The organism is Mucilaginibacter rubeus (assembly GCF_003286415.2).
In the GTDB taxonomy this organism is placed as follows: Bacteria; Bacteroidota; Bacteroidia; order Sphingobacteriales; family Sphingobacteriaceae; genus Mucilaginibacter; species Mucilaginibacter rubeus_A.
This window is the reverse complement of sequence record NZ_CP043450.1, coordinates 3,921,659-3,979,329: the sequence shown is the minus strand read 5'-3', so window position 1 is coordinate 3,979,329 and position 57,671 is coordinate 3,921,659. Positions and strand designations below refer to the sequence as shown.

Below are 57,671 nucleotides of genomic sequence, written 5' to 3'. Positions count from 1 at the left end.
ATCGAAGATGATTCCCCTCAGCTTTATCATACAAAGTATAACAACCTGATGATTTTAAATGCTGACACACCATACATTGCTTTATATGACGCAGATATTATTTTGCCTGTTGCTCAAATAATAGAAGCAGTCCGAATTTTAAGGGAAAATGAATTTTCCGCAGTTTTTCCTTATGATGGCAACTTCGTTAATGTGGACAGCTTACTAAAAGCGATGTTCATCAAACTACTGGATACCAATTTATTTGAGGAGAACCAACAGAAATTAAATTTTATTGCCAGAAGGTCTTACGGGGGATGTATATTTCTTAACAAGTTGGATTATCAGGAAGCGGGAATTGATAATGAGCTTATCGACTCGTGGGGGCCGGAAGATATAGAGCGCGTAAAACGGTTGACGATATTAGGTTATCGGGTAAAACGTATCAGCGGTAATTTATATCATCTATCACACTCACGCGGAATTAACAGTAGATATCAATCTATGGAGGTAAGATGTACATTGATGGAAGAATATCTGAAGATATGTTCATTTACCAAAGAAGAGTTGCGAATCTATGTCGGGACATGGTCGTGGGGGAATCCCAAAGTTAAATTAAGCAAATGAATAATATCGACAATTTTAAAACTTACCTAAGCGGATTTGAACAAAATTGTGCTAATGATTACAGTTTATATAATGGAAAAACTGGTCTTGCCATGTTATATTATATGCTTCATGCCGCCTCTGGTGACCAAGTTTCCCTTACTAAGGGAAAACAGTTATTGGATGAACTGAGTGAGAATATTCAGAATATAAAAGAGTTTAACTTTCAAAACGGACTTTCAGGTATCGGATGGGCGATAGAATGGTTGGTTCAGAATAAATTCATCGATGCCAATACGGATGAAATTTTAGAAGATATGGATGACGAATTATATAGGTCGGTTGTCTACGCTAAATCTGGGGATGCTTCGCTTGCCCATGGTGTAATAGGTAAGGCGCTTTATTTTTACAGAAGGTTGTGTGCCAGAAATTCAAGTTCCTCTCGTTATCGGTACATCTGTATTCAGGAGTGTTTGGTATTATTGATTGATGAAATAGATGAACTGCTGTTCTCTGATAATGCCATTCTTTATAATGGTGATACTCTTCTGAATGACTTACAAAAAATGCATCAGGTTGGGCAAGCCTTGTTACTTGTTTCAAGTATTAACCGGTTGAAAATCAATGCTGAAGTTTGTAAAAAAATAATCTGTTGTTCGAGGGGAGTCCTTGATCTATATTTTAACTCAAATAATTCGCACCATAATGATAATGAACTTGATTGGTATTTGACATATTGTTATTATAAATCAGGGATATACCTTGGAGATAGCGAGTTTTTATCAAAAACGATGTATGGTGGTTGTACCTTCAACGAGAAATTTATGCGAAGTCTCGGCTATTTCAGTGTTAATAACGAAGCTAATAGCCAAATCCACGTGACCTTGATGGCAGAACATCCACTTGATAACTCAGAAACAGGTGTTTTCAATCTTTTTAAGGAAATATGTCACTTTCCACAAATCGCAAAATATAATTGGGAAGAAGGTTGGGGACTGTAGCGTTTAATAAAAAGATTAATGGATTAGATAAGATCACATTCCACGTCAGCATTTGAAGAAAACTTATTACCTAATATCCCATTTATTATAACAAAAAGCAGCCCTTACGGCTGCTTTTTGTTAACGGTCCACTCAGCCATTTGGAAATCGCGGCTGCCATTATTGGTTTTAATGGTTATCCTGTAAAATTTATAGGCTACGTTATTGTTAAAGTGATATATGATCCGCTGAAAGCGATTGGCAAAAACTTCGTTGTTTTTGCTGTGCAGATTTATCCAGCGTATACCATCCTCCGAGCCCTGAAGCACCCATCCTTTAGGGTCGCGATCAGGAGAGTCGTTTGCCGATGTCATGGTATAGGCTCCTGCAACAACGGCAGTTTTAAGTTCATATTTCATCACCAGATCGCCGGAGAAACCCGATTGGAAAAACTTGGTATTTGGGTCGCCGTCAACCACTTTTAACGAGCCCTCGTTTGAGTTTGGACCACCGCCGTTATCGCGCGATACAGTAAACGTGCCGCCTATGGTAGCAAAGTAGCTCTCACCAACCTTGGTGCGGTCAAAATTAGGATCGGCAACATTCAGTATTATTTCCCGTGCCGCCGAGTATCCCTGCGAATTTCTGGCTGTTAACGTTACGTGATATAAACCGTCAAAAGCATACCTGTGTTTAGGGGCTTTTTCTGCCGATGTGCTATCGTCGCCAAATTGCCACAGGATATCTTTGTAATTGACGGCCGTACTGGTGAATTGATAACTTAAAAAGTCAACACTATCTGTACGTACGGCTGTAAAACCCACAATAGGTTTTGGCTCATCCGGTTCGGGTTGTGGCGCGGGCTTATCTTTTTTACATCCGGCAAACAACAGGGCTACTGTTGAAAATACCGATATGATATGCAATATTTTTTTCATGTCCTTAATTTTCATTGATCAATTAGCATAGCTGCCTTAAGGGGCTGGGAATAATTGGCTTTGCGGTACTATCCTTCTGCCATTGATGCCGGCCGATGGTACTTCAAAAGTTAAACGGGCACGCTGGCCACCCACGTTTTCACGATGATCGGCTTCTATTTTATAACGTTTACCGCGTTCTAAGAATATTTTAGCTGTACGGCTGTCCTTATCCCATTCGGTAGTGAAATCATTAATAATGGCCTTACCGTCTATGTATAACCTCGATCCGTCGTCCCATTCATTTTGCCAGAACACGTATTCACCCCGAACGGGCGCAAGAAACTCGCCGGTCCACCTGGTTGAGAAATTATCATGACTTATACTTGGTATCGCAGCTTGCCAAACCCCGTCGTTAGGCCAATCAATAGTGGGCTCTATTTGTACAAGATCAGGCTTTCTGCCATCAAAATCAAGTTGTTGATTATTCGAAAAGTATTCCGCCTTTAAACCTGTACCGTTGCCGGTGATGTATGAATTATTGTCGAGATTAACCTCTGGCTGTACCAAGACAATCATTTTGCTGTTTGTTGGATGCAGGATGTGTTTTGACGGATTAACCAGACTCACCACAAAGCCAAAACGTTTATTGGCAGCTATGTTGGCATCAAAAACAGGCCATCCTATTGATAAGCGTATCACCGCCGTGCTGGCATTGGAATTTACCCGGATCAACGTATCAATGTTATACTGGTCGGGCTTGAGCGCGATAGTGTTATCAGGGAGTACTTTTTTACTTACCAGATCGGCAATGGTATCCATGTTCAGTTTCACATTCACATTAAATGCACCTGCCGGCACGCCTGCCAGGTTTATAGTTAACGGAATGGTGATACCTGCCGGCGATGTTGTGTAGTTTTTTTGATAATCAACATTCAAGATACCACCGCCATTTAAAAGCGAAACGTAATGAATATCGCTTTCTTTAATAAGTGTTTTGGTATCAAGTACTACCAGGATGTTTGATTGTGATCCTTTAATCTGGTTGCCCTTGCCAGGATCTGTCAATTTAAATGCAAAAGCTACATTTTTTCCATAATTAGCTTCAATGGCCGATAACCTGACACTGGCAACCGAGGATGCGGTATCTGCCCCGAATGCTACATTGATCACGCCGTCGTAATCAATTGCACCGGCAGGCAGCATTGCCGTATTTTTAAGCGTACCGTTGGCTATCAGTTTGGAAACAGTATCATTATTAAACGTTATACCTACCTGGAACGCTTTAGTTGCGGGGCCCGATAAGGATATTTTAAATGGCACTTTAACTATTTCATTGCCGGCAGCTACACCATTGGCATCGGCTCCAGCGCCGGAAACATTCCTGTCGGTGTTTTGAATTGCTTTAAGCTCATCAAGATTATTTTGCCTGCATGCTCCCGCTATCAGAACAATTAATCCGATAAACAAAACATATCTGTATTTTTTCATCATCAAATAATTTAGTTTGTAATGGTTAACTTTTACTGATCAAGCCAAACCCGGCCATCAAGCCCCCAGGCCTGCCTGTTAGGTATCCTGAACCAGTTGATTATTTGTGCAGGTATATCTGCTGTTTGCGGTACAAACTGTGCGAGCGCTCCTGCCGGCGGCGGGCATATCAGATCATTGAAATCCTCCCATTGGTAATTGCCCTTTAGTTGGAAGTCGCGGGCCTGCGGGCCTATATCCCTGATCTTGTCACCCTGGCCATCTGTGCCCGGCCAGTATGCCGCCAGAAAAGTATAGTAAGGGTGGCCCTCGCTGATGGATGTTTCGCAGGCATAATTTCCGATCACGGCATCGGGCACGTCAATCTTGAAAAACCTGATGTCAGTTACATACACGTCAGGAGTACCGTGTCCCTGGCCGTTTAAATACCCCAATTTTAGCGGGCTATGGTTGCTAAAACTTCCCGACTCGGTTACGTCCAGTTCATTATTGAAAACCCCATCGGTATAGGTCCTGATATATCGTCTGCCTGCACGTATTTCGCATTTAACAGATAAGTTTTGCCATCTGCCTTTTTGCAAATCGGCGCCACGACATTGATGATAATCACCATCCTTGGTACCACGGTATTCAAAATACCAGTAAGCATCTTCCAGATAAATTACCCAGCCAACGCCCGGGTGCCCTGATGACCATTCCGGCCTTTTACCCAAAATGCTTGGCCAAAAGAATTTATCCTCATTCTTTTTAACCTTCAGTTCAATGGTGAATTTGGTAGTGTCATCAAGATTAAAAATATCAGCCGTATCGATTTCGGCCCGGATCCCGGTGTCCCTTAAACGCACTGTTCGCCCCAGATACCTGTTGCCGGTAAAGGGTTTACCTATTATCCTTTGTTTATATTTAGGATTGTAATAAATGGTAAACGTGTTAACGGCCGTGTTGCTGAAAACGGTATTGTCATCCTGGTTAGCCGGAATAGCAAACTTTCCGCCACCGCTTGATGCTATTACTACCAGCCAATCTTCATTGGCGTAATTCTTCCTTTTTTTCAGGGCGTCAATCATCTCACCTACATAACCATCAAACTTTTCAATAGAGGCTTTATACTGCGATGCTGAGTTGTCAAATCCATATTTGGCGCCGGCTTCTTTGATATCATTGAAATGGCCAAGTATCAATTGCGCTGTATCGGTATTCAGGCTATTAACTACGGCAGTTTTGATTTGCTCGTCGGTGTCAAATTGCTGGCTTATGGCAGCGCCCTGGGTTAACTTGTTTTTAAAAATAGCCGAAGAAGAAAAGGATACAATTTTGGCATTCGGCTTTTCTTCCTTTATCCTTTCAAAAAACACAGGATAAGTTGCCAGGTTGTTTCCGGCAAAATCGTCTGATAGGATCTTGTGTTTTTCTTTTTTTACACCGGTTAGCATATTGGCCCAGTTGCTCACGTCCCGGGTCGAATCCGGATCGCTCAAGGCTACCCAGCTATAAATTGAATAGGGGAGTAGCGCTTTGATATTAGGAACATTGGCGCTGTTTACGGATGAGCCCCTGGCTCCGTCAACAATCAGGTACAACACCTTGCGTTCGCCAGATGTTGCTTTGGCTGTATCTGTATAGTTTTTATCGGGGAGGGTACGTACAAAATCCTTGTTGCATGATATGGTTGCAACAGCCAATGCACAAATAATTGAAAAAATGATTCCTTTATATTTTTTCCTGTTCTGCATTTCCTTATAGATTATAGGTTCTCATAAAATTTATTCGATGGTTACACGTATGATGTTGTTAACCGGGGTATTATCAAAGCGATATATGCTGCCGATCAGCAATAATGCCCGTTTACCATCAGTGGATTTTGTTTCAATGATATCAGACAAGCTACCTGAGAATGGGCCGGTAGTGTTATAATTTCCGGCAAGTTCACCTTTGGTATTCAACACCATAAAGCCATTGCGGGTAACATTGTTATATTTTTTAAAGCTGCCGCTAACCACTATCAATCCATCGTTGAGCTGGCGGGCAAAACCGGGGTAACCTCCTTCAAATGTTTTAGCCACAAAGCTTTGGTCAAGAGATCCGTCAAGATTAACCAGCGCCATGCTGATGGCCGGTTTTCCATCGTATGTTCTGAAGATCCCTGTTATCAGGTATTTTTTGGTTACAGTGTTGTAGGTTAGCGATGAGATACTATTATCTGTGCCGGCTCCGGTTTTAAATGAGTCGTCGATGTTTCCATTTGCATTTAAGCGAACCAAGCGGCCTGCCGGTGCTTGATCAAACGTGGTAAAGCTTCCAAATAACACCAATTTTTCCAGCTGATCGGCGTCGGTATGCATGTAGGAGTCAACAGGGCCATTTGCCGAAGGCAGACCTTTATTGCTTGCTATATTAAAACGATAGGTTTTGTCCAGCGAACCATCCAGGTTAAAGCGGGCAATCTGTCGTATCTCTGTACTATCAAGGATCACCGTATCGCGGGTGAAATCATGATTGTGCTCGGTATAAACCCGGTTTACATAGTATCTGAAACTACCGGTTGCCAGTATTTTGTTCTGATGCTTATATATTTTAGATATGTACTCATTGGTACCGCCGTTAAACTTTGGAAAGTATTTGGTTGTATCTGTTTGCGACGGACGCCTATAGGTTTTCACGCCGATAGTATCAATGCTACCATCAACATTTAAAGTGGTAATATTGCTGATGTTTTCTGTACGCTGGTTGTAGCCGCTAAAGCCCCCTGCGATAACATATTTTCCGCCAAGTTCTATCACCCTTGATAATGATCCGTTTGCTGCTTTACCTGTCCGGAAAGTACGGTCAAACTCACCATCAGCTGATGTTCTTACAATGCGGTTGAGAGGAGTGATAATCCCTTTATTATCGTAATTGGTAAACCAACCCAATACCAGGTTTCGTCCGTCGGCAAGTGGGTACACCTGGTTTACAGTATTATTTGCGCCGGCAGTTGCCCTGAAAGAAGGATCAATGTTAATTAACCCGGATACCTTAAATAGTGGCCCCAGTACTAACTGATCATCAATGGCAATTGACGTAATACCGGTACTGCCAAACGGGGGCACTTTTACCTTAATGGTTGATTCTGTTACTTCGGTAACCTGACCGGGTTCGCCGTTAAACATGAACTTTATTTTGTCTTTATAGGGGACAAGGCCTGTAGCTTTGAATGTTACCTCTGTACCCACCGTTCCAACTGCCGGCGCAGGTACAGCGTCGGGGCTGAGGGTAACGCCCAATGGTGGTTTTCCGTCCCCATAGGGGTCGGAATAAACTGTTTTATCCTTTTTGCAAGCCGCTATGGTGAGCGCCAGCAGGATAAACATCATGATATGGTTAAATCTTCTCATATTCAATTTATTATCATTGAAAGAATGTCGTTAATAATGTTTTACTCAGAATGATGAAGGCCCGCGAAGTATATTTCCTCATAAAAGTCATCCTGGTTAAATCCGAAGTAAGCCGCATTATACTGCAGGGTATGCACTATCCCATTTGTGGGTTTGATATCAGATGAGGAGACATTATTTCGAAAAACCGCGTTTTGAGCATTGTTGATGTCGTATATATAACTGATAACCAACGTGCGCGGGCCAATGTATTTGATGTTATTGGCGTCGCCGTATAGTACACCAATGTTCTCCACATCGCCACTGTAAGAATAATAAAGGGCTCCCGGATACTGATTTTGCAGGTTAAAATCTATTTGCGGATAATCTTTAAGGTGGTTAATACCTTTGAACATATACCGTTGCAGGTATTTTTTCCATATGGCTGAGTCGATATCCGATAGCTTTTTCACAGTATCGCGACCAGAATAAAACAAAAAATAGTTTAAAGAGCCGCCGGTTTTGTTATTGCCTATGGTTCTTTTGATCACGTCATCATCCGGCGCAAAAAAGGTAAAATCACTTTTGCGGAATGTTTCTTCCATTCCGGCCAGTTTTACGATCTGGGCGATGGTATCAAACGGTACCGCTTTATCTTGCAGATATTGAAGCATATCGGCAGGATAATTGGCCTGGGCTTTACCGCCATCTTTATAATACTCATCGCGTTTACAGCCGGTGAGTACCAGTAAAAAACCGGCAAAAACAATAATTATATTTTTCATATTTCTTATCATTACTTTTTAAGAATAGGTTAATTACCTCCGTTTACCCAATACATGTTTAATGACATAAATGGGTTATTTGCAAGCGCGTTACTGTTGATTGGCCAGGTCCAGGCGCCACGGTTAAACTTGTCCAGCGTCAATACGTTGTATGACCACTCACTGCTCATGATCCTGCGGGTACGTACCAGGTCAAAGTAATGGTGCCCTTCGCCCATCAGTTCGCGCGATCTTTCCAGGAAAATGAAGTCTTTAAGGTCCTGCCCGCCACTTCCGGCATAGCGCGATGCTTCGGCCCTGTCCCTTACTTTATTCAGCATAGCGATGGCCTGGTCATCCTGTCCCAGTTCGGCCAGTGCTTCTGCGCATAGCAGTATTTCACCGGCATACCTGAATATCATGAAAGTGTTATCGGGATTGGCGTCCTCTTCGCCAGTTGCAAAGGCATTCTGAGCAAATTTGAGCATCATAAATTTTCCGTTATCAGCATATATATCGGAGTTAAACCATATAGTAGCGCGCTTGTCAGAGGAACCTGGATATAGTTTTTGCATATATTCCCCCCTGAAATAAGCAAAGCTTATACGGTGTGTGTACTCAGGCCTTTTGTAAGGATAGTGCAGAAACATATCACCAATCGGCGCAACATTGGTATTTTGATCGCCATAGTTAATACTGCGGTAAAATTCAAAAAGGCTTTCGTCAGATCGTCCTTTGATAACAGTAGCCCACTCAGTTATCGGTAGTAGCCTGTAAGCGTTGCTCTTAACAAGCTCCTGCCCCAGGTCTGCGGTTTCCTGGTAGTATTTGTTTGCATTAGGTTTATCAAAGCCGGCATTCCACATGTTCATGTTCATGATGAGCGCGATGACGCTGCCCCTGCTGGCCCTTACACCTTTTAAGGCCGGATCGGCGTAGGTCCAGGGTAAGCCGTCCTTATAGGTTTTAAGATCGGCGATACATTTATTTAAAACAGATACCATGTTTTCACGAGGTAAGGCTGTAGAATGGAAAGCGTCTGTGTAATAAGGTACATCGCCATAAAGCCTCACCATATAGAAGTATGCAAGCCCGCGTATAAAAGCGGCTTCACCTTCAAACTGCTTTTTCTCGGTGGCACTTACGCCGGGTATGCCGGTTTCCAGTTTTGAAATAAGGATATTGGCGCTCTGTATCACCTGGTAATAGCCTGTCCAGTCGGTAATAAGGCCGAAGTTGTAGAAATTCCAGGGCGGGTTTCCGTTGATAAGGCCAAGCAGGTCGTTCCTGCCCAGCACCTCCACAAATGCACGTGCCGGCCCCAGGTCTGATTGGGGCTCATATAAAACCTCTCCTGAACGGTATTCGCCGGTTGCGCCAATAAAATGTGTTTCGTTGATCTTGCCAAAAAATGTTCTTGACATATCATAAATATTGGCCACAACGTCATCTTTCGATTGGTAAAAGTTATTCCCTGTTAGTTTATCAATGGGTTGTACATTCAGAAACTTTTTACAGGATGGTAAACACAAGCTTGCTGCCGCTGCTAAAATGTATATAACACTTTTTTTCATGATCTTGAGTTTTATTTACTTGTATTGAGTTCAATATTTAAACCTAAGTTGTAAGTACGTGGTACCGGGTATCCGCTTGATATATCGCGGCCCAGGGAGGTTACGTTTTCGGGGTTGGGACCATTATATCCTGAAAATGTGATCAGGTTATTGGTTGAGAAATAAACCCTTACGTTGTTAAACCCAAAGCGCCGTACAAATTTCCGGTCAAACATGTAGGATAGCGTAACCGTGTTGATCTTGAGGTATGACCCTTCTTCCTGCCATAAACTCTGATCGGAGCGAAGCGGCCTTATCTGGTTAAACCTTGAAAACGAATAGGGATTAGGATACTTGGCATGGTCACCCGGTTTTCGCCAAATGTCCATGTCATCCAATGGAACCGCGGCCAGTAGGGCATAAGGATCCTTCATGATTGACAACCTGTCTGACAGTGCATTATTCAATATTGTTCTCTTGGCTGTATAACTGGCATAAATATTTAATCCGAAATTCTTGTAGTTTATATTTGTAGATACACCACCCGTAATTAAAGGTTGTGAGTTGCCGGTTATTTCATAATCCCGGTCGTCAAGGATATAGTCGCCGTTCACGTCTTTAAAAATCGGGTCACCGCCTTTGAAGGCAAGCCCATTGGTTTGATATTTTTTACCTGTTACCGGATCTACAGGCACATTAGCATCTGTTGGATAAACACCCTGGTTAACCAGCAGATAGTTAGACAAGGTATTTTTACCCACCCTGAAAACAATGTGCTGGTAGTTGTTATAATCAAATTTGATGTATTGTCCGTTGTATTCGGCTGGTAACCTCAGCAGGTAATCGCGATTAATGGCGCCATTAAATGATACCGTCCAGTTAAAATCCTTAGCAGTTAGCGGCCTTACGGTTACCATCAGCTCATACCCGTAATCGGCAATGGATACATCATTACTTGATTTTTTCTGAAAGCCTGTACTATTAGGTAAAAACCTGTCAAACAATAAATTATCAACCTTTTTGTAATAAGTATCAAAACTCAGGTCAACCTTACCTTGCAAAATCGTCATGTCAAACCCAAGGTTATATTGCGTTGTTGTAGTTGGCTTTAGCGCAGGATTAGGTACAAACTCATAATTAATGCCGATAGTTGGATTGTTATTAAAATTGCCATTCAGGTTGTACAAACCATAGATACTTTGCAAACTGCCGGTTGGCACGATATTCTGGCCCCAGGTTAATCTTAACCCACCTGAAGTGAGCCAATCCCAGTTTTTAAACCAGTTTTCCTTGTAGTAATTCCACCTTAAACCGGCTGCAGGGTTTTTGGAATACGGATTCTCCAGGCCGTTTGAGGATGTACCATCCAAGCGGTAAGATAGCTCCAGTACGTACTTCTTTTTATAATCGTAGTTAAAGGAACCTGCAAACGACGCGATAGTAGCATTTTTAAAGTTTGATAATACGCCACCGCCTCTTGAATTATAGGAGTCGGACCCAACCGGCCCCTGTAACTGATCATTTGGGATACGGCTTTGGCGGATGATACCGCTCTGGCCGCCTTGCTTATATATCTCATTAAAGGTATTAATGAATATGGTATGATCGGCGCTGAATGTTTTAGCGTAAGTAAGCGCGTTACGGTTGTATAATGTAAAGTTGCGCCCCTCATAATCATACATCTGTGCAAACTGGGCATTTGCAGCTGCCGGTGTAAATGTTGATTCTGCATCCGATGTATAATCGTAACTGATGCTTGAGGATAGCGCCAACCCCCGAATAAACTCATAACGGCCATCAATATTGGTACGGATGTTCCTTGTGCTGTTGCTGTTTTGAGTTTGCAGGGCCGATGTTACACCATCGGGCGAAAGATAAAAGGACGGAGGCGGCAGCAGGGTAGAAGCCTGGCCATTTTGCGCCACGCCCTGTTGTAGCAAGCCCACACCGTTACCCTTGGCCTGACTTCCTAATGAGCCGAATAATGAGCCGAAGAACCTGAATTTGTCATTGGGTTTAAACTCCATGTTCATGTTCAGGTTATACCTGTCGAAACCGGTGTTTTTGATAACCCCTTTTTCCGAATAGTAGCCCATGTTCACTTTATAGTTAAAGCGATCGTTGCCACCATCCAGGGCTACGTTGTGGCTCTGGTTATGTGTTGTGCCATAAAAAATGGACTGCCAGTTTGTTGAGTTGTTCCAATAGGCGTTCAAACTATCGGCCAGGAAGCCGGTTTGTCCTAATTTTCTAAGCTCATCAATAACGGTAGCGTTTGATAATATTTGCTGGATTTTTGCCCTGCGTTCGGCATTACCTCCAATTGTTGCACGTAGTTGTGGGGTAGCGTTAACAAAGAAGTTACCGGTATAACGTACCCGTGGTACTTTGGAGTTTCCGCGTTTGGTGGTGATGATGATTACACCATAAGCACCTCTTGACCCGTACATAGAGGTGGCCTGGGCATCCTTCATGATCTGTATGCTCTGGATATCCTCTACCGGTATCAATGATAAAGGACTCACACCCGGCCCCTGCGTTTGAAAACCAAACTCAGCCGCCTTATCCGCATCCAGCGGTACCCCATCAATAATATACAGCGGAGATGTAGGTTGCAGGAATGATTCGCTGCCGCTGCCGGATACACTAAGGGTTGATAAACCACGTACCTGAACCGAGCCCCTGAAACCTGGTGCACCGGTATTATTTTGAATATTTAAGCCGGCTACTTTACCTTGCAGCAAGCTTTCAACGTTTGATGTTGGTACGTCCTGGATATCTTTGGCTGTTATAGTAACAGAGGCACCCGGGGTTGATTCTTTATTCCTGTTCTGGTAGGCTACAATGATTACCTCATTAAGCCCTTTCTTATCCTCGGTTAACGTTACAGTTATATTTTTTTGTCCGGGTTCAAGCTTTACTTTTTCCGTAACAAAACCAACAAAGGTGAAAGTAAGTGTGCTGTTAGCTGGTACGCTAATGGTAAACTTTCCTTTATAATCGGTTTGCGTTAAGCCTTTACTGCCCATATAAATATTTACGCCGGGCAAAATTTTATTGGTTGCCTTTTCAACCACCGTACCGGTAACCGTTATATTTTGTGCCTGTGCATCAACCTCTGTGCAGCAGAAGATTGTGCAAACAACAAGCACTATATAAAATAGTATGTGTTTTCTCATCGTGATAAGTTTTAAATCGGTTATTCGTCTTTAAACTTTGGATTGTCCTTCAAAAAATGGAACACTATCTCCCAGTCGCCTTTTTTATATATGGCGAAATCTATCCCGAAACTTGCCACTGTGCGGCCGCCGCCAAAACCAATTCGCGAATATTTGAATTCGGCATGGTCCCTGGTTCCGCCGGGGGCATAAGCAGTTGATACCTCCACTAAAGGGATGGGATAGGCAACATCATATTGTACATAGGTGGCAGTTTTTTGCATGTTAAAGCCATGTACTATTTTGTCCCAGGCTGTTTCGTTAAGCAAAGCCGGGTTCATCTCTACCGAATCCTTGTTCAAAAATTTAAACCTTAACGAGTTTCCGGTACCGCCGGTAAACGGACGGATATAAACCACCACATCTTTTTTATCGTCATTACTCTGCAGCGGAATGTCAGTTGCGTCACCAATTACTCCATTTAAAAATGGCCTGATATAGTTACGGCTGGCCGGGTTATATGGCGTTTTCGGGTGAGGCGCAGGTCCGCCCGAATAAATGTTAAAGTCGTCAGAAGGCTCATAAGGGCGTTCGCGGAATGGCCGTACCTGCAGGTCACGAATTATGGTGCTTCCGCCCGTATTGGTTATTTTTATGTCGAAATAACGCGTATCCTGCGGGAAATTGGTACTGTCAGACGGTCTCGGCTTGATCAGGTCATTGCTGGAAGAGGCCCACATGATGAACTCGCCAGATGAGCGCACTTCAAATAAGGGGTGATCTTCCAGTTTACGTTTTGCCTCTATTTCGGCCAGGCTCTTTTCAAGCCCGTTGTAGGGCGCTGTCCATACGTAGGTTGGCCTTTTTTGAAAAAGATCGGTTACCGGCCGGCCATCACCAAAACGCGCGTTGATGATCTCAAACTTTAGCGGCTGGGTTGAATTATCGCCATTAAACCCGCCCATTAAAGTGGTTCGGCCTAAAATCGGTTCAAAAACTTTATTGCTGTAATTTACATTCGAACTCAGATAATCTTTTTCATCCGGAATGCCGTACATCTTTTTGCAACTACTGAGCGCGATTGCAGCAAACAGCAGCGCTACAGATCCCATTTTTATGAATGTTTGCATCTCTTTTCGTTTTTTTAATGCATTGATATTTTGATCTTCCATACCTTACTTTACTTTATTGATGGTCCACTCGGCCAGTTGGAAAAGGCCGCCATCGCGCAGCTCAGAAATATCTACCCTGTAGAATTTATAAGCTGTGGTATTGGGGCATCTGAAAACTTTGGTCTGGTATCGTTCTTCAAAGAAGAAGTTGCTCCGTCTATCTAACTCTGTCCAGGTTTTGCCGTCATTTGAGCCTTCGTAGGTCCATGCCCTTGGGTCGCGCTCAGGCGCGTCATTGGCAGATGTGAGGGTGTAAACCCCTGATACGGCGGGTTCATTTAGCTCAAACTGCATCCACAGGCGTCCCTGGAGGTCGGCCAGGAACTTAGTATGGTCGTCGCCGTCTATTACTTTTTTAGAGCCTTCGCCATTATCCGGACCGCCGTTGTTATCCCTTAAAACGGTAAGCTTACCACCTATCAGGGTCATGAGATTGGGCGGTGGCGGAACAAAAGTTAAGCGCGATACAAATTCATCAAAACCAAAAATGTGATCGGGGCTTAGCACATGAACAATGCCGTTTTTGGTGCTGATATTATTAGAACCTGTTGTAGTGGTTGCCCAGTTTCTGATAAACTTGCTGCGTTTAGTATTGCTAAATTCAATAACATCGGGGCCACCGCCTGTAAGCCCGGAAGCCGAGATCTTGGAAACCTTGCCATGCATAGGGTATCCGAAACGTACGCTGGAAAGGTCAAGGCCGTCCTGCAGCAGTAGGGAATCAGTAGTACGGTTACCCCTGATAATGTAGTACGAAACCATGGTGTCCAGCTGCACGCCATCAACCTTTGCCAAAAACAAAGGGTCTTTGTCGCTTTGTCTCCTTAGTGTATTCAGGTTTCTGATTGCCAGTTGAAAGCTTGGGTTGGTAACCGCAAAAAGGGTAACGTTACTATCCATAAGCGTTTGTTGCAGACCCATCCGGTTTATTACCGCCAGTAATGAATCATATACACCGGGCTTGCTTTTCAAATACTCATAAGTATTCCCCGCAAATTTTGAGTTGGTGCCTGTAGCGTCATGATAACCGCCATCCTTTTTGCAAGAGGTTTGCAACAGGGCTGCAATCAACACCGGCGTTAAGGCACTCATATATTTTATCAACTTTTTCATATATGGTCAGTTTATTTCCAAAATGGGTTTTGAGTTAGCAGGTTATTTTGTGCGATGAGTTTGCGTGATACAGGCCAGTAAATTCCCCCTGAATTGATGAGTTTGAGGAATGCCGGGTTGTTTTGCTTGATCTTGTTGTATCGTACCAGATCATACCAGCGGTGTCCCTCGCCCATAAGCTCGCGGTGCCGCTCTTTGAATATCACATCGATAATATCCTGGTTGCTGTCTATCGTAAGATCTGTCATCCCCCGGCGGGTCATGATATTAAACACTTCATTTACTGCACCGTTCACATCTCCTAAAACAGCCAGCGCTTCGGCCCGGAGTAATACGACATCTTCTATCCTTGTAAAAATCAGGGCGCTGGTGAAGTACCGGAATGTGGGATCAGAAACGCCCCCCAGTATTACTTTCACTTTGCTGAAAATGGGGTACTTGCCGTTAATATTGGTGAAGTATCGCTCGGTACGGGGCTGGCCAAGCGTATCTATGCTAAAGCGTTCGTCTTTAGGCATATCAAATATTTTAAGGATGGTATCCTTGGGCATATAAATGTCAGGCACTTTTTTATTCACCACAGGTTCGGCCAGGGTTAACTCCTCGAGATGGCCCGTTACCGAACCATCAACATGCCCCCAATCAGAGTTAAAGCCAAACATCTGGCTGGTGTTCTTATTAAAAAAGAATCCGTTTGACTTGGTCAAATCTTCTGTGCTTTGAAAATTGATACCGCTTTTGCCATAATTATCTTCAACAAACTTGGCGTAGGTAGCAACATCGGTATAGTTGCCCTGCCATGCCGCTAAATGGGCCAGCACCGCGTATGCCGAGTTTTTTGTAGCTAAAGCTCCGCCCCAGCGGGTAGCATCTTCATTATAATAATTGCCGGGCTGCTGTACATCGTTATTGCTGTATACAAACGGCAGATCTGCAGCGGCCTTAAGCATTTCCTGCTGTGCCCATACTAATATTTTGCTGCCGCTTTCGCGGGCCTGATTTTCAAACTTACCATCGTGCGATGCAGTGATGAATGGCACATCTCCCCAGATCCTTACCATATAGAAATAGGTAAAGGCCCTTAAAAAACGAACCTGGGCAACATCAACTATCAAATAATTTTCTGTATAGCGCTTATCGGCTGCTTTTACATCACCAATGCGCTCAAGAAAAATGTTTGCAGCATTAATGATAGCGTAAAACCTTGTCCAGTCCGACAAAGCATCAACAGTTGGGTATGAGGCGTTGAGCTGATTGGTTGAAATTGCTTTCAGGTCCTGACGGTTGGGACTAATAAATTCGCCGGTACGTACATCGCCATAAAGCCAGTGACCATCGTTATCGGATAAGCCGGCACGTGTAAGTGCATAAACACCTAATAAGCCTGCACGGGCATCTTCAAGCTTATTCCACATATTTTTTTCGCCCACAACCCTCGTCGAATCAATATCCAGTGTTTTATTACAGCTTGTAATTGCTGCAGTAAACAGGATCAGGACGATACATAATGTCTTTTTCATTTTTACAACATGATTTTTGTGATCGTTTTTCATATCATAATTCCATTTTTACACCCAGCGTGTATGTTCTTGGTATGGGCAGGCCATAGCCGGTGTCGTAACCATCATAGTTCACCAATTCGGGATCCTGGCCTGTGTAAGGCGTTATGGTGAACACATTATTTGCAGTGGCGTACACGTAGAATCGGGTTAGCTTGATTTTCTTTAAGCGCATGGCTTTGGTGAGATCATACCCGATAGAAACTGTTCTTAATTTCAGGAATGAAGCATTTTCAAGAAACAGGTCCTGATCTACACGGTAAGGGATAACTGTACTCCAGGGGTTATAAAGGGGATATTTGCTATAGTCGCCGCGTTTTTCCCAAAAGGTGATCTCTTTAACAGAATTTACATCGCTGTTGCCTTCGCGGTTAATAAAATCAAACCGGTTGGCCATTTCCTGGTGTATAAGGTCGCGCCCGAGATTGAAATACAGGTTGATATTTAAATTCCAGTTGCCGTACCTGAAATTGTTATCGTATCCACCTGATATTTTAGGTAACGAATGGCCTTTTAATACCTTATCATTATTATCAATTACGTTGTCGCCATTGATATCCCGCCATTTTGGATCGCCGGCATGCATGGCAATGCCATTGTATTTGAGCGGCTGCCCGTTTACAACAGGTATCTCACTTTCTGATTTATAAATGCCATCGTTTATCAGCAACCAATACTGATCAACCGGGCTGCCAACCTTTAAAAGCTTGTTATCAATGGTGATCTGGTTTAAGCCTCTTGGCAAAGCTTTTAGCTTATTGATATTATGATTTAGGTTTAGGGATGAAGACCAGCCAAATTTTGTATTCTGGATGATATTGGCAGATACAGATACATCTACACCGGTATTATTTACAGCCATACCGCTCTCGATAGACTGTTTATAACCGTACTCGGCAAAGGCCGGGATACCTATCAGCAAATTCTTTTCCTGTTTCAGGTACCAGTCAACCGAAAGGTGCAGGCGGTTATTAAGGAAGCCGGCATCGGTTCCTATGTTAAGCTGATTGGAATATGACCATGGTATACCATAACCAATCCAGCCGGTAGAGTAGGGCCGGGTAAGCACGCCAAACGCGTTATATCCGGGTACAGTTAAGTTACCGGTATAACCTACAGAAGCTGTGTATTGAGGCCCCTGTGCGTAATTATCAAACGCGTTAAGGCGGCCTATTCTGCCCGCGCTTGCACGTAAAATAAGATCGTTGATGATAGTGTTGTTGGCTAATAACTCTTTCTTAATATTCCAGGCTGCAGATACCACAGGCGAATAGAACCATCGGCTGGTAGGCTGAGCGTTTGATGAGCCATCGGCACGCACGGTTGCAGAAAGGAAATATTTTTGTTTGAACGAATAGTCGGTTTTTGCATAAAACGAAACCAGGTTATGCTTGATCTTATCCAGAAAACGGAAGGTTAACTCGCGCGGAAATGCCGTAGGATTAAGATAGTTAGGATTGTCAGACCCGTCAGGATTTTTCGGGTTTGAATCCAGGAGGTCTATCTTAATGTAGTCGTTTACGCCTTTGTACGCATAGGCATTGCTGTACTTGTAAATATCCCATTGCGTTGATTGCCCCAGCTCAAAATGGAAATCGTTTACCTTGTTGATTGTCAGATCATAAGTTGCCCTGTTATCTGCCATTATTCTTTGGCTAAACCCAAAGTAATTGGAAGCATAACTGTTGCCCTGCAAAAGGGTACGCGCATAAAACACGTCACGGTAACCTTCATTATAATCTACATTAAAGGTGGTAGTGAATTTAAATTTTCCAAGATCGAGGCCTATTTTGGCATAACCATCAACAATATTTGTCTTGTTGTTATCAAAGCCCTTTTTGTATTGTGCCAGATAATCGGCATAATATTCTTTGTTGGGTGGCAGCGGAGCACTGAGATCGGGGAAGTAATTGATCTGGGAAAATCTGTCCCGGAGATATTTGTTTCGTTGCCTGTCCAGTCGGTTGGCATTTACCATAGTCGAGAAAAGCAACCATTTGAGCGGCTTCATATTGATATTGAACATGGCGCTATAACGGTTTAGCACAGTTCCATCAGCAATGCCATTGTTCTTCAGATCCCCCAACGAAAAACGGAAGTTAGCACGATCAGTGCCACCGGAGATGCCAAAGTTTATACCGTAAACTACCGCGTTACGATAGTAAAGATCGCTCCAATCAGATTTTCCGCTATAAACATTGTTCAATGAGTCGCTCAGGTAGATAGGGTAGTTCTCATCATCTGAGTACCTGCCATTGGTGGTATACAGGTCATAAAAGCGCTGTCTGAAAGCGTTTTCATACTTGCCGTTTATGGTAGTTACATGAGGGCGCTGCGCTAAGCCTATATACGAATCAAAGGTGATGCTTTTAGCAGCCACCGGGGTTTTAGAGGTTAACACGATAACGCCATTAACCGCACGGGGCCCATAAATTGCTGTAGCCGACAGATCTTTTAATACCTCGACCGAGGCGATATTATTCATATCGATAGCAGCAAACGGGTTGGTGGCAGTACCCATCCTGTTGTAGTCATACAGTTGTATGTCAAATGCAAAAGGGTGTTCTGTTACCAGTGGAATACCATCCAGCACAACCAGTGGCTGCGATTGGTAAACATCCCTCGGCGAAAGAAGCGGCATAGGCACACCCCTTATAAACATATTTTGAACGCTGCCGGGTTCGCCCGAAGGTTCCTGCACATAAAGCCCCGCAAATTGCCCTTTTAACAGTTGTTGAAGGGAAACAGCCGGGAATTTGGATAGGTCATAGGGCTTTTTGGTAACACTATCTGCAAGCTTATTATATAAGGTATGCCTGATAATAATATTTATACTATCTTTTAATAATGAGTCTTTTGCCGTTGTATCCCGACGGACATAAGTCTTACCATAAAAAGGACGTTTTACTTTGCTTTTTTTACCCTCATTCCCCTTAGCTAAGCCCGTAAGTGCATTCGTGGTAATTGCTGCGAAAACCACAAAGCACAGCCATAAGTATCGCATAATGAATGGATCTTTTAGTTTGTGAAATAAAATTTTGATTTAACGGCCATGTGTTGCTATGCCTGCAAAAGAGTTATGCAGATAACATGCGCCCTTACATTAAGTAGCGTGTAATTCTTTTTCCATAGTGTTGATTTTCAAGTGAAAAGAACAAGAAGTCAGGAGTAGTCTGCAGGAATACTCTCGACAGCGGCGCATAGTTATGCCCCCTCAGGTTTGCCATCAAAAAGGCAATGCCTAAGCGTTCTTTTCACTTTTGGTGATTAGGTTAATTAATAAAAGTCTTTGATGCCTAAAATCTCGGCAAGAGATTTTTGCCTTGTCAGATGATTGGTTTCTGAAGGACGAGGTACAGGTAAATCAGGTTTTTCATGTCAGTGATATTGGTTAATATATTTGTTACGTAAATCTCGAAAAAAGCAGGTCAGGTGGCTTAAACGATTAAGTGGTAAACGTATTTTTATAACTGGTTTTAACAAATATAATTAACAAAAACGTTTTACCAAGAGATATTGATGAAATATTAAATTTTTGCTATTTCAGGCAATAACAATCGATCACAATTGAAAAAATGTTAACAAAATTGGCAGAATGTTTGTCTTTTTTGATATTTTATCATTGAAACGGGCCTGCTAAATTTCAATAAAGCGCTAAAAAATCTTCTTAGCGCATTAAAAATCTGTCATAAAATGTAAGAATTACATTTTTAGTTAAAACATTGTAATTCGCGCTTTAAATTTCCGTTGGTAATGAAGCTGGTTTAAAATGCCATGTCATTGCGAGGAGGCACGACGAAGCAATCTCGTAGCTAATGTTTGTTCGCCCCGTATAGCTACGAGATTGTCGCGCTACGCTCGCAATGACATCCTTTTTTTAAGATGTAATTTTATCCTCTGAACACTTGTGGTCTATTCACCAATCTGGTGGGAAGTTTTTAGGCCCAGAAAAAATGGGACAATAAAAGGAGGGGAGTATCAGAAAGATTTCAATACAAGAAGGTAATGGTTAGAAATTCCGGGAATCTTGAACAGGCTATTCCACGGAATTTGACGTATTTGCTTGTGTTTGAATAAAGAGCATAAGTCTGCTTAAAATCTTTTCTTTCCTTGCTGAAAATTTTGGCAGGCTCGTTACGGGCACTACTTCTTATTTTCCATCTTTTCAAGAAGTTCCAATATGCGGTCCAGCTTATCAACTTCAATGGAGTTTAGTTTTTTTGTTAATGCCTCAATTTCTTCTTTAGCATCGCAGTTTGTCTTATAGTCAGCGTCGGCCTGTGCCCTGTCGCGTTCGTTCTGACGGTTTTGTGCCATCATGATGATGGGTGCAGCATAGGCCGCCTGTGTTGAAAAAAGAAGGTTTAGTAATATATAAGGATATGGGTCCCAATGATAGATATATGCAACGGCATTCAAGATCATCCAAAGGGCTACAATAATAGTCTGGATAATGATAAAGCGCCATGAACCCATGCCTGTCGCAACTGAGTCGGCTAATCGCTGACCAAAATCTAATGATTCCTTGTGTAATTGATGCCAGGTTTTTTCTGCCTTTAAATGATTTAGCTTTAGTTTCATTTGTAATATTTAAATTATAGAGTTGTGAGGCGATTGATTCAGAATCTGATTCTACGTTTATGTTGCGGTTAAAGTTGACATGGGAAACGCGAATTAAAGACTGAACTAATTTAACACGTTATGACCCGACTTCAAAACTTTAGTTGAATGGGAAAGGACGATGTGCTCAATATTTTATAGGCTCTTTTTAGGAAAGCGATACTGAACGATGTCAAAAGCAGTATAGTCTTATAGTTGAGATTAATTCCAGGGAGGGTTCTTTTTGAAACCGTACATCATACCGTCCGCTTTCGGTACGCTTTTACTGAGGCTTTTTTAATGTAATTTATTGTTAGTGAGTTGTTTGTAACTTTGGAATGATGGTTGTCTCGGTCTTATTCACTTGGAATTTATAACCTTTCATATTGGCTTTTACGAACTGGCATCTCTCGGAACCTTGTTTTCAGGAATACCGCTTGTGGTTCTTTTACTGCTTTCAAAACGGGGAGACCAATGGGCAAACCTGTTTTTGAGTTTGGCTATAGTTGCCATTATATTAAAGGTTGGAGGCCTTATAGCGTTCTGCTTACCACTGGTGGGGCCTTTATGGTATTTTTTTGTTCGCCGGCAAACAGGTCCCGACAGGCAATTTCGCTGGCGGGATAGCATGCATTTCTGGCCCCTGCCGGCTGCCTGTTTGATTGCATTGCCATGGCTGGCCTTGATCTCGAACATAAGCTATCTTTATTTATCATACCGTTTGATCCAGGGTTTTTATAGCCGCCTGAAGCCAGTACTGATGGATAAACCGCGTTTTACTTTCAGGCGGCTGAAAAAAGTTCACATTCTGCTGGCTTTGCTCTGCCTGTGCTGGTTCTTTAATGATCTTTTCTCTTTCGCTGTTACTTATGTGTTGTTTGGTGTGGCGGCCGGCACGATATTGCAACCAGATAGTAATGGCCAACCAGCAGCATCTTTAGCATATCGTTCGGATGTGAGGGAGAAGGGCAGGCGGCTGAAAGAGACCGTTGTTGCCAATCGTCTATATGCGGACGCTGAATTAACCCTGAGCTCCCTGGCCGTGAAATTGAATGTGCATCCACATGATTTATCCCGCATTATCAATACAGGATTGAACAGGAGCTTCAACGATTTTATTAATGAACTCCGCGTTCGGGAAATAGCCCGTAAAATGCAGGACCCGAGTTATAATCATTTCACGTTGCTGGGTATCGCTTATGAATCCGGGTTTAACTCTCAAAGAACGTTCAATCGTGTTTTCAAGGAAATGACCGGTAAAACACCTGCCGAATATAAAAAGAGCCTGGAAAAAGAGTGGCCAACTCATAAATTGGCTATCCCGCCAGGAATTCGGCCTGTAATATTGCGTCAGGAAACACTGTCTACTTGGACAGGTAACACATTAAAACGCAATTATATGTTCAGGAATTATTTCAAAACGGCAATCAGAAACCTGCTGCATAGTAAGGTATATTCTTTCATTAACATTGCAGGGCTGAGCATTGGTCTCGCCTGTGCTATGCTGATCCTGCTTTATGTTCAGGACGAGGTAAGCTTCGATCGTTTTCATCAGAACGCCGGCCAGATCTACCGGATAGATAAGCAAATGAAAAGGGATGATGGAAGTATTAATAATGGCAGTTATACAGGCTATTTTCCCGGACCTCGTTTTACCGCCAAGATTCCCGAAATACAAAGCTTCGTCCGGTTTCAGCCATCGCAGGCGGATATCAAAACAGGAACCGACATTCGGTCGCAGGCTATTTGCCTGGTCGATGCAAACTTCTTGTCAGTATTTAATTTTCCGCTACTTACCGGCGATGCCAGATCTGCATTAATTGAACCTAATTCGGCAGTAATTACAGAAGATATCGCTAAAAAATATTTTGGCAGCGCGGATGCCCTGGGCAAGATCATCTCTGTAAAAAACGATGGTGATTTTAAACCTTTTATGATCACCGGAGTCGCCAGAAATTGCCCGGAGAATTCATCCATTAAATTCCAGGTGCTGCTCCGGTTGAGCGTTTCGGCGGCAGATGAAAGCAACAACGGTAATTGGTTCAACTCCTTTTTAAGTACTTTTGTGGTGCTTTCGCCCGGTGCCAATATCAAAGCAGTTCAGGATAAAATGAACCAGGTATTTGAATCAGATGCCAGTAAGGCCATTAGCGAGATCAAAAACAAATATCATGTTCAGCATATTGGCCAGTCGTATATGCTGGAGCCGCTAACTGGGATCCATCTCGGTAAGATCATCCCCAACGAAGATGAGATATTGAGTGATAAAAGCAATCCCGAATTTTCGTATATCCTTTCGGCTATAGCCGTTTTTGTCCTGCTGATTGCCTGTATCAATTTCATTAACCTAACGGTGGCACGCTCTGTAAAAAGGGCGAAGGAGATTGGCATCCGTAAGGTGATTGGGGGTACAAGCCGGCAGTTGCGGTTTCAATTCTTAAGCGAGTCCTTTGTGCTTTGTTTCATCGCTTTCATCTTCGCCTTTGCAATTGTCGTTATCGTATTGCCTTTCTTCAACAGTCTGGCCAATAAAGCCTTATCGCTTTCTTACTTATTTAGCCCGAAACTGATCATTGATTATATCGTACTTTTTATAGTCACCGGCTTATTGGCCGGCGCTTATCCGTCAATGATTTTATCTGGCTACCGGCCTGTTGAAACATTGTACAGTCGGTTTAACCTGGCCGGAAAAAATGGCCTGCAGAAAGCACTTGTTATCTTTCAGTTTGCACTGGCATCGTTTTTAATTATTGGTGCTATGGCTATTTATCGCCAGTTCGATTATCTGACGACTCAAAAGCTGGGTTACGACGACAGTCATTTGATAACTATTGATCAAATGCCGTTAAGCGCCGATCAGGCTGCTTTGTTCAGACAGGAGTTGATAAAGGATCCGGATATTATTGATGTGGCACCCCGGAACGGCGGTTACAATAATAACACAGTGAAAGTAAACGGCGACCAGTCGATCAATGTGTCTGTTGAAACGGTTGATGCAGCTTACGTGCCGCTCCTTAAAATACCATTACTGGCAGGCCGGAACTTTTCTGCCGAATACTCCTCAGATCGCACACGTTCTGTACTGGTGAACGAAGCATTTGTGCAACAGGCAGGGTGGAAGCAGGCCATAGGACAGCAAATATCAAGCTTTGAAAACGAAACCTACCAGGTTATAGGCGTAGTAAAAGACTATCATTACCGGCCTTTAACAGAAAAGATCCTTCCCCAATTTTTTACCGCTAACCCTGCAAATAATTATGGAATGATGTACATCAGGATCAGGCCCGGTACCGAAATAGCAAGCCTGCAACACATTTCTAAAATATTTAAAGAGATCTTTCCGCTAAGTCCGTTTAGTTACAATTTTAAACAAGACCAGAACCAGCAGAGTTATACCGCCGAAGCCAGGTGGAAAGGCATTATTTTGTTTAGTGCTGCGTTAACCATTTTTATCTCGTGCATTGGTTTATTCGGGCTATCCGTTTTAGCCGTTGAAAAACGTGTTAAAGAGATCGGCGTACGCAAAATACTCGGCGCTTCGGCAGACAGGATCGTTATACTTTTATCGGCTGGTTTCTTAAAACTTATCCTGATCGCACTCGCTATATCCATCCCGTTTGCGTGGATAGCGACAAGCAAGTGGCTGCAGTATTATCCCTACCGGATAGCACTTAACTGGTGGCTATTTGCGTCAGGTGCCATATTAGTGATACTCATCGCCCTGATCACTATAAGCTTTCAATCAGTCAAAGCGGCTATTACTAACCCGGTAAAAAATTTGAGAACAGAGTGAGTCAGCTTTACGCAGGTTGTCTGATTTTATTGACAGAGGTGAGCTTTAAAGCAGCTATCACCTCTGCTTTGGGCCGTTTTATAATTTCAAGCCACCTATAGTACTGAATAGCATTACGCAAAGTACTATTGTGGTAATAATCACATAAAGCTTATCTTTTTCTAATGCAAAACCTAATAGCGACAATGCTATCCGCAAAACCGGCGTGGCAATAAGCACCATTACGCCAAATTGCACAATGCCTTTTGCATTGAACTGCAGTGTGCTTGAAATAATGCCACCAAAAGTGGTGAAACTGCTGTCCTCGCCGTTAAAGTGATGATAAGAAGGCATGGGTGCCGAACCATGCTGAATGAGGAATAAGATGCCCCCGAGCAGTACTATACAGCTTGCAGTTATTACACCGGTACGTAGCAATCGCCCTACAAGGAGCTCAATATCGCGGTCGCTCAGGTTTTTGCCATTGTTATTTGCGTTCATATATTTTCAATTAAAATTTGTGTTGAAATCCGTTATACATCATTTCGGCAGCTACAAAAACTATAGCTGCACAAAAAATATAGCGCAGCACTTTCGGATCAAGTTTTTTAAGTAATCTGGCTCCGGTAAATGCCCCTCCTAATACGCCCAGTACAACCGGAAAGGCGATTGCCGGGTCCATATAGCCCCGTTGCAGGTAAACCACCGCGCTGGCTGCGGCAGTAACGCCAATCATGAAATTACTTGTGGTAGTGCTTACTTTAAATGGTATGTGCATGGTTGAATCCATGGCCAGTACCTTGAGTGCCCCTGAGCCTATGCCCAGCAAGCCCGAAAGTATACCGGCTAAGGTCATGATAGAAAATCCGGCCCCTACATTTTTAAGTTTGTAGTCAACCGGCCCTGCCGGGGTTGGGTAACTGCCGTTAAGCTTCAAAAATTCCGATGTTTTGCTCCCTTCTGTAAGCGCAACTTGATTTTTCTTTCTCAAAGTCATAGCTGCCGAAAAAAGCAGGATGCAACCAAAAAGTATTGCGATAGTATTAGTAGGAGTGTAAACAGCAAGTAAAGCGCCTATGACTGCCCCAACGGTGGTAGCAATTTCCAGGAACATGCCTAAGCGGATATTGGTGATGCCTTCCTTTACATACGCGCTTGCTGCGCCTGATGAGTTGGCGATAGAAGCCAGCAGGGCTGCGCCAATGGCGTAGCGAATATCCACATGGAAAACCAGGGTTAACAAAGGGATAACAACTACCCCGCCGCCGAGGCCGGTTAATGAACCTACAAGGCCGGCCAGATAGGCGCCGACCAATAGTATGATGGTGAAAGTTAAAATGGTCATGATTTAATAATTGTTTTTTAAAATTTCGGTGGTAATCTGTCGTGCGACTTCGGCATCGCCTTTTGCTATAGCGTTATAAAGTGCCTCATGTAAATGGTGGCTCATCGCAAAATGGTTTACGCCCTGTTTTTCGCGTTTTTCAAAAAAATCGCGGATGATTACCGTGAAACTATGGTACAGATCGGCCAATACGCTGTTTGATGATGCCTTTGCCACTGCGGAGTGAAAAGATAAATCGGCATCGATACAGGCTAAGCGCTGCCCGGCCATTATCGCATCCTTACGCTGTTGCAACCTGAGTTTAATTTCCTGGAGGTTATTTTCAGTACGGTGTTTTGAAGCAAGGGTAACAATTTCCAGTTCAAGCATCTGGCGCACTGCATTGATCTCATCAAAGGCGGCAAGTTTTAATCGCTGGTCAATATTGTCTGAATCTGATATTGCGTTTACAAATGTTCCTGATCCCTGCTGTACGCGTAGCACGCCTGCATCTGCGAGTGATTTGATGGCTTCGCGTACTGTTGAACGGCCAACATTATATAAATCCATCAATTCAAACTCCGAAGGCATCTTATCGCCTTCGTTCCATTTTCCGGCAACAATATCGTTTTTGATAAGCCGGATAATTTTATTACTAAGTTTCTCTGCCATGTTAAGCTATTAAACTGTACAAATGTATGATGTTTATTTAAACATCTGATGTTTTAATTTAATTCTTTTATAATTGTATGACATTACAAGGCTTTTGGCAGGGGAGTAGATGATATAATTAGCTGATTTTATAGCGTCCTGGCGAAGCGAGATCATTTCTTCAACCAATGTCAATCTATAAAATCTATTTTATAAGATAATTTCTATATTTGGATTTGACGCATAAACAAGAAGCATTGAACCACCATGATGTTTGTGTAATTAACCTGATTGCTATAGGAAATTGAAATAACACATGGCCCCCCTTGACTTATCAGCCGACGATGCTGAACTTCTGAAACTTATCAGCGAAGGCTACAAACCTGCCTTCGACGCGTTGTATAACAAATATTGGAAACAGGTTTATAACACGGCATACAAACGGGTTAATGATATTGAGCGGGCACAGGATATTGCCCAGGATGTATTTGTGCAATTGTGGGTGCGCGGATCAAAATCGCCTATTGAAAACCTATCGGCTTATTTGCTCGTTGCCGCCCGTAACGGCGTTTTCAAATACATGGAGAAGGAATCGCGCTATGCGGCATTGCCGGATACCGTGCAGGAAATTGAAAGCCCCCTTGGTCGTGCCGATGCCAATGTACTCCATGATGAGTTTTTAAAAGCTTTTAACGAGCTTGTAGATACTTTGCCACCCCAACAGCGTGTTATATTCAATTTGCGCTTTAATGAAGGCCTCTCAAGCCAGCAAATTGCAGATCAGCTGCAAATCTCACCAAAAACAGTCCGTAACCAAATGGGAAAGGCCCTTGCCACGCTTCGCAAGTCGCTTTTTTTATTTTATGTGTTGCTTTATTTTTATCAAAAGGGCTGATAAAACGTTTTTTCTCTAAAGTTGATGTTGTTTTTTTATTAATAATGCAGCTTTGTTGGTTTAATTTTATCAGTTTGATTGGTAATATGTGCTATTTTTAAATAAAACATTAAAAATATTTTCAATTAACATGGGCTATTTTCATTTTGCCGACTCATGTATATATAAAGGATGTAAATGGACGAGGCGAACAAACAATATTTTATACAAATACTAACAAAATACAGGCTTGGTGAGGCTACCCAGGAAGAAATTAAATTCCTGGAGTCGTATTATAACCTGTTTGATTTAAATGATGATCTGATTACCGACGAGAATGAGGCCGACTATCTATATCTGAAACATGCCATTAAAGCTAACGTTGACGAGCGGATAGCGCAATTCGAAAAAAAGCCGATTACCATGCCTTCAAGATCTGGCTGGATCAGGTACGCTGTGGCGGCATCAATTATGTTGTTTATTTCGGTTGGCGCTTACTTTTTGATTCGTGGTAATCATACGGCCAATAATTTCACAGCAGATAACTATAAGGGAATAGTGCCGGGAACAAACAAGGCTACGCTTACTTTGGCTAACGGCACAACCATATCGCTTGATGATGCCGCTAAGGGGCAGATAGCTAAACAGGCTGGTGTGAAAATTACCAAAACTGCAGACGGGCAGATAGTTTATCAGGCCGACGCGACAGGACAGGATCAGGCAGTTCAAAATACAGTGGCCACACCCAAAGGGGGGCAATATAAAGTGATCCTGCCCGATGGTACCAACGTATGGCTTAACGCGTCATCCTCAATAAGCTATCCAACAGTTTTTAAGGGAGCAGAGCGGGTGGTAACACTTAATGGTGAAGGGTACTTTGAAGTTACTAAAAATAAAGCGATGCCTTTCAGAGTAAAATCAGCATTGCAAACTATTGAAGTATTAGGTACGCATTTTAATATCAATGCTTATGCAGATGAAGCAGTTGTCAAAACAACGCTGCTGGAAGGTTCGGTGAAGGTGATATCAGAAACCAACTCAACGCTTATTGTTCCCGGTGAGCAGGCTGTAATAAGCCGTCAGGGTAATGGTGTTATCAGTAAGCAACAAGTAAATCTTGATGCGGAAGTGGCCTGGAAAAACGGCGTATTCTCATTTGCAGATGAGGATATCCGTGAGGTAATGCGCCAGGTAAGCCGCTGGTATGATATCGATGTGGTTTATGAGGGTGATATGCCGACTGAAAAATTCTTCGGCGAAATTTCAAGAAGCAGCAACCTGGCTGATGTTTTCAAGATCCTGGAACTTAACAACATGAAATTTAGGGTGGAGGGTAAAACGGTGACGGTATCGTACAGTAAATAATATTTAACCTTAAACTTTATACTAACAACTAAACAAAACTAAATGCTAATCACTAAAACAATGCTTGATGGATAAACAACTACGATAAATCTCAGCCATATCTCCTATTAACAGACCAAAAATTAACCGGAAGCCTCTCACCGCTTCCGGTTTAAAATAGGTCAGGCAGCACAAGATGTCGAAGCCCTGGGCTGCATTTTATTAACCCAATCTTATTCAAAAATATGAAATTAACTTTTCTTTACAACGCCGTATGCGCAATGCGGGGGGTAAAGTGCAAATTCTTATTAGTATTGAAACTCACCACTATCCTGCTGCTTATTGGCGCATTGCACTTATCTGCTGCGAGTTATTCGCAAACGGTAACCATATCGCGTAAGAACGCCACGCTTGAAGTTCTTTTCAGGGATATAAAGCTGCAAACCGGGTATTTGTTTTTTTACAGCGAAAAAATAAATACAGGTGGCAAAACTCAAAATGTTGAGCTTAAGAATGTGCCTTTAACCGATGCTCTTGGTATCCTGCTCAAAAACTATGAACTCACCTATACCATAGTAAATAAAACGATCGTGATCAGGAATAAGGTGCCCGAGGAGGGGCCGGCAGAAGCTGCAAAAAAGATAGAAATAAGCGGCACAGTTATCGACTCCGCAAATAATAAAACAACCCTGCCGGGGGTAAGCATCACGCTTAAAAAAACTAAAACCTTTTTAGGGCAAACCAACGGTAACGGTGAGTTTAAAGTAACTGTTGATGAAGGTGATATGCTGGTATTTACCTATATAGGCTACAACACAAAGGAAATTAAGGCAGTTGCAGGTAAACCAATGCTAATAAAGCTTGGGCAAAAAATGAATAATATCAATGATGTGGTGGTAACCGGCTACCAGGTTATCAAAAGAGATAATTATACGGGTAGCGCCATCACTATAAAGGGGGATGATCTTAAACGCGTTAACCCTAATAATATAATTGAAAGTTTGGCATCGTTTGATCCCTCTTTCAGGATAGATCAAAATAATCTTTTAGGCTCGGACCCTAACGCGTTGCCCAAAATTAACGTTAGGGGATCAACCACGCTACCATCATTAAACGGCGGTGTGCTTGACCGCAACAATCTTTCAAGCTCGTACAATTTACCTGCTTTTATATTGGACGGCTTTGAGGCAACCCTGCAAAAAGTAACCGACCTTGATATCAATCGTATAGCCAGTATCACCATTTTAAAAGATGCTGCAGCTACGGCGGTTTATGGCTCGCGCGCTGCAAACGGCGTTATTGTGATAACCACTAAAGTGCCCAAGCCCGGTAAATTACAGCTTACCTATAACTATGAACTAACCGTTACCGCACCCGATTTAACCGATTATCACGTACTTAACGCATCGCAAAAGCTGGAATATGAAAAGCTGGCGGGTTTATATGTTACAGGAAATTCGGCGGCCTATACGCAAGATCAGCTTGATGAAATGTATTATAGTAGGCTTAAAAATGTGGTAAGCGGTGTAAATACCTATTGGCTGTCGCAGCCCCTGCAAAACACCTTTGGCCATAAGCATACTTTATATGCCGAGGGTGGCGATACAACATTCAGGTATGGTGTTGATCTGCGTTATCAGAACACTCCGGGGGTAATGAAAGGTTCGGGTCGTACCCGGTACAGTGGTGGTATGGTGTTTAACTATAACCCTACGCGCAATTTGCTTTTTAAGAATGAGCTTACGGTTACGCAGGTTAACGCTGCTAACTCTAAATATGGTGATTTTAGCACCTATGTACGCATGAATCCTTATTATCCCATCAGCGATGCAAGCGGTAACCTGATCAGGGAAATTGCCAACTGGCGTGTTGACACCCATGGCGAAGGGCAGGATCAGTTTAAGAACGTACCTGTGTTAAACCCGCTTTATGAAGCCAGCCTGGGTAATTTTGATAAGAACGCTTACCTTGAGGTTTTGGATAACCTTTCAATCGATTGGAGGATTACGCCGTCTTTACGATTTTTAGGCCTGGTTAGCCTGATTGATAATAAAGCTACTGCCGATCAATTTATTTCGCCATATAGCAACGTATTTTATTTAACCCCTGCCAGCGAAATTCAAAACCGTGGCAGTTACACCTATGGCAGCAATAATATGCTCAATATTGATGGTAACGCCAGGCTTAGCTACAACAAAATAATGGGCGATCATGCCATTAACGCGGTTTTAGGCGCCAATATCACATCAGACAGAAACGATGCTAAATCATTTGTAGCAAGAGGCTTTTCAAATGATAAGTTTACCAATGTAGGCTTTGCCCGCAGCTACGAGCCCGATGGCCACCCCAATGGGGATATTACCCTGACAAGGCTGGTGGGTACGCTTTTCTCAACCAACTATTCGTACAAAAACAGGTACCTGGTTGATGCTACATTCCGCCTTGATGGTTCATCGGCTTTTGGTTCAAATAGCAGGTATGCGCCGTTTTATTCGGGCGGTTTGGGCTGGAACATCCACCGCGAGAATTTTATGAAAAACCTTTCGCCGGTTATTAACAGGATGAAATTAACCGTAACCGCAGGTATGGTTGGTTCGGTAGATTTTCCGGCGTACCTGTCAAAAACTACCTATAGTTATCAAAGTGCCAATTGGTACTCAACAGGCATAGGTGCTACCGTAAATAATTATGGTAACGAAAGCTTGAAATGGCAAAAAACCGATAACTATGATGTAGGGCTTGATCTGGGTTTGTTTAATGACAAGGTTACCCTTATTCCGCATTACTATTATAAGCTTACACATGGCCTGGTTAATGATATTAACATAGCCCCATCAACCGGTTTTACAACTTACAAAGCCAACCTGGGCGATATGACCAATAAAGGTTATGAGCTTGCCGTAACTGTAAATGCTTACCGGGCAAAGGATATTAATGTTAACCTTACTGCCAACCTGGCGCATAATAAAAACACAATTGTTAAAATCTCCAATGCTTTAAAGTCATACAACAACATGGTCGATACCATGCAGGCCAACACCAAAAATAACCTGCAGGGTACACCTTTGCTCAGGTACCGGGAAGGTTTATCATTAAACACTATCTGGGCCGTAAAGTCAATGGGGATTGACCCGGAAACAGGAAAGGAGATCTACGTTAAAAGGGATGGCACGCTCACTTACGTTTACGATGTAAAAGATACCCAGCCCGTGGGCGATATAACACCAAAGGCCGAAGGTTACTTTGGCGGCAATGTTACCTACAAGCAGTTTTTGTTAAGTTTTAATTTTCACTACCAGTTTGGTGGCCAGTTGTATAACCAAACTTTAGTTGATAGGGTAGAGAATGCCGATCCGCGGTTTAACGTTGACAGCCGTGCCCTTGAAGAGCGCTGGAAAAAGCCTGGCGATATCTCCTTTTACAAAAATATAGCCGATTTGGGCACTACTTACGCCACATCGCGCTTTGTACAAAAGGATAACCTGGTTGAGCTTAAGTCGGTTTATTTATCATACGATTTGAACCGTGCAGTGACTAAAAGACTCGGGCTGCAACTGCTCAGGATAGCGTTCACGGCCAATGATATTTTCCGTTCGGCAAGCGCGGGCGTGGAGCGGGGTATCGATTATCCGTTTGCCCGCAGTTTAACATGTTCATTACAGGCTACATTTTAACAAATACAGCAATGAAGAAATATTTATATATACTAACCGTGCTGATGGCCTTTACATCATGTAAAAAGTTTCTGGATGTAAAGCCTACCTCGCAAATTGAGCAGGATCAGCTGTTTGAAAACGAGCAGGGTTTTAAAGAGGCCCTTAATGGGGTGTACACCCTGTGTGCAGGCCCGTCACTATATGGCGAAAGTCTTACGTTCGGCTACCTGGATGTTATGGCTCAAAACTATGATTTTACTGATGTTGGTTATTCCAATATCGCCAGCTTCAACTATACTTATGTTGATCTTATTAACCGCAATACAGACATCTGGAATTCAGGTTACCGCGCCATTGCCAATTGCAACTACATTTTAAATAATATTGAGAAAAAGAAAAACCTGTTTACCGGGCACAATTATGAGCTGATAAAAGGCGAAGCGTTGGCGCTAAGGGCTTACCTGCATTTTGATATGCTCAGGATGTTTGCGCCATCATACAAAAGCAAGCCTAATGCAAGCGGTATCCCTTATGTAACATCGGTCACTATCAAAAGCACTAAGTTCTCGACAGTGAGCCAGGCGCTTGATAGTGTTATCACCGATTTGAAAACCGCAAGAACATTGTTCCGCTCTTCAGATCCCATCGTTTCAAATTATACCGTTGGGTATCCTGGCGATGACGGTAGCCCCGAAGTTTCTGATCCTGATTTATTTATGCAAAACCGCCGCCAGCGCATGAACTATTTTACCGCCTGCGGCGAGCTTGCAAGGGCATACCTGTATAAAAACGATATGGTTAATAGCCTGGCCATGGCCAATGAGGTAATTAATTCAAAACGTTTCCCGGCAACAAACGGTACCGATTTTAACCAAAGCGATAACACTAAAAAAGACCGTATTTTTTACAAAGAACTTATTAGCTGCTGGTATATTAATGATAACAAAGACATTAAAAACTACCTGTTGGCTGCTTTTGCAGGCGATGCGCCTCTTTTTTCGCCAACCAGCACACAGATAGATGATATCTATGAATCAGGTGCGGATGGCGCCGACGATTGGCGATACAGGCAATGGTTTTTCAAAACTAAAATTGGGTCAAGCAGTATTGAACGAGCTTTGCTGCAAAAATACCTCACCAATACAGCACCGGTAAAAAACTTGCACCCTTTGGTTGCACCGGCATTAAGGCTTAGCGAAATGTACTATATAGCCGCTGAGGCCAGCTTTGATACCGACCCGTTTAAAGCTATGAATTACTATAACACCGTAAGGAGAAGCCGTGGCATAGGGAACGATTTAACCGAAGTTCCAGCTAAAGCTGATTTTATTGATTTGCTGCTGAAAGAAGCCCGGAAGGAGTTTTATGGGGAAAGCCAGATCTTTTACATGTATAAAAGGCTTAACGTACCTGTTAAAGCAACTTCGGGGATTAGCTATCCGGCTACCGATAAAATATTTGTGTTCCCGCTGCCGCCAGATGAGGAAGCTTTCAGAAATAACTAATAATAATGATGACGATGAAAAAGCAAATACTTTTTATACTGCTTGCGGGCACCATTTTATTTGGATGTAAGAAAGATGCAAAGTTTTTCTACAATTCAACCGATAATATTTATTTCAATTACCCCAAAAAGGATACGCTTACCTATTCTTTTGCTTACGATCCTACCCTTGTACAGGATACGGTTTGGATCCCAGTAATAATTTCGGGTAAACGGAGCCATCAGGCCAGGAGTTTTTCAATTAGCCTGGTTGATACTGCTACCACAGCAATCAGCCCGCTGCATTACGAAGCACTGAAACCAACTTATACTATGCCTGCCGATTCTGGTGTGGTAAAGGTTCCAGTTATTCTTAAAAATACGGACGCTGCGCTTGAGAACAAATCTGTGATATTAACTATCCGTGTTTCGGGTACCGGTGATTTTACCAATAACATGCCCGATAGTTTGCGTACTAAAACCATTTTGTTCTCGAACCGGCTTGAAAAACCTTTCTGGTGGAATTCATGGCTTGATGAGGTGAAGGAATACGGCCGTACAAAGCACCAGTTGTTTTTAATTACTTCGGGCACACGCGATCTGATTGACTATAAAACCTATGGCGATCCTAATTTCCAGATTCCGCGTTGCCTGTACTACATAGAAAACACCCGAACTTTTTTAAGAGATCCTATTGGCTGGGTTCAGGAGCACCCTGAAAAGGGCTACGTTATAACACCAAAAGCAGGCACCAGGGATTACGAGTTTTACTATATCAATTCGCCAACCAAACGGTTCCTGTACAAATATTTCCCCGAGGTAGATAAATCCTATTTTATTGACAGCGAAACAGGGGCAAAAGTAACAATGGAATAATTGATAAAACCAGCGTATCATGAAATTTAATCCTATAACTATTTGTGTTCTTCTTATCCTTGCCTTTTGCTCATGCAAAAAGGATTTGGGTAACTATAAATATTCGCCGCCTACCGAGCCCATTGTTGTTAACCTGCAGGACGCTACGGTTGATGCCACCATTGGCGATACCCTTGTACTACAACCATACATCAGTTTTAAAGATGCGGACCCGACTAAAGACCTGGATTTTGACTGGCGGATAAGCATCCAGGAAGAAGCCCGTGATATTCATTACACAGGTTATCCCCTGAAAGTGGTGTACAGCCTTGCCCCCGGTGTGCGTGCGGCAAAGCTTACCGTCACCGATAAACGTAACAGCATGAAATACTTTTACGATTTTAAAATATCGGGCAAAACGCAGTTTTCAAAAGGTTTAGCGGTTTTAAGTGTGCAGGACGGCATAACAAAACTATCATTTGTTAAGGCTGATACCATTGGTGTACTGCCCGACCTATATTTTGCTCTGCATCACGAAAATTTACCCGAAACCCCTTTGCAGCTGTTTGCGAGGCCTGTATTTTATCAGCCCGGCACCGTACAAGACTACTGGGTAATTTGTGCAGATGCCAATAAGAGTAGCGTTATTATTGACGGCAGTACTATGCTAAAGAAAAGGGATTTTCCCGGTCAGTTCTTTTCTCCGCCGGCAACAATAAAACCAGAGGCATTTGAAGCAACAAAAGGCTGGGTATCGGGTGTTATTAATGATAAATTATATCTGAGTGTAACATCAACCGCTCCTTTTGCCGAAGACTGGGGTAAGTTTGCCAATCCGGTTGCCGGCAATTATGAATTGTCGCCATATTTTTCAAATACCAGCAATTTCTTTTTTGGATACGATAAAAAACGGTCGGCTTTTGTGTCTTTCAGCCCATCGGGTGCTTATCTGGATACACTTTATACCGTAACCGGGACTGCATTTAACCCACAAAAATTGGGTATGAAAGATTTGCTGTTCATGAAACCAGTATCGGGCCGCAACTATGCTTTCATGAAAAGTAACGACGGACAGATTTATGAATTTTCGTTCAATGTTGATATGGACGATTATTCAAATACCCGCATTATCAGCGCCGATGATAAGCGCATTTTTAAAGGTGCAGCATTAGTAAACGCCGATACCAAATGGCAGCGCTCATACCTGGATGTATTTTACTTTACATCAAATGATAAGATTTATCGCTACAACCCTATTAACCAGGACCTGCGGACGCTTGACGCCAATTTTGGCGGCAAAAAAGTAACCATGCTCAAGCTGGATGATAATGATAATAAACTCATTGTTGGGGTTGATGGAGCTTTGATGTTCCTTGATATCAGTGTTGGCGTTAACGGAACCATAAAAAGAACAGTTACAGGCATCCCGGGCGCGCCGGTTGATGAAGTGTCTAAAAATTAACCATTTATTAAAATCGACATGAAATTGATAAGGATAACAACATTCTTAATAGGCTTGCTCATGGCCGTATTAACCATTGCGTCATGCAAAAAAACAAAAGATACAGTTAAGGAAGAGGTTGATCCGCCGGGTGCGCCGGCCAAAACATGGCAGGAGCATTGGGGCTTGCATCACCAGTTGTTGAAACGCGTTTATTATGATGATAATGTAGCCATTTACTATGATGCCAACATGGATCCATCAGTTACGTGGACCTTTAAGGCCATGTCTGACTCCTGGGCTTATGTTAAGAAAAACTATGGCGACTTTGGCAAAGATCCACGCCTGTATTGCATTTTCCATTCAACGGTTGATACCACCGGCGAATTAGGCGGCGGCCACCCCGCATCCTGGCGCGATTCGACACACGATTATCACAATACTATCGACGACGGGCTGGATAACTGGACATATCCAACAGGTACGCAGATCGCTATCCCTATTCATGAAATGGGACATATTGTAGCCAATGCTTCATGGGGACACGCACATGAAGACCAAAACATCTGGCACGACAGCAAATTTGCTGAGATTTTCATTTACGATGTACTCATGAACATCGGTAGGCAGGACGAAGCTTCCCGACTTTACTACCAGCTCAAGGATCTGCGCGAGGTTTTTCCGAACCCGGAGTCAAATTGGTTTGCAGGTTGGTTTTACCCCGTTTGGAATAATTACGGCAAAGGGCCGGTGCTTAGTAAATATTTCCAGTTGTATGCCAAATATGTTCCGTCTAACCGCGATCTCAACTGGGGCGAATGGATCCATTTTTGGAGTGGAGCAGCAGGGGTAAACCTCAAGTTTCAGGCAACTATCGCTTTTGGCTGGAGCGATGAATGGGAAGAGGAGTTTAACCAGGCTCGGATAGATTTTCCGGATATTAAATACAAAGATTAATAGTCCTTTTTAATGCAGGTACGCATTACATCGAACTGGAATATAACACAAAGTTTTTGCAGGCCGGGCGGCGCTCATTTAAGAGTAGGGGTGCCGTTCCCGGTTCTGCATATGTTAACTGATATTAAATAATGAAAAAGAGTACACCGGCTAAACTCCTTGTAGGAGGGATCATCATTGCATCATTTTCCTTTTTTTATGGTAAATGTTTAACAATTGATGAGTTAAAAGCAAATCACAAACAGGGCCTGCCACCATCAACTTGGCATGAGCATTGGTTTGAGCATGACCAGGCATTATCATTGGTTTACCAGGATAAAAATGTGGCTGTTTACTATGATAAAGGAATGGATAAGTCGGTTACCTGGCCCTACAAAACTATGTCGGCCGCCTGGGAATATGTTAAAAGTACTTACGGCAGTTTCGGCGATTCAACCAGGCTGTATACAGTTTTTCACCAGGGTATTTATGGCGGTGGTCATCCTGCTACTTATTTTGATGATAGTCATGACTACCGCAACACCATCGACTGTGGTTTAGGTACCTGGCAAAAGCCAAACGGCGAACAGCTCGCGATGCCAATCCATGAAATGGGGCATATAGTAAGCGGAGCAAGTCATGGCGTAAAAGGCTCACCATCAGATGCGCTTTGGGGCGACAGTAAGTTCATGGAGATCTTCAATTACGATGTGATGCTGCATATCGGTCGCGAAGATGAGGCTGAAAAAATATACCAGCAAATGCAAACCCAGTATGATGATTTCCCCCGGCCAAAAAGTCTTTGGTTTAAAAACTGGTTTTATCCTATTTACAGTAACTATGGCAAAGCAAAGGTGCTCAATAAATATTTTGCCTTACTGGCGGCCAACTTTCCTCAACAGAAAAACCAACAGGGGCGCGAATATACCCGCGATATGAATTGGGGTGAGTTTGTCCATTTCTGGAGCGGGGCCGCAGGTGTAAACCTTAAAGAACAGGCCAAACAAGCCTTCGGCTGGACAGACGAATGGGAAGCACAGTACAACGCGGCCCGCAAGGAGTTCCCTAAATTGAAATACAAATAACATTTTTTTAACTCTCACAACATAAAATGAAATTAAAATTATCAATTCTGGCTGCCTTGTTGCCGCTCATGGCTTCGGCTCAGAAAGCTAACTTCAGCATTACCGGATACATCGGTAAACTGGATAAACCTGCCAAAGCCTATATCGATTATATGGATAATGGTAACAGTCATGAAGATTCATGCGTGGTTACCAATGGTACGTTTAAATTTACAGGCAATGTATCAGGTATAACTACCAGCCGCATGGCATTTGATCATACCGGGCAGGGCAAACAACACGCTATTTATGCCCCAAATGCCGATGTGGTTTATATCTATTTCGGTAAAGAGAATATGGTATATACCTCGGCCGATTCACTGGTAAATGCTAAAGTTACGGGCTCAAAAGTTTACGACGAGTTTCAGGCATATAACAAGCAGATAGGCGGTACCATTATGGATTTAACCAAAGCCGTTAATGCCGAATTTTCACGTGCTACTCCTGAGCAGCAAAAAGATACCGCTTTTGTAAAAGCTATTGATGCACGTTATCGCAAAAGCATCGCCGATAGAAATGAAAAACAATTTCTCTTCGCCAAAAACAATCCCAACTCATACTTTGGTTTGGTAGGCCTGTCTGAGTCGGCCGGTATTAAGGTTGATGCAGATAAAGTTGGCCCGGTATTTAAAGCGCTTAACGCACAGTTGCGGAGTACAGATGTAGGTAAGGAACTTGAGCAGCGGATACAGGCAGCCGGCATCACCGCAATTGGCAAAGCCGCGCCAATGTTCATCCAAAATGATGTAAACGGAAAGCCAGTTTCGCTAAGCGATTTAAAAGGCAAATATGTTTTGGTTGAGTTTTGGGCAAGCTGGTGCGCGCCATGCCGTGCCGGTAATCCTAACCTTAAAAAGCAATATGAGCTTTATAAGGATAAAGGCTTCGAGATTATTTCGGTTTCGCTTGATAATGTAAAGGAAAAATGGGTTGACGCCATTGCCAAAGATGGCTTGCCATGGATCCATGTGTCTGATTTAAAAGGATGGAATAATGCTGTTGGACGTTTATACGGCGTGAGGGCTGTACCGCAAAGCTTTTTGCTTGATAAAGACGGTAAGATCATCGGTAACACCCTGCGCGATGAATCCCTGAATACCAAACTTGCCGAAATTTTTAATTAATACGGATATGAAAAAGATCAGTTTGGCTTTGCTGCTTTGCCTTGTGTTTGGTGCGGCCACTTTTGGTGACGTAATGAAACATGGAGCAGGTAAAATAACGCTCCATGTTTTATATGTAGGTTATGACCCTGCAAAACCCAAGCCGGAGCATGTAAATTATTATAGTACGGCTACAGGTGCCATTGATGAGGCATGGAAAACCCGCATGGCCGATTTTAAGGCATTTTTAGAGCAAAGATTTGAAAAGGCTGATGTTGTGGATGTAAGGGATTACGATGCTGCGATGTCGGAGAAGGTAGATGTTACCATCCTTGATGCCGGGCCAGTAAAATTGCCTGCCGGTTTTGATCGTCCTATAATTCTGATGCATGAAATGGCCCCAAACGTAGGCTTGCCTATTGGCCTGAAATTCGATTGGTATTGCCAGTGTCTGGAGGATGACGCGCTGAACATTAAAACCAGTCATGCTATATTTAATACGCCTATCAAAGTGAATTTAACTTTGGTTAACAGGCCTACGCCGGGTTCTTTTTTTAACGGTTTTCAGGGGGGTACAGCGCCAAAGGAACTACCTATGTGGAAGGTGATCAAAGAAGATCCGGCTGCTAAGGATAAATACATTATCGGCATGGTAGCCCACGGCGAGGGCTTCAATGATTCGCCCGATGCGGAAGCGATAAGTGGTGGCGTTTGTCTTAAAAATGCCGAGGCTGTGGCATTGGGGCGTCAGGGTAATTATTTTATGTGGGGATTTTCGGGTTCGCCCAATCACATGACTGATGAGGCTAAGGACGTATTGGTGAATACCGTTTGCTACATCAAAAAGTTTGACCATCAGAAACCCATCATGAAAAAAGTGCAGATCGAGAATCGTGAATGGGTTAACGAAATGATCTATCGCACAGATAAGGGCCTGTATGAAAAAGCGCTGATTGCCCGGAAAGAAGGCAACGCCCGTTTGCTGAAAATGCAGCAGGAACTTAAAGACCGCAAAGCCAAAGGCGAAGATATTGGCCGTGGAAACGAGATGTTTTTGAAAATGCCCGTTACCGATGATACACAAAGCTTTGATGATTACCTTAAAAGCTGGGCTGGTAGTGGTATGTATGATATGTTTGGTACCAATACCTCAGCTTATCATAAGTACTACCTTGCCAACCTCGAATACTTTTACCCGCTTGATGCTTACTCATTACAGGTTGATGAGGATGCCAAAAAACTGGGTATCTCCAATCGTAAAGTTGAGTTGCTGGAAAAATGTATCAAAATGCTTGAAAAAGGGGAGGAGCCTGCCCTGGCGCAACGGGTACTGGAAAGGTATACCACCGAAAAATTCGCGTCGGCTAAAGAGTGGCGTGATTGGTTGACCAGGAACAAAGCGAACCTTTATTACACTGAATCGGGCGGTTTCAAATTCATGGTGAATATTTATAAAGCTGAAACAACAGCAGTTGTACCGGCACCAACCGGCGACATGAAAACTGCAAATGCGGCAATAATGCCAACCCGTACCGACCCGGTGATAGTGAGCGCCAAATTAGTTGATGAGGCAAACGGGAAAAAACAGGTGGTTGTTAAGGCCGATATTTTACAAGGCTGGCATATTTATGCGTATGTGCCAAAGGACAGTCCTTTTATTACCACACAACCTATCATTGAGTTGCCCAAAGGCATAACAAACACCGAATGGCAAACATCAGCCGGCGTACCATTTACCGGTGGCGAAGGCATGTTTGTTTGGGAAGACAAGGCAACATTTAAAACGGAAATCAGCACGGCCTCATTAAAGCCCGGAATGGTGATTAAATGCGGCCTTTACTACCAGGTTTGTGATAACAACAAATGTTTCCCGCCAAAAAGAAAAATAATTGAAATACAGGTTTTATAATCCAGCTCAATGAAAATAAATTTTAAAAGGTTGTTGTTGGTAACACCGGTAGCACTTGCCTTAAGCACAGGATGGAAGGCAGATGGAAAAGCGTCATCATCAAAACAAGATACCGCTGACGCCAGTCAAAACCTGACTGTTGGAAAACCATTGCCGGTTTTTGAGTTACAAACTGCCGATGGTAAAACCATCAAATTATCATCGTTAAAGGGGCATGCGGTACTTGTTGATTTTTGGGCGTCGTGGTGTATGCCCTGCCGGGCTGCCATCCCGCATCTCAAGGAACTCTACCAAAAATATCACGGCAAAGGATTTGAGATTTTAAGCGTTTCGATAGATCAGAACAGCAAAGCCTGGAAAAACGCTATGCTTAAAGAAGCTATGCCATGGCAGCAGGGAATTGATAGGTATGAGGAAGGCAAAGACGCCTCAATAATGATGACGGCCTTAGGGATCCAGTCTGTACCATTTGCTATTATGCTTGATGCAGGAGGGAAGGTGATACTGGTTAACCCGGCTGCTACCGATATGGACGGGTATCTGAAAGATACATTTACTAAATAAAAGACATTAACAGGATAGCATTTAGCAAACCTTAAAGAAGCTTTCGGGCGTTTTCATCAGTTTAGTTAGTTTAATTTTCCGGAGAGCCGGTTTTAATACCGGCTCTTTTTTAAATTAGCGCTGAATCCTAATCCGATAAACAAAATATGAAAAACATAAAAAGTACTATTTTATTGGCCAGCGCGGGGCTTGCCCTCAGTTGGTCGTTTCAGGCAGCCCCTACTTGGGCGCAGGTAAGTAAACCTAAAATAACAAAGGCAGCAGCAGAGAAGAACCTGCCTCTTGATCCTGCGGTGCGTACGGGCAAACTGCCAAACGGTTTTACCTACTATATCCGCCACAATGAAGAGCCCAAAAAACGTGTTACATTTTACCTGGCCAACAAGATTGGCTCGGTATTGGAAGATGACAGCCAGCGCGGCCTTGCTCACTTTATGGAACATATGAGCTTTAATGGTACTAAGCATTTTCCTAAAAATGAGCTGGTGAGTTACCTGCAAAAATCTGGCGTGCGTTTCGGGGCCGATTTAAATGCTTATACCTCATTTGATGAAACGGTATATCAGTTGCCTATCCCGTCGGATAATCCTGAAATCCTGAAAAATGGCATCCAGATCATGCGCGACTGGGCCCAGGATGCTACTTTAGATCCTACTGAGATTGATAAAGAGCGCGGTGTTGTGCTGGAAGAAAAACGTTTGGGTAAAGGTGCACAGGAGCGTATGCAAAGGGCTTACCTGCCGGTAATCCTTAACCACTCGCGTTATTCGCTGCGCCTGCCTATCGGTACAGATGAAGTATTGAATAACTTTAAGCCCGAAACCATCAAACGTTTTTACCACGATTGGTACCGTCCGGATTTGCAGGCCTTGATAGTAGTAGGTGACATCGATGTTAATGAGATGGAGAAAACCGTTAAAGCCAAGTTTAGCGATCTGAAGAAACCATCTCCTGAAAAGCCCCGCACTAAATATACAGTACCATTGACCGGGCAAAATCAGTTTATTGCCATTACCGATAAGGAAATGACGGTAACTGTGGCTCAGGTGTTTATGAAACAACCGGCGCTTGATCTGCATACCGCTTCTCAATACCGTCAAAGCATTATCCGTGGTTTATTCAACAGGATGTCTGGTGCCCGTTATGCTGAAATAATGCGTCAGGCTAATCCTCCATATTTACAAGGTGGTGCCGACCTGAGCGGATTTTTAGGAGGATTAGATACCTATAGCGTATACGCTGTAGCTAAACCCGGCGAGCTTGAAAAAGGTTTCAAAACTGCCTGGCGCGAAACAGAAAGAATCAAGCGTTTTGGATTTACCCAAACCGAACTTGACCGTGCCAAACAAAGCTTCCTGAGCGATATGGAATCGGCGCTGAAAGAGAAAAACAAAACCAATTCCGATAGCTACGTGAACGAATACCTGCAATACTTTTTAAAGGGTACTGCAGCTCCGGGTATCAGCTACGAGTATGACCTGGTAAAAAATGACCTGCCTGGTATTGCGTTAAGCGAGGTGAATGCTGTTACCAAAACATCTATCAAAAACAGCAATCGTGATGTGATGCTGCTTGCGCCTGAAAAGGATAAAGCCACTCTGCCATCAGAAACAGTGGTTAACACCTGGATAAAGGATGTTGAAGCAGAAGATCTGAAACCTTATAATGATGAGGTGAGCAAACAAGCGTTGTTAGCCAATGCGCCTGTAGCCGGCAAAATCACAGCCGAAACCAAAGATGCCGCACTGGGCACAACAACCCTTACGCTAAGCAATGGTATCAAGGTAGTATTAAAACCAACCGACTTTAAAGATAACGAGATCCTGTTCAGTGCCTCGGCACCGGGTGGTACATCGCTTTACAGCGATGCTGATTTTGAGTCGGCTAAAAACGCGTCGGGTATGGTTGAGTCATTTGGCGTGGGTAATTATAATCCTACACAATTAGAGAAATACCTTTCGGGTAAGCAGCTAAGCGTTAGCCCGTACATTAGCGAGCGTACACAAGGCGTTAGCGGAAGCTCAACCCCTAAAGACCTGGAAACGGCCTTTGAGCTTATTTACGGATACTTAACCGAGCCACGTAAAGATGCCGATCTTTTTCAGGGTATTATCACCAGCTCAAAAGCCGGGCTTGCAAACAGGCTGAACGATCCTAATGCTGTGTTCCAGGATACTTTAAGCGCGGTATTGGGTAATCATAACGTTCGTCGTACCGGTCCGAGCATTGCCAAGATCGATCAGATTAACCTTGACCGTGAGTATGCTATTTATAAAGAGCGTTTTGCCGATGCATCAGGCATGACCTTCACTTTTGTTGGTAATATCGACATTGAAAAAATTAAACCGCTGCTTGAAAAATACATAGCCTCGTTACCGGCCAAAAACCTGGGCGAACAAGCTAAAGACTTAGGAATTCACATCCCGGAAGGGCAGATAGCTAAAAACGTATACAAAGGCTCGGAACCTAAAGCTTCTGTTGATTTGATTTGGTCAGGTGCGTTTGAATATAGCGCTGCCGAAAAGATCCAGCTGGATGCTTTGAAAGAGTGTTTAGAGATCAGGCTGATTGAGCGTTTAAGGGAAGATGAAAGCGGTGTTTACTCGCCGGGCGCGTTTGCCAATAACAGCAAGTTCCCTACGCAACGTTATTCTATATTCGTTTACTTTGGTTGTGATCCTAAAAATGCCGACAAGCTGGTAGCTTCAACACTGGATGAGATCAACAAGATCAAAACCAATGGCCCTGCACAGGTAAACATTGACAAATGGCGTGCCGAGAGTATCCGCAGCCGCGAAACCGCGGTACGTACAAATGGTTTCTGGTTGGGCTACATTGGCGGGCAGATCAACGATAAGGAAGACCTGCACCAGTTAGATACCTATGTTAAGGATTTGAATAGCGTAACTGTAGAAAGCGTAAAAGCTACCGCGCAAAAATACCTGAGCGGCAAAAACTACATCCGTATGCAATTGCTTCCAGAGGCAACTGCCGGTAAATAATAAAAAGCTATTTAAACAGGGCCATCTACTAAGGAGACGGCCTAAAACTGCACCCAGACTACATATGCATGATCTGGGTGCTTTTTTGTTTTTGAGGACAAGTTGTTGTCAGCTAACTAAAGCTTTTTTTGCGGCACGAATAGAATAGCATCTGCGGCAGTAGCTCCGTTAGCGTCCTTAGTGCTGATTTCTACATAAGGTTGTTGTCCTTTGGATAGAGTAAAGCTGCCCAGTGCAATCCATTCGCCCGAGGTTTGCCCGGCAACTTCAAGAGAGGCCACGTTGATCGTTTTTTCATTCAGCTGTTTACCATCAAAAATCTTAATCATCGTTTTAGTCGACGCTTTCTTGACTTTTGGGAAATAGGCATAAACGCTGTAGCTTCCACTCGCCTTTATTTCGGGTAGGTATTTTATCGATTTGCCTTCGCCGGAATTCAGGGTATCGAGCAAATATGACGGGCCATAACCTCCTGATTTTTCTTTTTGCCAGTTGCCTGTAATCTGGCAGTGCGTGGTGTCGTCATTATCAACCAAAACTTCGGGTATGCTGCCATCAGCAAGTGGGTTATCACGCAATTGCTGACGGATCAACCCTGCATCAAGCTGTTGTACAGTTTTACCTTTGTCTATAGCTATACAAGCGGCAACCGCGGCCGACTGTCCGAGTACCATGAAAACGGGTTCCATGCGGATAGAGCCATATGCGATATGGGTTGCTGACAGGCAAACCGGTACCAGGAGGTTAGTTGCCTCCGCCTTTTTAGGAGTAATGGCACGGTAAGATACCGGGTAGGGGCCGAAGCCACCTACTTCTACGTTGCCTTCATTTTTTGCCATGCCGTTGATAACCTGGCGGTCGCAATTGTGCGAATCCATGGTATAGGCGGCCATGCCCACGCCGTCTGTTACGGTTTCCCGACCCTGGCAGTGGTGCTGGGTCATGATCAGTTCTCCCTTCATTCGGCGGGCCTCGCGAATGTAAAGTTGAGGACTAAAGTGTTGATGATCTGTAAACTCATCTTTAGGATAGCCCCATTGCAGCATCTGCTCCCTCACCTGTTCGGGTACAGAAGCATCGTGGCCAACAAAGTAGAGTAAACCTTTGGTGTAATCCTCATGTGCTTTGATGATCTGCGCACGTTTAGCATAGTCAGCATCAGGATAATCCCAGTTCATCCCGATCATATCGGTAGAAAAACCGCCCAGATTATTGATATCTGTTTTTCCGTTAGGCATGTTGCTCAAAAAGAGGATATCGGTAAATGATTTCCAGGGTTTCAATTGCTTTAACCGCTTCAGCAGCTCGTACCGTTCGGGGGCATAATTGTCCGGCCTGGTTATGGGGATCCTGTTTTCGGGAACGTTGGTTAAGGTTATACGATAGTTATAGGCCTGGATTTTTTTGTCACCGCTGCCACTGGGACGTACGTCACCCTGGTTGATGCCCCATAACAGACCACTGTTAGCATCGCCTGGTGTCTTATATGGATCAATTCCGTCGGGCATTTGATGGCCTTCCATTACCTGGACGCCGTCGATGGTTTCGTTATACTCACTATTGGCCTCGCGACCGGCAGAATAGGATACGCCGGCCCTCGCCATCAGGTCGCCCTCATAGGAGCAGTCGATAAACATAGTTGCTTTAATGGTGCGGTAGGATATTTTGCCGGGATGTACAGAGTCTTCAGTGGTAATACTAATGATCTTGCTGCCTTGTTTTTGTGCCGATACAATGCGGGTGCTTTTTAAAACTTTGAAACCGGCGCGGTTTACATAATCATCAAATATTTTTTCGGCCACTTTAGGCTCAAATATCCATTGCTCAAACCTGCCGTAATTGGCCCCAATCCGGCGATAAAAATCGCGAGCCAGGCCGGTCACCACATATTTATTCCCAATATCGGTAAACCCGAGGCCTCCGCTTGACATGCCGCCCAGGTGTAGCCCTGGCTCAATCAGCAGCACTTGTTTCCCCATCTTTTTAGCGGTATAAGCGGCTATAACTCCGGCAGAAGTTCCGCCATAAATGCATACCTCGGTGTTAAGTACAGATGTCGATGCTATGGAGGTGTTAACTGTTATGAACAATATGGGCAGGCAAAGCCAGGTGGTTTTGAACAGGTTTTTCATGGTAGTGTTTGGCGGGTTTTATTTGGTGGTGTTAGAACCCATTTTTGCATACCCTACATCATTGGGTTCCCATAGTTCAATTTTATTGCCCTCGGGGTCCATCAGGTGTACAAAATCACCATAGCTTGTTTTTTCTACGCTGTCGGTCGGTAGGATACCTGCCGCTTTCATTTGGGCTAAAAGTTGGGTTAAGCCTTCTACACGGTAATTGATCATGAATTGCTTTTCAGAAGGCTGAAAATATTTGGTGGTTTCCTTAAATGGCGCCCATACAGTAAATCCCTTTTTTGTGCTGTCCATGCCCTGGTGCCATTCAAAATTTGCACCGTAATCGCCAACCCGGATTCCGAGGTTCTTGCTGTACCAGGCTTCCAAGCCCTTGGGATCTTTGGCCTTAAAGAAAATGCCGCCGAGGCCCGTTACCCGCGGGCCTTTGTTTACGGGATTGGTTAAACGATTGAAACTATAGCCCAGTAAAAAGGCTACACAAAACAGCCCGAGGAGCAGAAACTTTTTCATGTTATATGTTTTAGCCTAAAGATAACATATAAATGAATTGACCGGGTAAATACAGGTGCCGTTTCTGATCAATCGCCCATAAGAAGACTTCCGAAGTTTTTAAAACTTCGGAAGTCTGGATTATCCGATATAGTAACTAACTTTCTTTTGGATTGGGTTCGCCCTTGCCGGTGGTGATCAGGTTATACAGGCTGCCTGTAATGTAACCAGTCCATGCGTCTGAACAAACCTCATAGCACTCATGTTGAGGGACTAAACCCTGATGCGTGAATTGGATTTGCGTTTTGCCGTCCTTTTCAGAAATTTCAAAAATTACTTTTGTGCCTTTCCATTCGGTTTGATCTTTGGTGAAGCTGAAATAGTTGTCCAGCACAAGCCAAACTACTTTTTGGTTGGGGACAACTTCTATGAGCTTCATGGTGCAGCGATGGAGGTCACGGGCTTTATAGGTAAACTCATCGTTGAGGTTTTCCGTACCGCCTTTAACTTCTTCCGACCACCATCCGCGAACGTTATTGATAGCGTCAAATGCCTCTTTCGGCGATTTGTCTACCGCTATAGTTACAGTTAAATCCTGATCTTTCATTTCTTATTTAAATTATCGTTCATTAATGCTCCCAGCTTATCCAGTTTATCGCCCCAGAACTTATCATAGTAAGCAAGCCACTCATTAAGTTCTTTAAAGCCATCTTGTTTTAAAATACAATGTCTTTCCCGGCCAATGTCCTGAATTTCAATAAAGCCGGCATGGTAAAGCACTTTGATGTGCTTTGAAACAGCGGGACGGCTCATATCAAAATTTTCGGCCAGCGAGTTAATTGTGCGGCTGTCTTTTGAAAGCAGGTGCAATATTTGTCTTCTGCTGGGGTCTGCAATTACCTGGAATACATCAAGCCTGTGCTGCTCCATCTTTTTCAGCGTTTATAGCATTCAGTATTTTATGCATATTGCTTAACCAGCCTTTTTCCATGGAAGTAAGTATCAACGGACTTACTGCGCCGGCAAAGTCACGGTGTACCAGCAAAAGTTCGGTACCATTATCTTTTTCAGTAAGCGTCCAGTTCACTGTCGAGTCGCACAGTTCGCCATTGCCGGGGCCAAATTTCCATGAATACGAAAGTTTTTTGTGTGGGATAACTTCCAGGATCTTGCAATAAAAAATTCCGTCAAAATCCATTTCAGGCATGGGTTTGGCCCTCAATTGAAATTCATGACCTAATACAGGCTTCAGATCGCCGGGCATTAGCCACTGGCTTATCAGCTCCTGGTTTGTAATGTACTCCCAAACCACCTCAGGTGGGTGAGGGTAGAATAATTGGTGTTGAATGATTTTTGCCATAATAGGTAACTTTTAGGTTACTCAAATTTATATGTAACTTGTGAGTTACGCAAACTTATTTTCATTTTTTTACCTCTCATAGCATACTATTGCTCTGGCAGAAGCTATTTCTTTAAAATACCGGGGCATGATGGTTCAGGGTATAATCTTTTCTACCCGGAGTTCGTTAAACAGGTTATAGAACATCTGTTCGGTATCAATAAATTCATGAAAGCCCATGCGCCTTGCCTTGGTGCCATCGGCAAAAAAATCATAATCCCATGAAAATACAAATTCGCCGAACGCCCATGATGACAGCTGGCGGTAACTATGCGGTGCAAGGGTGTATTTTTCGCGAATAGCTTCCCATTGCGGTTCTTTATCGGCCATAATAGTTTGCAGTGGCATTTGAAGTGGCGGTGCTGTTTCCATTTTAAAGTAAGCCGCAATTTTAGGCCAAAGCTCAGTCCATCTAAATAAATCGCCATTGTTGATATTAAAAGCCTGGTTTGCTGCGGCTTGAGTAGTGGCAGCCCACACAGTAGCCTTAGCTAATAAGGTGGCATCTGTCATTTCCAACAATTTATCATAAGCGCCCAGTTTACCCGGAAAACGAAGAGGTAGGCCAAGTTCTTTTGAAATTGTCGCGTATAGCGCAATCACCAGAGCCAGGTTCATAGGGTTACCTATAGCAGTACCGCCGACCACTGATGGGCGAATGGCCGACCACGACCATTTTTTACCTTGCTGCTGTTTCTCCAGAAAAATTTGCTGATCTACATTAAATTCGGGCGGCATGTGTCCTGCATCACTTTCCTTTGCAGGTGTTTTAAATGGGCCAAGGTGCGCGCCATATACCTTGTATCCTTGCATAAGACTGATGTGCTGCAAATTGTAGGCAATGGGCTCAATTGCTAAAACAACATTCATTAGCATAGCAAGGTTGGGTTGTACCAGTTCGGCCCATGTGGGTTTGTCTTGATAGGCGGCGTAAAATATGTGTGTAACGTCAGTTAATACACTTAGTTTTTGCTTATAGTCGTTTTCATCCAGCAAATCCACGGCTATGTAGCGGATATTCCCGTTGTTTGAGCCGCCGCGGCGGGATAGCGCTATAATGTTCCAATTATTAAGTCCTTCAAGGTAATTTATCAAATTAGTACCTATCACCCCGTTGGCACCAACAACAAGCGCTGTGTTTTTTATAGTTTCCATTTTTTTGTGTTTGATAACAAATATTTGTTGATCAAAATTGGGTAAAAGCTGTAAGTCGAAATTGTAATTATCTGTGATAATATGGTATATTTCCGCTATGGAACGTTACCGGCAATTTGAACCTGTGCTGATTTCTGATTTTGAAACGGAAAAATGGTCTCATCCCGAACATAATCATAACCATTATGAATTGATCTATATCAAAAAGGGGACAGGTTCGCACATCATAAACAGCTTAACTGTTAGTTACAATGCCGGGGATGTGTTTTTACTGGGGCCGGAAGAATCTCATTATTTTGAGATAGAAGAGACCACCCGGTTTATCTACCTGAAATTTACCGATCTGTATATTCATCAGGCGGGCGACAAGACCAGCCATGGTGTCCAAAACCTTGAATACCTCATCAAAAGCAGGGAAACCCATTTATCGGGCTTTGCATTAAATAACGCTGACAGGCACACTATTGAGATGATCTTTAATGTAATAGTTTCTTTAAAGCATGATATGTTTTTAAATGAGCAGCTTATTTGGATGCAGATCATTGCGCTATCGGCTGTGTTGCAAAGAAATATGCCTGAGTTAAAGAAGCCCGCTAACGGCAGTAAAGATATGCAGGCCATCTTTTGCTATATTCATAAACACATTTACGAACCCAGGTTGCTTAAACTGCCGGTGATGGCTGCCAGCTTCAATATCGCCGGCGAATATATGGGGCCTTATTTTAAAAGGAATACCGGTGTTACGCTACGCGATTACATCCGCGATTATCGCAATGAATTAATTAAACAGCGAATTGCCAGTGGTAGGTATAATCTTAAACAAATAGCCGCCGAGTTTGGATTAACAGACGAAAGTCATGTAAGTAAAATTGTTCATAAGGCTTTGTAAATCTGATTAATACCAGTAGTAATCTTAATTTTATTTGGACTGATTCTAAATAAGTTGTTTCTTTGCACTAAATCCTGTTAGCAATGAACATCAACGCACCCCCTTGAAGGTTCTTATAAAAACAAAAATCCCGATGCTCCGTCGCCAAACTTTACATCGGGTTAATGTTAACCGATCCTTTTAATCCATTAATCATTTCACTCAAAATTATGAAATCTGTTTTACTCTGCAGTAAACGGTCAAACTTTACTTCACTATTATTTCAACATTTTTACTTTCTCTTAATCATCCTGTCTTTTTCAACTTTCACAGCTAAGGCTGATGATGGTGCAACCGGTAGCATAAAAGGTAAGGTTACCACAGCCGACGGCCAGCCTGCAATCGGCATTACCGTTGCCTTAAAAAACACAACTTATGGTGCCCTTACGGATGCCGATGGTCGTTATGCCATTGGTAAAATCAAGCCCGGAAGCTACACTATCCGTGTATCTGCCGTTGGCCTTGCACCCGAAGAGCAATCTGTAACTGTAGCATCCGGCAGTACGCAAACGCTTGATTTTATGCTGAAAGAAAATGCCAGCTTATTAAAAGAGGTTGCTATCACCGGCGCTAAAAGCCGCTATAAAGCTGATGTGCCCTCCAACTCTATCCGCCTAAATGAACCTTTGCTGGAGGCTCCTCAAAACATCCAGGTAATTACCTCTCAAACGCTGTCTGATCAGCAGGTGATTTCCATGAGCGATGGTGTTACCCGTAACGTGAGTGGTGCAACCCGTTTGGAGCACTGGGGCGACCTGTGCACCCGTGTAAATATGCGCGGTAGCCGTGCAGCAGCATTCCGTAATGGCATGAACGTAACCTCAAACTGGGGGCCGCTTAGCGAAGATATGAGCTTTGTTGACCGTATTGAATTTGTAAAAGGTCCGGCCGGCTTTATGATGAGCAATGGCGAGCCAAGCGGTATCTACAACGTAGTTACCAAAAAGCCTACCGGCCGTGATTTTAACGGCGAGGCCACGATGACCATGGGCAGCTATGACTTGTATCGTGCCACTTTAGATCTGGATGGTAAAGCCACTAAATCGGGTAGCCTCTCTTATCGTTTAAACTTAATGGATCAAACCAAAAACTCGTTCCGCAATTACGAGTTTAATGATCGTTTCAGCATAGCTCCTGTACTTACCTGGAAAGTTGATGATAAAACCTCGCTTACCTTTGAGTATACCTATCAGCACGCTAAATTATCAAACCTTGGTTCGTACTATGTTTTTGCAACCCAGGGCTATGCTATAAAACCTCGTGATTTTACCATAACAGAACCCGGTATAGCACCTACTTATATTAAAGATAACAGCGCCTTTATTTACCTTAACCACCAGATTGATGAGCACTGGAAATTAACCGGCCAGCTGGGTTATTTTAACTACCAGCAGCAGGGAAGCTCGGCCTGGGTAAACAGTGTAAAAGCCAATGGCGATCTGATCAGGAGCGTTAGTATCTGGGATGCATCAAACGTGATGAAATTTGGCCAGGTATTTTTAAATGGCGATGTACAAACCGGCGTAGTGCGTCACCGGATATTGGGTGGCCTTGACCTGGGCAACAAACAATATATTGCCGATTGGGGGCAAGGCGGAGCTATTGACAGCGATGCTAAACCTTTTAATATCAATAACCCGGTTTACAATCAGCCTGCTTTAGGTTTACCGGTATTTGACAGGTCGAAACCATTGGCACAACGTGGCGCGGGCAACCTTTCAAGCCAATCATACACAGGTGTGTACGGCCAGGACGAGCTGGGCTTTTTTGATAACGTACTGCGTGTAACCATTGCGGGTCGTTATACTTATGTAAAAGAGATCAATTACCTTGCTGGCCGTAACCAGAAGAAATTTACCCCTCGTTTTGGTGTAAGTGTAAATATCGACAGAATGACATCCGTTTATGGCCTGTATGACCAATCATTTGTGCCGCAAAGCGCCCTGATCCGTGATGGTAGCCTGCCAAAACCTATCACAGGTAACAACCTTGAAGCCGGTATTAAACGCGACTGGTTTGATGGTAGCTGGAGCACTACTTTATCTGCTTACCGTATCCTTAAAAACAACACCCTTACCGCCGACCCTGATAACAAAGGTTCAGAAGGTTTTGTGATAGATGTTGGCCAAACCAAAACCCAGGGTATTGAGTTTGATACCCGCGGACAGATCTTCAGTGGTCTTTCGTTAGTAGCCAACTATGCTTATACCGATTCAAAGATCTCTAAAACCGGGGGCGCGGCTAACCTGCCTGCTACGGCTGTTGTTGGTGCCAAAGTTCCGGGATATGCCAAACATAACATCAATGCGTCATTAACTTATACCATACAGAACGGCCCCTTGAAAAACAGTGGTATTTATGCCGGCGCAACCTACCAGGGTGACCGTACCACCTGGACCTGGAACGCCAGCAGCGGCCAGCTGCAATTGCCAGATTATTACAAGTTTGATGGCGGCCTGTTCTGGGGTAAAGATCATATCAAGATAAGCGCTAACGTGTACAATCTGCTTGACAAATACCTGTACAGCGGCGCGGCTTATGCCACTTATTACTACTGGCAGGCCGAAGCGGGACGTAACTACCGCCTTGGCATCAGCTATCGTTTCTAAAAAAATTATTCACCTGCAGGCCGGGATCCCGGCCTGCCTTTTTAGTTTAGTATGCTTAAAACTGCTACTCCGGCCAAAGCCGTTAAACCCAAAAAGAAAGGCGATTCGATGTTTAAAAGGATCTCCGCGTGGCTGCACCTGTGGCTTGGGCTTTTTTCGGGAATTATCGTGGTGATTGTAAGTATTACAGGCGCCATTTATGTTTTTGAAAAAGAGATTCGTAGTGTAACCGAACCCTGGACGCACGTACAGCCGCAAAATAAAAAAATGCTGCCTCCTTCGGCGTTAACAGACATCGCTGTTAAAACTGTGTCAGGTATGAAACCTACCGCGCTAAATTACGGACTGCCAGATCAGTCTGCCGCGGCGGTTTCTTACAGCCGTAAAACAGGTTTGCTGATAACCGTTTTTATTGATCCGTATAGCGGGCGCGTATTGAAAAAAACAACTACAGACTTTGTGGGGAATAAGGGCGACTTTGATTTCTTTAGGTTTATACTGCACGGGCACCGTGCCTTATGGTTGCCATACCCCATTGGCCGGCCTATAATTGGGGTAGCCATACTGATTTTTGTAGTGCTTTTGCTATCGGGCCTGGTATTATGGTGGCCCAAAAAGTGGACTAAAGCCACTCGTGACAAAAGCTTTAAAGTGAAATGGAACGCCAGCTTTAAACGTGTAAATTACGACCTGCATAATGTGTTTGGTTTTTACAGCATGTTATTGCTGCTCATCATAGCGTTAACCGGCCTGGTATGGAGTTTTCAATGGGTAAGCAAATCGGTATATTGGGCTACATCTGGCGGCAAATCATTAACCGAAGAAACCGCCATGGTATCGGATACTACCACAAGGCTTTCCTTTAATATGGCATCGGTAGATAAATTATGGAACCAGATTGCTATACAAGATAAGCCAGAGGGCTTTTATATTAATTTACCCCGCCAAAAGGCCGATTTAGTTGAGGTAATAGCTTACCTGCGTTCGGGCACTTACTACAAAACCAATATTTACAATTTTGATCAGTACACACTGAAGCCGATTAAATCTGCAGGGCCATACTCCGGGCGTTATGCAGATGCCGGTGCTGCCGATAAATTGCGCCGCATGAATTACGATATCCATGTAGGTGCTATTTTAGGCATTCCAGGTAAGGTGGTGGCGTTTTTCCTGGCTATGGTATCTGCCAGTTTGCCTATTACCGGTTTTTATATTTGGTGGGGGAAACGTAATAAAAAGCCGGCTGTAAAGCAGCAGCGACCTAAGAAGGTGCAGCCGGAACTTGTTATTCAATAAAAGGGATCGAGATACTCCATAAAGCGTCATTGCTTCGTACTTCGCAATGACGCTTTTTTTAATGAAGCCCAGACTTACGAAGTTTTCAAAACTTCGTAAGTCTTTAAGCGTAGTACAATAACGTTCTTTTACGCTGAATGCCCATTCTGATATAATACTACACCAATTATTATCAGCGCTATTACAAACAACACCGCAAGTATGATCTTGAGGGCACTTACGGGTCGTTGGCCAATAACTTCGCCGGTGCTGGCATTAACTGTAAATTGATAGATCTTGTTATTGTAGTTATAGGCGCTTACCCAAACCGGCAGCATCAGGTATTTGATCGCTTTATCAAGGTATTGGGTGTCAGTGCTATCTATCCTTTGCTCATCGCCACCAATATCATCTCTTATGGCCGAGTCAATCGCTCCAACGGTTTGCTCAGCTGCTTTAACAAAGCCTTGTTCCGGGTTTAGCTGGTAGGTTTCGGAACGGAAACCGCTCATGTACCGTTCATCAAACTTAACCAGCATGTTAAAATTCCAGGGGCCAAGCTTATTCAGTGTTTTTTCGGGTAATGATTTACTGGCGGGGACCATTAAATCCCTAAAATCGCATTCCACTCTTCCTGAGGCGTATGACCAATCGGTATGGCGTACTTGCCTGGTTCTGGTTTCTTCGCGTCCGTTAACGGTTTCGGTATAGGTTTCAGTGGTGTAGTAGTAATCGCCGCGTTCGCCGTTGTAATCCGTTATGGTGTAGGTATCGTATGTCCAATGGGGAAGGTATACGCCTTTTAGTGCCGATGAAGCATCGCTTACTTTTTTAGCCAGGTCATTTGGCGCCCACCAAAGGCTTTTTAACCATTTTTTGAAAAATTCGATACCCTGTTGCTGAGTAATGGCAAAGGGTAAAATATAGTGCGGAAGTACGTATTGCTGCCCGCTTTCCAGGTCAAGCACCAGTGGAGCTGTGCAAAAGGGGCATTTATCTGATGTTACAAACTGATCAAGAATAGTTTGCGAACCGCAGTTTTTACAATTAACTACTTTAAGATCTGCACCTTGTTTATTGCTATCGATACCGGCAATAAACTCTTCATAGTCGTAAGGTAAAATATCGCGACTGTCGGGAGCGCTTTCAATTGTATTGCTCACGCCGCAATAATCGCACAGTAGGTTATGGGTACCCGGATTAAAGTGCAATAAGGCACCGCAGCCCGAACAGTTTAACGAATTGTTTATAGCCGATGGGTTAACCTCGTTGTTCATTTCAGAAATAGATTTAGGAACGGATGAAGGTTAAGCTATCGGCGGAGGAACATTACTAAACAGTTCTGCAATTTCTTCAACAGACGATGCGGCGGCCCATGCAGCCATACCTTTTTTCCAGATCATACTCTCCCTGCTTAACGCTCCGCTGGAAATCATGGCATTGATGTCGTTGAACGAGTGTGGCCCGTCAGATTTGCCATCTTTTACAATATGGTATTGAACAGCAGGCGCAGGGGGAGGTGGGGGCACACTACTATCGGTGTTATTAGGAGTAACCTGGTTTTGCTGAAAGATGTTGCCTACCTGGCCCATCATGGCTGCGCCAACACCCAAACCCATACCGGCAGCGCCCAGGTTGCCACCTATAGTGTTCTCGGCAGATTTTTCAATAGCATTGGCAGCCTGGAATTGAGCGTAAGCACCAAGATTGCCCAGTATGCCCATTTCACTGCGTTTATCAAGTATTTGCTCAACTTCAGGGGGGAGGGAAATATTTTCAACCAGTAACTTGGTCAGGTTAAGGCCAAGCTCGGTAAAATCGGGCTGGATAGATTCTGTGATGAATTTGCCCATTTCGTTGTAGTTGGCTGCCAGGTCGAGTACGTTTATCTTCGACTCGGCTACGGCATCCATACCACGCGATACCACAGTGTTGCGCAGTTGCTCATTGATATCTTCGATAACAAAATCCGGATTGGTGGCGGAGATCTCAGTAATGAATTTCTTCGGGTCCTGAACCTTAAAGTTAAATGAGCCAAATGCCCTCAAGCGTACCGGGCCAAACTCTGCATCGCGGATCATAACCGGATTTTTTGTTCCCCATTTTTGGTTTGTGAACTGGCGCAGGCTCACGAAGAATATATCAACCTTAAAGGGACTTTCAAAGCCATATTTCCAGCTCATTAAGGTTGTTAACAGGGGCATGTTCTGTGTTTGAAGCTCGTAAGTACCCGGAGTATATACGTCGGCTATGCGCCCCTCGTTCATGAAAACAGCCGCTTGCGACTCGCGCACAATGAGTTTCGCCCCCATTTTAATAGCGTTATCATGGCGGGGGAATTTCCATACAAGCGTATTCTGAGTGGTATCAACCCACTCTATTACATCTATAAA

General features: G+C 43.4%; 41 protein-coding genes (2 of these 41 running past the window's edge). 18 read left to right on the top strand and 23 right to left on the bottom strand.

Features of this window, described 5'->3' with window-relative positions; all coding sequences use genetic code 11:
• Nucleotides 1-606: the 3' end of a galactosyltransferase-related protein gene (locus DEO27_RS15585; RefSeq protein WP_112573924.1), read on the top strand. The gene continues 1,128 nt to the left of window position 1, outside the view; only the last 606 of its 1,734 coding nucleotides appear in the window; the start codon falls outside the window, past its left edge; its stop codon occupies nt 604-606.
• Complete coding sequence (locus DEO27_RS15580; protein ID WP_112573923.1) at nt 603-1,586, top strand: lanthionine synthetase LanC family protein; 984 nt, start codon at nt 603-605, stop codon at nt 1,584-1,586. Before DEO27_RS15585 ends, DEO27_RS15580 begins: the two co-directional genes overlap by 4 nt.
• A 104-nt stretch (nt 1,587-1,690) precedes the next feature.
• Here the strand turns inward: DEO27_RS15580 and DEO27_RS15575 are convergent, their stop codons facing one another.
• From DEO27_RS15575 to DEO27_RS15520, 12 genes are all read right to left on the bottom strand, one after another.
• Complete coding sequence (locus tag DEO27_RS15575; RefSeq protein ID WP_190295105.1) at nt 1,691-2,503, bottom strand: PKD domain-containing protein; 813 nt, start codon at nt 2,501-2,503, stop codon at nt 1,691-1,693.
• A gap of 36 nt (nt 2,504-2,539) precedes the next feature.
• Nucleotides 2,540-3,973 (bottom strand): PA14 domain-containing protein, encoded by a 1,434-nt coding sequence (locus tag DEO27_RS15570; RefSeq protein WP_223817956.1) that lies wholly within the window; start codon nt 3,971-3,973, stop codon nt 2,540-2,542.
• A 32-nt stretch (nt 3,974-4,005) separates the two neighbouring features.
• Nucleotides 4,006-5,706, bottom strand: coding sequence for an alkaline phosphatase family protein (locus DEO27_RS15565; protein WP_112573920.1), 1,701 nt, complete (start codon nt 5,704-5,706; stop codon nt 4,006-4,008).
• Nucleotides 5,707-5,736: 30 nt separating this feature from the next.
• A complete protein-coding gene (locus DEO27_RS15560; RefSeq protein ID WP_112573919.1) occupies nt 5,737-7,347 on the bottom strand; it encodes a DUF5008 domain-containing protein in 1,611 nt (536 codons plus the stop codon).
• Nucleotides 7,348-7,388: 41 nt separating this feature from the next.
• A complete protein-coding gene (locus DEO27_RS15555; protein WP_190295104.1) occupies nt 7,389-8,111 on the bottom strand; it encodes a fasciclin domain-containing protein in 723 nt (240 codons plus the stop codon).
• Nucleotides 8,112-8,140: 29 nt separating this feature from the next.
• Nucleotides 8,141-9,664, bottom strand: coding sequence for a RagB/SusD family nutrient uptake outer membrane protein (locus DEO27_RS15550; RefSeq protein ID WP_112573917.1), 1,524 nt, complete (start codon nt 9,662-9,664; stop codon nt 8,141-8,143).
• Between the two features lie 11 nt (nt 9,665-9,675).
• The gene (locus DEO27_RS15545) at nt 9,676-12,822 is read right to left on the bottom strand and encodes a SusC/RagA family TonB-linked outer membrane protein (protein WP_112573916.1); all 3,147 of its coding nucleotides are present in this window, start codon (nt 12,820-12,822) and stop codon (nt 9,676-9,678) included.
• A 20-nt stretch (nt 12,823-12,842) separates the two neighbouring features.
• Complete coding sequence (locus tag DEO27_RS15540; protein ID WP_223817955.1) at nt 12,843-13,931, bottom strand: DUF5007 domain-containing protein; 1,089 nt, start codon at nt 13,929-13,931, stop codon at nt 12,843-12,845.
• A gap of 45 nt (nt 13,932-13,976) precedes the next feature.
• Nucleotides 13,977-15,086, bottom strand: coding sequence for a discoidin domain-containing protein (locus DEO27_RS15535; RefSeq protein WP_112573915.1), 1,110 nt, complete (start codon nt 15,084-15,086; stop codon nt 13,977-13,979).
• Nucleotides 15,087-15,097: 11 nt separating this feature from the next.
• The gene (locus tag DEO27_RS15530; RefSeq protein WP_112574011.1) at nt 15,098-16,606 is read right to left on the bottom strand and encodes a RagB/SusD family nutrient uptake outer membrane protein; all 1,509 of its coding nucleotides are present in this window, start codon (nt 16,604-16,606) and stop codon (nt 15,098-15,100) included.
• 34 nt (nt 16,607-16,640) lie between these two features.
• A complete protein-coding gene (locus DEO27_RS15525; RefSeq protein WP_112573914.1) occupies nt 16,641-19,649 on the bottom strand; it encodes a SusC/RagA family TonB-linked outer membrane protein in 3,009 nt (1,002 codons plus the stop codon).
• A gap of 1,139 nt (nt 19,650-20,788) precedes the next feature.
• Entirely contained in the window at nt 20,789-21,226 is a 438-nt protein-coding gene (locus DEO27_RS15520) for a DUF1003 domain-containing protein (RefSeq protein WP_112573913.1), read from the bottom strand.
• Nucleotides 21,227-21,608: 382 nt separating this feature from the next.
• Between DEO27_RS15520 and DEO27_RS15515 the strand changes: the two genes are divergently transcribed.
• The gene (locus tag DEO27_RS15515; protein ID WP_112573912.1) at nt 21,609-25,037 is read left to right on the top strand and encodes an ABC transporter permease; all 3,429 of its coding nucleotides are present in this window, start codon (nt 21,609-21,611) and stop codon (nt 25,035-25,037) included.
• Between the two features lie 78 nt (nt 25,038-25,115).
• On the opposite strand, the gene DEO27_RS15510 is transcribed toward DEO27_RS15515, so the two are convergent.
• From DEO27_RS15510 to DEO27_RS15500, 3 genes are read right to left on the bottom strand one after another with little or no spacing between them, the layout of a single operon-like run.
• The gene (locus tag DEO27_RS15510) at nt 25,116-25,517 is read right to left on the bottom strand and encodes a DUF1634 domain-containing protein (protein ID WP_112573911.1); all 402 of its coding nucleotides are present in this window, start codon (nt 25,515-25,517) and stop codon (nt 25,116-25,118) included.
• A 10-nt stretch (nt 25,518-25,527) separates the two neighbouring features.
• Nucleotides 25,528-26,361, bottom strand: coding sequence for a sulfite exporter TauE/SafE family protein (locus tag DEO27_RS15505; RefSeq protein ID WP_112573910.1), 834 nt, complete (start codon nt 26,359-26,361; stop codon nt 25,528-25,530).
• Between the two features lie 3 nt (nt 26,362-26,364).
• A complete protein-coding gene (locus DEO27_RS15500) occupies nt 26,365-27,012 on the bottom strand; it encodes a FadR/GntR family transcriptional regulator (protein WP_112573909.1) in 648 nt (215 codons plus the stop codon).
• A 295-nt stretch (nt 27,013-27,307) separates the two neighbouring features.
• On the opposite strand from DEO27_RS15500, the gene DEO27_RS15495 reads away from it, so the two are divergent.
• The 12 genes from DEO27_RS15495 to DEO27_RS15440 all read left to right on the top strand — a co-directional run bounded on the left by DEO27_RS15495 (nt 27,308) and on the right by DEO27_RS15440 (nt 45,282).
• Complete coding sequence (locus DEO27_RS15495) at nt 27,308-27,886, top strand: RNA polymerase sigma factor (protein ID WP_112573908.1); 579 nt, start codon at nt 27,308-27,310, stop codon at nt 27,884-27,886.
• Between the two features lie 177 nt (nt 27,887-28,063).
• Nucleotides 28,064-29,230 carry a FecR family protein gene (locus DEO27_RS15490; protein WP_112573907.1) on the top strand — a complete coding sequence of 389 codons (1,167 nt, stop codon included), beginning with the start codon at nt 28,064-28,066 and terminating at the stop codon, nt 29,228-29,230.
• Between the two features lie 224 nt (nt 29,231-29,454).
• Complete coding sequence (locus DEO27_RS15485; protein ID WP_112573906.1) at nt 29,455-32,883, top strand: SusC/RagA family TonB-linked outer membrane protein; 3,429 nt, start codon at nt 29,455-29,457, stop codon at nt 32,881-32,883.
• 11 nt (nt 32,884-32,894) lie between these two features.
• Nucleotides 32,895-34,370, top strand: a complete 1,476-nt coding sequence (locus DEO27_RS15480) for a RagB/SusD family nutrient uptake outer membrane protein (protein ID WP_112574010.1) — start codon at nt 32,895-32,897, stop codon at nt 34,368-34,370.
• A gap of 14 nt (nt 34,371-34,384) precedes the next feature.
• Nucleotides 34,385-35,224, top strand: coding sequence for a DUF4843 domain-containing protein (locus tag DEO27_RS15475; RefSeq protein ID WP_190295103.1), 840 nt, complete (start codon nt 34,385-34,387; stop codon nt 35,222-35,224).
• Nucleotides 35,225-35,243: 19 nt separating this feature from the next.
• Nucleotides 35,244-36,665: a PKD-like family lipoprotein gene (locus tag DEO27_RS15470; protein ID WP_112573904.1), complete on the top strand. Its 1,422-nt coding sequence runs from the start codon at nt 35,244-35,246 to the stop codon at nt 36,663-36,665.
• 18 nt (nt 36,666-36,683) lie between these two features.
• Nucleotides 36,684-37,601, top strand: a complete 918-nt coding sequence (locus tag DEO27_RS15465) for a hypothetical protein (RefSeq protein WP_112573903.1) — start codon at nt 36,684-36,686, stop codon at nt 37,599-37,601.
• A 131-nt stretch (nt 37,602-37,732) separates the two neighbouring features.
• On the top strand, nt 37,733-38,665 hold the full coding sequence (locus DEO27_RS15460) for a hypothetical protein (RefSeq protein ID WP_112573902.1): 933 nt from the start codon (nt 37,733-37,735) through the stop codon (nt 38,663-38,665).
• Nucleotides 38,666-38,691: 26 nt separating this feature from the next.
• Nucleotides 38,692-39,828 carry a TlpA disulfide reductase family protein gene (locus tag DEO27_RS15455; RefSeq protein ID WP_112573901.1) on the top strand — a complete coding sequence of 379 codons (1,137 nt, stop codon included), beginning with the start codon at nt 38,692-38,694 and terminating at the stop codon, nt 39,826-39,828.
• A gap of 7 nt (nt 39,829-39,835) precedes the next feature.
• Nucleotides 39,836-41,716 carry a protein-disulfide reductase DsbD domain-containing protein gene (locus DEO27_RS15450; RefSeq protein WP_112573900.1) on the top strand — a complete coding sequence of 627 codons (1,881 nt, stop codon included), beginning with the start codon at nt 39,836-39,838 and terminating at the stop codon, nt 41,714-41,716.
• Nucleotides 41,717-41,725: 9 nt separating this feature from the next.
• Nucleotides 41,726-42,280 (top strand): TlpA family protein disulfide reductase, encoded by a 555-nt coding sequence (locus DEO27_RS15445; protein ID WP_112573899.1) that lies wholly within the window; start codon nt 41,726-41,728, stop codon nt 42,278-42,280.
• A 146-nt stretch (nt 42,281-42,426) separates the two neighbouring features.
• On the top strand, nt 42,427-45,282 hold the full coding sequence (locus tag DEO27_RS15440; RefSeq protein ID WP_112573898.1) for a M16 family metallopeptidase: 2,856 nt from the start codon (nt 42,427-42,429) through the stop codon (nt 45,280-45,282).
• Between the two features lie 116 nt (nt 45,283-45,398).
• On the opposite strand, the gene DEO27_RS15435 is transcribed toward DEO27_RS15440, so the two are convergent.
• The 6 genes from DEO27_RS15435 to DEO27_RS15410 all read right to left on the bottom strand — a co-directional run bounded on the left by DEO27_RS15435 (nt 45,399) and on the right by DEO27_RS15410 (nt 50,466).
• Nucleotides 45,399-47,414 carry an FAD-dependent oxidoreductase gene (locus DEO27_RS15435; RefSeq protein WP_112573897.1) on the bottom strand — a complete coding sequence of 672 codons (2,016 nt, stop codon included), beginning with the start codon at nt 47,412-47,414 and terminating at the stop codon, nt 45,399-45,401.
• Between the two features lie 18 nt (nt 47,415-47,432).
• The gene (locus DEO27_RS15430; protein ID WP_112573896.1) at nt 47,433-47,933 is read right to left on the bottom strand and encodes a VOC family protein; all 501 of its coding nucleotides are present in this window, start codon (nt 47,931-47,933) and stop codon (nt 47,433-47,435) included.
• Between the two features lie 136 nt (nt 47,934-48,069).
• Nucleotides 48,070-48,519, bottom strand: a complete 450-nt coding sequence (locus DEO27_RS15425) for an SRPBCC family protein (protein WP_112573895.1) — start codon at nt 48,517-48,519, stop codon at nt 48,070-48,072.
• On the bottom strand, nt 48,516-48,842 hold the full coding sequence (locus tag DEO27_RS15420) for an ArsR/SmtB family transcription factor (protein WP_112573894.1): 327 nt from the start codon (nt 48,840-48,842) through the stop codon (nt 48,516-48,518). Before DEO27_RS15420 ends, DEO27_RS15425 begins: the two co-directional genes overlap by 4 nt.
• A complete protein-coding gene (locus DEO27_RS15415) occupies nt 48,823-49,272 on the bottom strand; it encodes an SRPBCC family protein (protein WP_112573893.1) in 450 nt (149 codons plus the stop codon). Before DEO27_RS15415 ends, DEO27_RS15420 begins: the two co-directional genes overlap by 20 nt.
• 135 nt (nt 49,273-49,407) lie before the next feature.
• Nucleotides 49,408-50,466 (bottom strand): SDR family oxidoreductase, encoded by a 1,059-nt coding sequence (locus tag DEO27_RS15410; RefSeq protein WP_112573892.1) that lies wholly within the window; start codon nt 50,464-50,466, stop codon nt 49,408-49,410.
• Nucleotides 50,467-50,563: 97 nt separating this feature from the next.
• Here DEO27_RS15410 and DEO27_RS15405 point away from each other — a divergent pair, with 97 nt between their 5' ends.
• From DEO27_RS15405 to DEO27_RS15395, 3 genes are all read left to right on the top strand, one after another.
• Nucleotides 50,564-51,355: an AraC family transcriptional regulator gene (locus DEO27_RS15405; protein WP_112573891.1), complete on the top strand. Its 792-nt coding sequence runs from the start codon at nt 50,564-50,566 to the stop codon at nt 51,353-51,355.
• Between the two features lie 209 nt (nt 51,356-51,564).
• Nucleotides 51,565-54,003 (top strand): TonB-dependent receptor, encoded by a 2,439-nt coding sequence (locus tag DEO27_RS15400; protein WP_112574009.1) that lies wholly within the window; start codon nt 51,565-51,567, stop codon nt 54,001-54,003.
• A gap of 51 nt (nt 54,004-54,054) precedes the next feature.
• The gene (locus tag DEO27_RS15395; protein ID WP_112573890.1) at nt 54,055-55,299 is read left to right on the top strand and encodes a PepSY-associated TM helix domain-containing protein; all 1,245 of its coding nucleotides are present in this window, start codon (nt 54,055-54,057) and stop codon (nt 55,297-55,299) included.
• Nucleotides 55,300-55,427: 128 nt separating this feature from the next.
• On the opposite strand, the gene DEO27_RS15390 is transcribed toward DEO27_RS15395, so the two are convergent.
• Both DEO27_RS15390 and DEO27_RS15385 read right to left on the bottom strand, forming a co-directional pair.
• Entirely contained in the window at nt 55,428-56,555 is a 1,128-nt protein-coding gene (locus tag DEO27_RS15390; RefSeq protein WP_112573889.1) for a zinc finger domain-containing protein, read from the bottom strand.
• 30 nt (nt 56,556-56,585) lie between these two features.
• On the bottom strand, nt 56,586-57,671 hold the 3' portion of the coding sequence (locus DEO27_RS15385) for an SPFH domain-containing protein (protein WP_112573888.1). 30 nt of this gene lie beyond the right edge of the window; the window shows 1,086 of its 1,116 coding nt (coding positions 31-1,116); its start codon lies off the right edge, out of view; the stop codon is at nt 56,586-56,588.

Excerpts from the sequence above, each read along its gene's own strand:
- DEO27_RS15455 (WP_112573901.1), top strand. The coding sequence starts at position 38,692 with ATGAAATTAAAATTATCAATTCTGGCTGCCTTGTTGCCGCTCATGGCT.
- DEO27_RS15485 (WP_112573906.1), top strand. The coding sequence starts at position 29,455 with ATGAAATTAACTTTTCTTTACAACGCCGTATGCGCAATGCGGGGGGTA.
- DEO27_RS15545 (WP_112573916.1), bottom strand. The coding sequence starts at position 12,822 with ATGAGAAAACACATACTATTTTATATAGTGCTTGTTGTTTGCACAATC.
- DEO27_RS15440 (WP_112573898.1), top strand. The coding sequence starts at position 42,427 with ATGAAAAACATAAAAAGTACTATTTTATTGGCCAGCGCGGGGCTTGCC.
- DEO27_RS15475 (WP_190295103.1), top strand. The coding sequence starts at position 34,385 with ATGAAAAAGCAAATACTTTTTATACTGCTTGCGGGCACCATTTTATTT.
- DEO27_RS15480 (WP_112574010.1), top strand. The coding sequence starts at position 32,895 with ATGAAGAAATATTTATATATACTAACCGTGCTGATGGCCTTTACATCA.
- DEO27_RS15470 (WP_112573904.1), top strand. The coding sequence starts at position 35,244 with ATGAAATTTAATCCTATAACTATTTGTGTTCTTCTTATCCTTGCCTTT.
- DEO27_RS15435 (WP_112573897.1), bottom strand. The coding sequence starts at position 47,414 with ATGAAAAACCTGTTCAAAACCACCTGGCTTTGCCTGCCCATATTGTTC.
- DEO27_RS15565 (WP_112573920.1), bottom strand. The coding sequence starts at position 5,706 with ATGCAGAACAGGAAAAAATATAAAGGAATCATTTTTTCAATTATTTGT.
- DEO27_RS15505 (WP_112573910.1), bottom strand. The coding sequence starts at position 26,361 with ATGACCATTTTAACTTTCACCATCATACTATTGGTCGGCGCCTATCTG.
- DEO27_RS15400 (WP_112574009.1), top strand. The coding sequence starts at position 51,565 with ATGAAATCTGTTTTACTCTGCAGTAAACGGTCAAACTTTACTTCACTA.
- DEO27_RS15450 (WP_112573900.1), top strand. The coding sequence starts at position 39,836 with ATGAAAAAGATCAGTTTGGCTTTGCTGCTTTGCCTTGTGTTTGGTGCG.
- DEO27_RS15465 (WP_112573903.1), top strand. The coding sequence starts at position 36,684 with ATGAAATTGATAAGGATAACAACATTCTTAATAGGCTTGCTCATGGCC.
- DEO27_RS15395 (WP_112573890.1), top strand. The coding sequence starts at position 54,055 with ATGCTTAAAACTGCTACTCCGGCCAAAGCCGTTAAACCCAAAAAGAAA.
- DEO27_RS15530 (WP_112574011.1), bottom strand. The coding sequence starts at position 16,606 with ATGAAAAAGACATTATGTATCGTCCTGATCCTGTTTACTGCAGCAATT.
- DEO27_RS15525 (WP_112573914.1), bottom strand. The coding sequence starts at position 19,649 with ATGCGATACTTATGGCTGTGCTTTGTGGTTTTCGCAGCAATTACCACG.
- DEO27_RS15550 (WP_112573917.1), bottom strand. The coding sequence starts at position 9,664 with ATGAAAAAAAGTGTTATATACATTTTAGCAGCGGCAGCAAGCTTGTGT.
- DEO27_RS15510 (WP_112573911.1), bottom strand. The coding sequence starts at position 25,517 with ATGAACGCAAATAACAATGGCAAAAACCTGAGCGACCGCGATATTGAG.
- DEO27_RS15410 (WP_112573892.1), bottom strand. The coding sequence starts at position 50,466 with ATGGAAACTATAAAAAACACAGCGCTTGTTGTTGGTGCCAACGGGGTG.
- DEO27_RS15560 (WP_112573919.1), bottom strand. The coding sequence starts at position 7,347 with ATGAGAAGATTTAACCATATCATGATGTTTATCCTGCTGGCGCTCACC.
- DEO27_RS15430 (WP_112573896.1), bottom strand. The coding sequence starts at position 47,933 with ATGAAAAAGTTTCTGCTCCTCGGGCTGTTTTGTGTAGCCTTTTTACTG.
- DEO27_RS15570 (WP_223817956.1), bottom strand. The coding sequence starts at position 3,973 with ATGAAAAAATACAGATATGTTTTGTTTATCGGATTAATTGTTCTGATA.
- DEO27_RS15405 (WP_112573891.1), top strand. The coding sequence starts at position 50,564 with ATGGAACGTTACCGGCAATTTGAACCTGTGCTGATTTCTGATTTTGAA.
- DEO27_RS15390 (WP_112573889.1), bottom strand. The coding sequence starts at position 56,555 with ATGAACAACGAGGTTAACCCATCGGCTATAAACAATTCGTTAAACTGT.
- DEO27_RS15460 (WP_112573902.1), top strand. The coding sequence starts at position 37,733 with ATGAAAAAGAGTACACCGGCTAAACTCCTTGTAGGAGGGATCATCATT.
- DEO27_RS15520 (WP_112573913.1), bottom strand. The coding sequence starts at position 21,226 with ATGAAACTAAAGCTAAATCATTTAAAGGCAGAAAAAACCTGGCATCAA.
- DEO27_RS15425 (WP_112573895.1), bottom strand. The coding sequence starts at position 48,519 with ATGAAAGATCAGGATTTAACTGTAACTATAGCGGTAGACAAATCGCCG.
- DEO27_RS15575 (WP_190295105.1), bottom strand. The coding sequence starts at position 2,503 with ATGAAAAAAATATTGCATATCATATCGGTATTTTCAACAGTAGCCCTG.
- DEO27_RS15535 (WP_112573915.1), bottom strand. The coding sequence starts at position 15,086 with ATGAAAAAGTTGATAAAATATATGAGTGCCTTAACGCCGGTGTTGATT.
- DEO27_RS15490 (WP_112573907.1), top strand. The coding sequence starts at position 28,064 with ATGGACGAGGCGAACAAACAATATTTTATACAAATACTAACAAAATAC.
- DEO27_RS15555 (WP_190295104.1), bottom strand. The coding sequence starts at position 8,111 with ATGAAAAATATAATTATTGTTTTTGCCGGTTTTTTACTGGTACTCACC.
- DEO27_RS15445 (WP_112573899.1), top strand. The coding sequence starts at position 41,726 with ATGAAAATAAATTTTAAAAGGTTGTTGTTGGTAACACCGGTAGCACTT.
- DEO27_RS15420 (WP_112573894.1), bottom strand. The coding sequence starts at position 48,842 with ATGGAGCAGCACAGGCTTGATGTATTCCAGGTAATTGCAGACCCCAGC.
- DEO27_RS15580 (WP_112573923.1), top strand. The coding sequence starts at position 603 with ATGAATAATATCGACAATTTTAAAACTTACCTAAGCGGATTTGAACAA.
- DEO27_RS15415 (WP_112573893.1), bottom strand. The coding sequence starts at position 49,272 with ATGGCAAAAATCATTCAACACCAATTATTCTACCCTCACCCACCTGAG.
- DEO27_RS15495 (WP_112573908.1), top strand. The coding sequence starts at position 27,308 with ATGGCCCCCCTTGACTTATCAGCCGACGATGCTGAACTTCTGAAACTT.
- DEO27_RS15540 (WP_223817955.1), bottom strand. The coding sequence starts at position 13,931 with ATGCAAACATTCATAAAAATGGGATCTGTAGCGCTGCTGTTTGCTGCA.
- DEO27_RS15500 (WP_112573909.1), bottom strand. The coding sequence starts at position 27,012 with ATGGCAGAGAAACTTAGTAATAAAATTATCCGGCTTATCAAAAACGAT.